Origin of the sequence: Paenibacillus pseudetheri (assembly GCF_924513355.1) — a bacterium.
Lineage (GTDB): Bacteria > Bacillota > Bacilli > Paenibacillales > Paenibacillaceae > Paenibacillus_AQ > Paenibacillus_AQ pseudetheri.
Genome location: NZ_CAKMAB010000016.1, coordinates 1 through 57,671, shown reverse-complemented (window position 1 = coordinate 57,671; position 57,671 = coordinate 1). Strand labels below are relative to the sequence as shown.

Genomic DNA, 57,671 nt, shown 5'->3' with positions numbered 1-57,671 from the left:
GATAGTGCCTCCACATTGTTGTCTCCTTATCCAAATCACCACTTATTATAATATGATCAGACGTATTTGTACAAACAACAAAATCACTTTCGTAAAATTATGAAAGATTCAGAAATAACGCAATTCAAGAATAAAACACATAACCCCTCCATTGCTTTATGCTATACTAGCCATATTTCAATCTCAGAGGAGTGCACTTTCATGTTTTCAAAACGGACCGGAAGCCCTTACAGTGATCAGAACTGGCTTCGTTCCTTTCTTTTTACGATTTATGGTACTAGCGTTCTTGTAGTATCCTACTTCCCTTTATTCTACACACATTTAGGGTTTAGCAGTTCACAGGTGGGCTACTTGTATTCCCTCGGTCCCCTCATCTCCATCCTATCCAATCTCTTCTGGAGTATGATGAGCGATAAGCTGGGTACCATTCGAAAAATCATGTTTATTTTACTCGCGGGGCAATTAGTAACCGGACTTCTATTAGCCAGAGCGACCGAATTTTCTTCCGTTATGCTTATTTTGTCCTTTTTCTACTTCTTCTATTACCCAGTTTTTCCGCTTGCTGATACAATGGCCATCAAAATTGCGGAGCGACACGGACGAAACTTCATTACAATTCGTGTATTTGGCTCATTAGGCTATTCTTTCTTTGCTTTAACTGTCGGTTATGCGCTTAGAGCTTTAGGTGCTACTTGGAGTCTTACCTTATGTATTATCATCATTATAATCGCGCTTCTAATTACAATTGGCCTAAAGGATGTCAAAAAAACTGTTCCAGAGCTCCCCAATCAGAAAGCTGTTACTACCAAACAAGACAAGAAAGAGCATGGTCTTAAAGATATTCTTTTGCGAAAAGAGGTGCTGTGGTTCTTCGGATGTGTCTTTGTACTCGCACTGGGCCATAGAATGAACGAAGCTTTTCTCACCATCAGTTTAAAGAACCTGGGCGCTGGTGAGGAAGTGATCGGCTGGGCATTACTTGCCTCAGCACTAAGTGAAATCCCTGTATTATTTATACTCGGCAAATACGGCGACAAATTTAAAGAACTGCCATTATTAGTTTTAGCCAGTCTCATGTATGCCCTTCGTTTTCTACTAATGGCGCTCGCCGATCATCCAGGCTCTATAATCGCGATTCAAGCCTTGCATAGCCTGACATTTGGCGTCTTTTTTGTAACATGTGTCCGTTATATCACTCGGATTATTCCTGATCGTCTCCGAGCAACCGGTCTTGCAATCTACACAGTTGTTTGGTCAAGTGCAGCTGGACTTCTAAGTGGTACATTTGGTGGAATGATCTATCAAGAAGCTGGACGCTTCACCTTTTATATGGTAGCAGTTGGCTTCAGCCTTCTTGCTTTTGTAGGCTTTTTAGGACAGCATTTATTGGATACCCATCGAGATTCATTGCGCTATTTCAAGAATAAGGACAAAAAGACTTCCCTATAATAGAACACTTCTGATACTCAAAAATATTAAAAAGGTCTTTGCTATCCCTTCACTTGGGAATGCAAAGACCTTTTCATCTAAATTGATGTCTATTAGACGTAAAAAAACACAGTTCCCGAAAGAACTGTGTTCTATAGTTGGTAACCACTCTTGCAAGGGCTTGCCAAGTAAATTATATATTTATAGCAGACAGCCTAACTGTCTTTGCCGTTTCTTATAATTTTACTACGTTTTCAGCTTGCGGTCCACGATTACCATCAGTGATATCGAATTCAACTTCTTGACCTTCGTCCAAAGTTTTGAATCCTTCACCTTGAATTGCTGAGAAGTGTACGAATACATCTTCGCCGCCTTCTACTTGAAGAAAACCATAACCTTTTTCTGCGTTAAACCATTTTACTGTACCTTTCAATTGAACAACCTCCTAAAAATAACCGCCATATATGGCGTATAACTATATTATACTGCAATCTTCTACTCAAATCAATCAGTCTGGATCTTTAAATATGTGATTTAATTTGCTTTTCCCTTGACCAGTGCGTTATCATTGAGCCAAAAGCCAAAAATCGCCAGGGTGGTAATGATAATGATCAAAAAACATGAAATATACAAAACAGACAAATGGAATATGATGACGGTAGAAGTTCAAGGACGTTATATTGTACTTCGCGAAATCTCCGATCAATGGGGAGAAGAAACACATACTTTCCTTAGTCGTCCAGCTATGATGCAGTGGGTGAACAACCGATTCAACAAAGAATCTTATAAAGATAATGAAGAAGAGTACAAAAATATCATCGCAGCTTTCAAACAGGTATAACAGAATATGAACACAGAAAATCTCGCGATTTATGTTGTCCTAGTCTTATGTCTAGGCGCAGTTCTAATTATGACCAAGGATCGTGTCCCGCCGCAGTTTAAGCGGGGCATGGCCTTAACTGCTGTCATTATGATTCTGTTCGCCTTCATCTTTGTTATTTATAGCTTATTGGCATAACTTATACATTCATATATTTTAAAGAAGACAAAATATTAATAATCAGGACTTAACAGGGCATAATAAGCCGACTCTATTTTCAAGAGGAGGACGTTATGCCTATTTCACCCAAGTCCATCCCTCTTCTACTTGTGCTCAGCTTGCTACCGGGTGATTTATCATCTACAGTATTGCCGAGGGAGATTATGCCTACTACATCTCATCATTCTAGGAGGGTTTCTATGGAACAATTATTGAAGAGAAGCGAAGTACCTGCTGAGAATCGTTGGAAGCTTGAAGATGTGTTTGCTTCTCAGAAAGATTGGGATGCAGAATTTACTGAAGCTAAATCCCTAATCAAAAAAGCTGCGGATTTTCAGGGTACACTAGATTCCGCGGATGCTCTAAAAAAATGTTTTGAGCTGGATGACAAGCTGTCCATCCTAACTGAACGACTCTTCGTGTATGCACATATGCGTCAAGATGAAGACACAGCTAATCCTAACTTTCAAGCTTTGTCCTCCAAAGCGAAAAAGCTTGGTATTGAAGCAGGTGAAGCCTTATCTTTTGTAACCCCAGAAATACTGGCTTTGCCAATTGAGAAGCTCGACCAATTCATCGTTGATCCAAATCTATCCGCTTATAAATTCACCTTAACTGAAATGAAACGCGAAAAAGCCCATGTGCTTTCTAAGGCTGAAGAAGCACTGCTAGCTCAGGTAGGAAACTTAGCTCAAGCACCTCAGAATATTTTCAGTATGCTGAACAATGCGGATCTGAAATTCCCTAAGATCAAAGATGAGGATGGCAAAGAAGTTGAGCTGACTCATGGCAACTATATCAAGTTTCTCGAAAGTAACGACCGTGAGGTTCGCCGTAATGCTTTTAAGGCAGTCTATGATACCTACCGGAAGCAGAAGAACACTATCGGAGCAACGCTTAGCGCCAATGTGAATAAAAATGTTTTTTACTCACGGATCCGTAAGTATCCTTCTGTAATGGAAATGTCACTCTATGGTGATAACATTCCTAAAGAGGTTTACACCAACTTGATTGATACGATTCACGAAAGCCTTCCATTAATGCACCGTTATATGAAACTGCGTCAGAAGCTGCTGGGTGTCGATGAGTTACATATGTATGATCTGTTTGCACCGCTTGTTGATGAATATAAATTAGATATCACCTATGACGAAGCCAAGAAAATCACTAAAGAGGGTCTCAAACCGCTCGGTGAAGATTATCTGAATGTGCTGCAAAAAGGCTACGACAACGGATGGATCGATGTGTATGAGAACGAGAATAAACGGTCCGGGGCTTACAGCTGGGGGCCATACGGTACGCATCCTTTCGTACTGTTGAACCATAATGATAATTTAAACAGTATGTTTACACTGGCACATGAGATGGGCCATGCATTACACTCGTATTTTTCGGATAACGCTCTGAATTATCGGGATGCGCAATATACGATTTTCTTAGCAGAGGTTGCTTCTACTACTAACGAGGCGCTGCTAATGGATTATTTACTCAAAAAGTCTACAGATCCTAAAGAAAAAATGTATTTACTCACCTACTATGCTGATCAGTTCCGGACAACGATTTTCCGGCAGACGATGTTCGCTGAGTTCGAGAAAATCATTCATCAGCGTGTTGAAGAAGGCGAATCGCTTACTCCACAAGATCTTTCGAGCATCTACTATGACCTGAATGTTAAATACTATGGTAAAGAAATGGTTGTTGATCAGGATATCGAGATGGAATGGGCACGGATTCCGCATTTCTATAACAGCTTCTATGTTTATAAATACGCAACCGGCTTTTCAGCAGCGACTAGCTTTGCCAAACAAATTCTTGAAGAAGGTAAACCTGCGGTAGAACGATACCTCGGCTTCCTGAAGAGTGGCGGCAGTGACTACTCCATTAATATTCTGTCTAAAGCTGGTGTTGATATGTCTTCTCCTGAGCCTATTCGCGAAGCGATGAGTGTCTTCGAAGATGTTATCGCTCAAATGGAACAGTTGACCAAATAAGGCAGAGAGCTTAGTATTGCATTAATCCCTTGCCCTATTTGGGCAAGGGATTTTATTCTGTTATATCCCTGAGGAGGAAGAATTCAATGAGAATTCAATGGTCTTTAATTGCAGGTCTAATCTTTGCGCTACTAACCGCCATATTTGCAGTCATCAACGTGGATCCCGTTCAAGTCAATTTTGGTTTTGATGTAGTTAATATACCGCTGATCCTAGTTATTCTGGGCTGCGCGTTAATTGGTGGAATCATCGTGGGTTCTTACGGTATTTTTCGCCAGTACAAACTACAAAAACAAATTAAAAGCTTAAATGCTGAACTAACCAAACTTCGTGATGCCGACACTTCTTTAGATTCTTTTAACACAGACAATGATGGCCTAACAGGAGGACTTAACTAATGATTACTATTCAACCAAACGAAGATTACATACTCTCAATCCTTAAAAAATTGCTTGATACACCGAGCCCCAGCGGCTTCACAGCACAAGTAATGAACCTTGTTGCCGAAGAAGCGGCAGCATTAAATGTTCCGCTAAGCTGGAATGAAAAAGGCGGCGTAATTCTAACCGTCCCAGGCCTAGACCCTTCCCGTACTATCGGCATTAGCGCTCACGTGGATACACTTGGAGGCATGGTTCGCTCTATTAAATCTGATGGTACACTGCGACTGACCTCTGTTGGTGGCTTCACTATGCACAGCATCGAGAATGAATACTGTGTGATCCATACCCGCAGCGGCAGAACTTATACTGGAACCATCTTAACCAGCCATCCATCTGTTCACGTATATCCAGATGCTCGTGATTTCAAACGTTCAGAGGAGAACATGGAAGTACGGATTGATGAGCTAGTATCTAACAAAGAAGATGTACTTAAGCTAGGCATCTCCGTTGGTGATTTCATATCCTTCGATGCACGTGCGGTGATTACACCTAGCGGGTATATTAAATCCCGACATCTGGATGACAAAGCGAGCGTTGCTGCCCTTCTCGGCCTGCTGGAAAGCATGAAGCGCGAAGGCTGGAAACCGCTCCACAACCTTTCTTTCCTCATCTCCAACTATGAGGAAGTGGGACACGGTACAGCTTGGATTCCTGGCGAGATCAATGAAATGATCGCAGTCGATATGGGCGCCATGGGCGACGATCTTAGTTGTAAAGAAACCGATGTGTCCATCTGTGCAAAAGATTCTTCCGGCCCTTATGATTATGTTATGACTGGCCGTTTGATTGAGCTGGCAGAAGCACTTGCTATTCCTTATGCCGTTGATATCTATCCAATGTACGGTTCTGATGCTTCCGCTGCCCTTCGAGGCGGCAATAATATTCGTGCCGCACTGATCGGCCCAGGCGTACACGCCTCCCACTCCATGGAACGTACACATAAGCAAGCTGTAGTAAACACTGCTAAGCTTCTCGCTGCTTATGTGGGCACTAACTGAGGCTAGCACTGGCAAGTTAAAACAGCTCTGGAGACGTAGACAATGGCTGATAGTCTCACTTCTGCTGCTCATGATAGCAGCATCAGCAATCTCGATGTTCCTGTTATCCAGAAGTCACAAGGAAAATCCCTTTGACGGTCTTCCTCACGCTTACTCTTATTTAGAGACCGTGAGTACAGAAAATGTTCAACTCTATATGATGTCACTTTCGCCAGAAGATATTAAACTCAGAGCCGCTGGTGCCCCCCTTCAGCAAGTGATTGCTTATGGGATTAATGGAGGCTTCTTCTATGGAGACGCACTTCTCTCCATTGCTATCATGAATGATATCCCCACTAACGGTGTTAAAAAGGCGTACGGCTCCGGCTGGTTTAACGCTAAATATGTGCGCGGAACCCTGGTCTGGGATGGTTCCAGTCGTAGCTTTTCCGTACAGGTCGTCTCATCGGGAGAAGAATTGAACGTTACGGATCGCCAGCATTATTTTGCGCAAGGTGGCATTAGTATGAATCTGCAGGATGAGGAGCTCTGGGAAGATGTGATAGCGAAAGAACATCTTCCTTATTCGGATGAGAAACGAATGCGCTCAGGCATGCTGTATGACGATAGTGGCAAGCTGTGGCTGATTGTTACGCCAACACTCTCGACGGCGGCAGAGTTCCGTTCAGCCATCCTACAGAGCGTGCCTGCTGAAGGTCTCGAAGGTATCTTTCTAGATGGAGATGGCTCCTCGCAGATGAATGCTGATGAAATTATCTTACCTGGCGACTCTCGTGCTGTGGTGCAAATGATCGCGGTGGATGGAGCGAAATAAAGTAATGCTGAGGCAGCCCCCTGCAATAAAAAAACAGAGTAGGAATTCTCCAATAACCGGGGAACCCTACTCTGTTTTTTTTATTTATTAGCAGTAAGCACGTCATAATTATCACTGGAGCTTCGGACTGGGGATAATTCTGCAATTAAGGTCAACTGTGCAGGGCTACAGCAGCCATGAGTTGATTTTCCAAACTGAGCCCTCCTTATTGTCATACAAGGTCAATCCGTTTTATGCTTTACCGGCGATTTTCTCTGCAAGCTCATTCAGATAGGTCCAGCGCTCCATTAGACGCTCCAGCTCGGCTTCGGCAAGCCGCTGCTCTTCCACTAACTCCTGCAGTCTCCCAGAGTCAGCAAACGCTGCTTCCATCTCCGCACTGATATCCGTCAAGCGCTGCTCTGCAAGCTCAATCTGCTCGTCAATTCCCTCATATTCACGCTGTTCCTTAAAACTGAATTTGAGTTTGGTCTTGGGAGCTGAAGATGCCGCTATGCTACTGCCTGTATCTGTAGTCTCTTTACGCTTTGCATTTCCGTCCTCTTTGTTCGATTCTGCATTGCGTGAAGGAACATTTTTGGCCAGCCATTCTTCATATTCCGTATAATCGCCAACATGAATCCGGATATCACCATTTTCAAAAGCGATCAGCTTATCTATAGTACGATCCAGGAAATAACGGTCATGGGATACTGTAAAGACGACGCCCGGGAATTCATCCAGATAGTCTTCTAAGACAGCCAACGTACCGATATCCAAGTCGTTCGTAGGCTCATCCAAAAGCAATACGTTTGGTGCTCCCATCAATACACGAAGCAGATACAGGCGTCTTTTTTCGCCACCTGACAGTTTGGAAATCGGCGTCCATTGCATCGCGGGGGGGAACAAGAAGCGTTCGAGCATTTGGCCTGCCGTAATGACGCTACCATCAGCCGTACGTATAACTTCCGCTTCTTCCTTCACATATTCAATAGCTCGCATGCTGTCATCCATATCCTGATGTTCTTGCGTGAAGTAACCCAACTTAACCGTCGCGCCAAGCTGAACCTCTCCCTTATCCGGCTGCAGCTTACCTGCAATCAGATTCAGAAGTGTTGATTTACCGCTACCATTCGGGCCTACAATACCTACGCGATCTTGTGGTACAGCAATATAGGTCAGATCTTTAATCAGCTGACGACCATCCAGCGATTTCGACAGTTCATTGATTTCAATGATTTTACGACCCAAACGTGTGGATGCCACCGAAATATCCAGCGAACCGTTCGAACTACTTCCTGTACTTTCCTTCAGCTTCTCAAAACGGTCGATTCTTGCCTTTTGTTTCGTTGATCGAGCTTTAGCTCCACGACGAATCCAAGCAAGCTCCGTACGAAGCAGGTTCTTACGCTTTTGCTCCGCAGAGGCTTCACGCTCTTCACGGTCGGCTTTTAGCTCTAGAAAACGGGAATAGTTGGCCTCATAACGGTATAACTGTCCTCCGTCCAGCTCTAGCATGACACCTGCGACACGCTCCAGGAAATAACGATCATGCGTTACCATTAAGAGGGCACCGCGCCGTTTCTGTAGATATTGCTCTAACCAAGCCACGGAGTCCGTATCAATATGGTTCGTAGGCTCATCCAGAATAAGAAGCTCAGATGGCGTAATCAGGGCAGCCGCAAGTGCTACACGTTTCCGTTGACCACCAGACAGCGTATCCATCAGCGCATCGAATTTCACTATACCCAGCTTAGTAAGTACGCTCTTAGCTTCACTCTCTAAATGCCAAGTACCTGCTGCATCGATAGCTTGCCCAATCCGCACTAGTTTGCCTTCCAGTTCCGTATTACCTGGCTCTTTTTCAAGGCGAGACATGGTCTCCATATAATCACGCATGGTAGCAAGATCTGGATCATCTCCGGCGAAGACCTGTTGCAGTACCGTATTTGTCGGCTCATAAGGAGGGTTCTGTGCCAAGTACTGCACTCGAACATTATTTCCGATCGCAATTTGCCCACCATCCGGGGTATCCAGACCGGCAATAATACGTAAAAACGTTGATTTACCCGTTCCATTCACACCGATCAAACCGATTTTATCCCGATCGTCCATACCAAATGAAGCATCACTAAAGAGTACTTTCTCTCCATAACTTTTGGAAAGATGTTCCACGGTCATAATATTCATGCTATTTCCTCGCTTGCCTTATATTTTCATAAAACCGGTCGCAGCATAGTGCTGCTATTCCACCGGTCTATCATCCTGACCTAAATTCAAGTAATCCATAGCCCCTTTAATAAAAAGACCCGCAGCGAAACCAGCGCGTTTATACGCATCATCTTCCATAAATGATGGATCAAACAAAATATCCATCTTCAGTCGATCCAACATCCCTATGTAGGACTGCGCCATAAGCTCAGGCTCAGATGCCCCGCCCTCCAGCAATACCTTCACCACTGCCTGCATATATTCTTCCATAAAAAGCGTCATATACGCCACAAGCTCTGGGTTATTGTTAGGTGCGCGGAAAAAGAGCTTCGTGTGTCGCTTGCGCTCATAATAATAGTAAAGATGATGTTTGGCGATGATTGACAGTTTACCTGACAAAGTATCACTAGCCTTCAGCTTTTCCTGTAATTGCTGAAGGAATCCCTCACAATCCCGGCGCGTTACCGCCATGAACAATTCTTCTTTACTCTTGAAGTATAAATAAACGGTGCCCTTAGCAATTCCGGCCTGAACCGCAATTTCCGACATCTTCGTTTCGTAAAATCCACCTGAACCGAAGAGCTCGTATGCGGCATCCAGAATGGCAGTATGTTTATGATTGGACGTGCTGCTCATCGGTTCCTCCTTTAAAACATCATCCCACACAATAAGGCAATAGCCCCTCCGACGATAGAGCTAATAGCATTGACTGCATCATTGGTCATCCACTTCCAGCCACGTGCGTATTCAACCATCTTACCGCAGTGATGTGTACTTTCCACTTCGCGTCCGCATACGGTGCAACGATTCATCTGCTGAACGGTTGCACCGAGAATAGAATCCGTGAACGCACCCGCAAGTCCTCCAATGAGTCCAGCCAATGTAAGCAACAAGAAGGATTGATCTGGCATGCCGGATATCATCCGCAGTAGCCATGAAGATGCACCGATAAGCGCACCTCCTGCAGCGGCGGCCAGCGTACCCAGGCTGGAAACGCCACCCGAGGCACCGGCCGGAAGTATTTTACCTGTCAAGACAGACCGAGGCGATTTCTTGCTGAGTGTGCCAATCTCCGTAGCCCATGTATCAGAGGTTACCGTTGCCATAACGCCGATAAATAAAAATTCCCAATGTTCCATCGGAACAATCGCATTCAATAGAACGAAAACCATCCCAAGCCCACCATTAGCAAAGACCTGCCCAGCATCTCGGCGACCTGTCTTGGCATAAGTCAGCTCAAGCTCTGCCTTATTATCATGATGAAGCTTAGACAACAGGCTTGAAGAGATGAAAAAAATCAACAATATTCCAAACCAAAAAGCATTTCCAGCACCAAAATAAATGGTCCCCATAACTACCGCGGCAAGCATGCCGGAGAGGCTTAAGGATTGTTTCCTATATGCCGCTCCCGCAACTAACAAAGCGCCAAGGGCGCCAATAATCCATAACATAGATTCATCTCCAACAGATGTTTTTAGCCGATCAGGCAAGTCCCCATCAGCTTGTCACCCCAGTACAATTCAAACGAATCTCCTGATACGGTAGGGCCTACGCCTGCTGGTGTTCCTGTGAATATCACATCGTCTTTACCCAGCCCGTAACGCGCAGCGATAAAATCGACAATTTTTTGGAGCGAAAAAATCATGTTTTTGACATTTCCTCGCTGAACTTCAACACTATTTTTTAAAACCGTGAAATCCGTTCCTTCCAGCTCTTCCATATCAGGAAACGCAATATAAGGTGTGAGTGGAGCAGCGTTCTTAAAGCCTTTTGCCGGTGTCCAGGGTAGACCTTTCTTCTGCAGATCATTATGCACATCACGCAGTGTGAAATCGAGTCCCAGAGCCATAACATCTACCAGATCCTCCACGCTCATACCCGGTACATAATCACGCGCGATCCGTAGCACAAGTTCTCCTTCATAATGAACCTGGCCTGAATCCTTTGGAAGCTGAATGACTGCTTTATCGAGGGAAACCGCCGCATGTGAGGGCTTCATAAAAATGAGTGGCTCTACGGGGACATTATTTCCTAATTCCTCCGCATGTAGCTTGTAGTTCCGTCCAACACAATACAAATTATTAACAGCAGCGCACACAGACAATCAGCTCTCTTTCCCATCGAATTGGATTATTTATACTTTCAGAAATGTATCGCCCCAGATATCCGGACGGTTTGTACAAATCATTATATCAGAATGCATATCTGCTAAGCGACGCATCTCTTTCCCTTTGTTCACGGTCCAAGCCATTATCTTCACACCTTGCTCCGTCAAAACCTTAGCCAATCTAGGATTTAAACGCGAAAAGCTAATCGACAAAAGAGAACACTCCAGTTCATGCAGCCTTCGAGCAGGATTACCAAACCTTGAATCAAAAATTAAGCCTGTACGAAAGCGGGGGTCTATTTCTTTGATTTTTTTCAACACATCTGCATCAAAAGAGGTCAAAATCACGTCGTCCCGCATGCCTTTAGAGGAAATAAGATCCGTCACCTTCTGCTCGATGCCAGGATACATATTGCCCACTGTTTTCAGTTCAATATTGAGACGCAGTCTACCGGAGGCTAGTGTAAGCACCTCTTCCAAAGACGGCACCCGCTCTCCCCGAAAAGAACGCCCTTTCCAGCTACCCGCATCGAGACGCCGGATATGTTCCCAATCCATATTCTTCACCTTACCATGACCATTAGTTGTACGGTCCAGTGTAAAGTCATGAATGACAACAGGAACACTGTCCTTGGAGAGCTGGACATCCAATTCCATCCAGTGTACAAAAGGCATGGCAATGGCCATACGGATCGCTGCTAATGTATTCTCCGGAGCTTTACCGGAAAATCCCCGATGGGCAACACACAAATTGTTCATCATAAGGACCTCCCAGGAACCCTATTTTGTAACTTGAATCACTTTGCCGTCACTGTCGATCTTAACTCGACCAGCAGATAAAGACTCTATTTTTTTCAGCAAAAGCTGTCCGTTCACCTGATTCATGGGCACGGGCTGAGCTAGCTCAGCAGTCATAGGCTTCAGCTGTAATGAACATTGACCTTTTTTACTACATTCCGCCTGAAAAACAGCAGTTTCCCAAGTGGCAGGTACCGTTGATCTCGTAAAAATAAAATTACCAGTGCTGTAGGCGATCCACTTGCCTTTGTACGGCTCCACACCTTGCAATACATGTGGGTGACCACCAATGACAAGATCAGCTCCCGCATCGACAAAGCTACGCCCAAGGGTCTGCTGAATATTATCGAACTGCTCTACCCGTTCTTTGCCCCAATGGACAACTACGACAACCAAATCAGCTTTTTGTTTAGCTGCAGCAATCGCTTTAAGTCCTTCTCTGCTATCATATACTGAAGCAAGCCCCGGTTTATTTTTTCCCGCCATCCAATCAGATGCAGGAATCACCCGTGTGAACCCCAGCAAGGCGATCTTAATCCCTTTACGCTCAAAATATTGCGCCGAGTATGCTTCTTTACTGTTGAGTCCAGCACCAACATAAGGAATGCCTCTTTCCGATAGATGGCTAAGCGTGTCTCGCAGACCTTCCTCCCCTTGATCCAGCGTATGATTGTTCGCCATATTTACTGCATCCACTCCGGCTGCTTTAAGAGCATCTAGCGCCTTCGGCGAGCCTTTAAATACAAATTGCTTATTAGCGGCGCCAACTCCACCCGTGGTCACAGGAGTTTCCAGATTCACGACCGTAAGGTCATCCTTCTTGAACATTCCATTCAGCGCGGCATACGAATAATCGTAGCCTTTCTTTTCAAGTAATTCTCCAGCTTTCCCCGAAAAAATAACATCTCCAGCAAAATTCAGGGTCACTGTATTGCCAGAAGCCTCGTCATCTGATGGAAGTCCAGACACAGAACCACCATCTGCGACTTGGGAGCTACCTTCATCTGGCGAAGGGGGCTCAGTTGCTACAGGCGCCTGTGTTTCAACATTTTCTTCTCTCTTTGGCTCTGGTGTAGGTGTAGCTTCCGGAGTTACCGTTGGAGAAGGGATGGGAGACTCCGTGGCTTCAGGCGTTGCAGTCACTATAGGTGCTGTCTCCTGAGCAGTACTATCCGGCGTAGGCGAAGCCGTCATTTGCGCCACTGGAGGCGGCTCAGAACTTCCCTTGAATCTGTCATCCATAAAACTATAGCTGAGCGCCACAATAATCATCAGAAGTAGACCTGCATTGACCCACATCCAGGCCGTTCTGCGCTTACGTTTGCTCTTATGTTTGTTCTTCTGTCTAGAACGCGATCGCGGCGGATACATTGTTTATATGATCTCCTCTACTCTCAAATTGGTTCTATTATAGCATACCTAGCACCTGTCCCTCCAAATAAGAGAGTCCGCCAAGTATAACTTTCTTATATTTTAAAATAGTATAATCTAATATTTAAACAAAAACGGTGAAGCAAAAAAATCTTCGCTTCACCGTCCATTATATAATTCTAGATCTCCCGTAAATGTACAATTAAATCGATATACGTTTTGCAGCGCTTTGTGCTGTAAGCTTAGCCTGCTTAACACAATCGGGCATTGCCACTCCATCATATCCAGCTCCAAAGACATATACCCCAGGAAGTTTTGTCTCAAGCTCCCTATGGAATTTAGAAAGATTATCAAGATGTCCTACAGGATACTGTGGCATCGAATGTTCCGAACGAGTAATTTCCGTGAATATAGGTTTCGCTGTAATGCCCATGATCTCTCTTAAATCCTTACTCACTAGTTCCGTAAGGGCCTCATCTGGAAGTTGAACATTCTGCTCATCTCCGGAACGGCCTACATGACAGCGCATAAGCACTTTATCATCTGGACTCGTATGCGGCCACTTCGTAGAAGTCCATGTACAGGCAGTAATATTGCGCCCTTCCTTACGCGGCACAAGAAAACCTGCTCCAGCATCATCAATTACGATATCCTTCTTGTTGAAGGCCATGACTAAGTTCGCAACCGATACATAATTTACCGCATCGAGTGCTGAAACATCCACATGTGGACGCAAAAGTTCGGCAGCAAAAGAATTTGGTGTGGTGATATATATTTCATCCGCAAGCAGCCGTTCGCCACTTTCCAGTTCTAGATCATAACGAGAAGCTTTAGTTCCTGTAGCATGTATAGAGACCACCGCAGCTTCAGTTCGCTGTTCTACATCATGCAGTTCATGAATCAAGCCATGCACGAGACTTTGTAGTCCTTTTCGAAATGTCAGAAAAGTGCTGTTCTTTGTGCTCGTATTTGTCTTAGTCGAATTCCGTTCTTTGATGATTCCACGAATAAGACCACCATACTGCCGCTCTACTTCCCCAAACTGTGGAAAAGTAGCCTGTAGGCTGACTTTGCGTAAATCCCCAGCATACATACCGGCTAATAACGGTTCGGTCAAATTCTCCATCACTTCAGTACCTAAACGTCGCTCAATCAGCTGTCCGAGGGATTCATCGTCATTACTCCGCTTAGGAGGAAGGATCAAGTCCATCAGCGCACGTATTTTGCCACCGAATGAAACCAGAGCACTTGATAGAAATGGCTTTAGTTCAGTAGGAATTCCAAGCACAAGACCGGGAGGCATAAGATGGAGCTTGTCACGCTGTAGTATATAGGTCTTCTCTGCCTTTGGATTTGTGCTCACCAGCTCGTGATCTAGCTCTAATTCCTTAGCCAGTTCAATCATCTCTGTTTTGCTAGCTAAAAAAGAATCCGGGCCTTTCTCAATCACAAATCCATCCCGGTGCAATGTTTCGATCTTCCCACCAAGAGTCTTATCTTTCTCTAGCAGTACAATATCAGGTTTCATGCCAGCTTCTTTGTAAAACTTACGAATGTAAAAGGCGGTGCTGAGTCCACTCAGCCCACCGCCTATGATAACAATTCGCCTAGAGGGACCAGTCATGACTGACCGGCCGCCATTTGATTCAGTCTTGTATGAACAACATCGCTCAATACGGACATGTACGCAGGATCGCTGTTCAATGATTCAATCCGCATAAGACGCATATCCAGTTCTGAAGCTACGGCTGTTGCCTCGATATCGAGGTCGTACAGCACTTCTAAATGATCGGATACGAACCCGATCGGTGCCACTAGAACATACTCTACCTGTTCCTTGCTAAGCTGCTTAAGTGTATCCAGAATATCTGGTCCAAGCCATGGTTCAGCCGTCCGTCCAGCGCTTTGCCATGTAAACTGCCAATTGGTTATCCCCGCTTGATCTGCAATAGCCTTTGAGGTCTCCAATAGTTGATCTTTATAAGGATCCCCCATAGCTAGAATACGCTCTGGAAGACTATGCGCGCTAAATAATACCCTTATCTCATCGCGAGTAGCGCCTGCTTCGATATATTGATCAATTTTCGCAGTTACTCTCCGGCTTAGAACATCGATCAATACTGGGTGCATATGGTAGCTCTCCACAAACCCCATGTCGATCTTACATGCATCAGCCTTTTCCTGAGCACGTTTGATGTAGCCACCCACGCTCATGCTTGAATAGTGAGGGGCAAGTACAACACCAACCGCTTGGGTAATGCCGTCCTTCGCCATCGCCTCGACGCCGTCCTCAATAAACGGATAGGTATGCTTCAACCCCTGATAGCAGACAAATTCAACATCCGCCCCAGCTTTATCCGCGTTTAGTGCTGCCTGTAATGCCGCTACTTGACGATCTGTGTTCTCCCGCAGCGGGAATACACCCCCGACGATCGCTTCATAGCGATCTGTTAATTCTTTAAGCTGCTCCGCTGTCGGTGGATTACCTCGCCGAATATGAGTGTAATATGCTTCAACGTCTTCTAAGCTTTTAGGAGTGCCATACGACATGACGAGAACACCTATTTTTGCTGTCACGGATTCCATCCCCTTATAGATTTAATAGGCTATTTTTAAGAACGCAGTTTGGCTGATTCTTTCAATACTTCTTGTGAATATTCGTGAATATATTCCGTTAATTCTCTAAGCTTCTCTAAGGAAGCCTCCGGGAATAAGCCATGACCTAGATTGAAGATATATCCCGGCTCTTGTACCCCTTCATCAATTAAATCTTTCGCGTGCTCCTTCAAGACATCCATCGGCGCTGTAAGTAAATATGGATCCAGGTTACCTTGAATCGCAAACTTACCACCCGTTCTACGTCGACCTTCGGACAAGCTAACACGCCAGTCCACCCCGATTACATCCGCTTGAAGCTTCGTAAGACTCGGCAGCAATTCTCCAGAGCTTACACCAGGAAAGTATATTTTCGGTACATCAAGATCAGATAATTCGGAGAAAATACGAGAAACCGTCGGTAACACATACTTTTCAAAATCGCGTGGCGCAAGGGCACCGACCCAGCTGTCGAACAATTGAAACGCTTTTCCGCCACTACGCACGTGACTGCGGAGGTAAGCGATAATCATATCGCCGAGCTTGTCCATCAGCATTTCCCAGACACGGGGTTCACTGTACATTAGCTCTTTAGTACGAATATATCCTTTGGAAGGTCTGCCTTCGATCAGATAGCTGGCAATTGTAAACGGTGCGCCTGCGAAAGTAATCAAGGGCACGTCCAGCTCCTTATCCAGAATTGCAATCGTCTCCAAAATATGTCCGAGATCGCCTTCAACATCAATGGGCTTCAGTCTCTCGACATCTGCTGCAGAGCGAATCGGATTCTCGATCACAGGGCCAATATCTTTGACGATATCAAACTTCACACCAATAGAAGCGACCGGATTCATAATGTCCGAATACAGAATGGCCGCGTCCACACCTAGCTTGCGCACAGGCATCAAGGTTACTTCAGCCGCCAACTCAGGCTGTTTACAGATTTCAAGCAATGAGTACTTTTCCTTGATTTTACGGTACTCGGGATCATAACGGCCGGCCTGCCGCATGTACCATACGGGAACGTGCTCCGTATCCTGCTTTCTGCAGGCGCGGATAAAAGTGTCGTTGTAGGTCATGATAAGATCTCCATTATATTTTATAAGATTTTTTTAAATAAACGCTTACCGTCTTAAGTAAGGACGCCGAAGGCGTTTATGCTTGATCGACATACTTACTATTATGCCCTTTTTAAAAGGTTGTAACAAGCAAAACGAAGATCGTGGAATGACAATCCTATGACATTACTATGACATGTATTGCACTTTTGAAGCTAAAAAAATGATATACTGATAAAATGTCTATTTTTCTGTGAATCATGTATTTTCTGAAATTCTTTGAAAGGAAGTGAAAGCACTTTGAAGAAATGGGAGACATGGAAGGTCAACCTCTTAGTGCTTTGGTTCGGACAATTCTTGGTAAATGCCGGAATGACGATGATTACACCGTTCCTGACCTTGTATCTTGCTAAGGATCTTGGAGTTCAGGGTGAGCATGAAATTGGGATCTGGGCGGGTCTTATTTTTGCCGCAAACTTTTTAACCTCTTTCATTTTTCAGCCACTATGGGGGAAACTTGCTGACAAATACGGACGTAAAATCATGCTCCTGCGCTCCAGCTTTGGTATGGCTATCGTTATGGTATTGATGGGCTTCGCACAATCCCCTATGCAGCTGCTCTTACTGCGACTGCTGAACGGTACAATTTCCGGCTTCAATCCCGCTTCCATCGCACTCGTTTCGGGTACTACTCCGAAAGCACGTATGGGATTTTCGATGGGGCTGATGCAGTCTGGTTCTGTTGCAGGTACCATTCTTGGACCACTTATTGGTGGTTTCCTTGCTGATTTAATCGGATTTCGTCCGATCTTTTATGTCGTTGGCGCCTTGCTCTTCATCGCCTCTCTGCTGGCATTATTTCTCGTTAAAGAGAAATTTGATCGTGCAGAAGCAGCACAAGAGCCACAGGTTTCAGTAATGGAGGGCTTAATGGAATTGATTAAAATCCCTCAGCTCCCGGCGCTGTTTGGGGTAACCTTTTTGCTGCAATTTGCAATGATCAGCCCCATGGCCTTGCTGCCACTTTATGTTGAAAAGTTAAATGGGCCCGCTGAGAATATAGCCTTTTTAGCCGGAATGGTCAGCGCAGTTACAGGGATCTCCAACATGCTGGCTTCCCCCTTGCTCGGCAAGCTGAGTGACAAAGTAGGCGCACATCGCATTCTGACCTACGCGTTGATGGGGGCCTCACTGTTCCTGATTCCGCAAGCATTCGTTACTAGCGTGTGGCAGTTAATTATTGTCCGATTCCTTATGGGGATTTTTATGGGCGGTCTATTGCCCAGCGTTAATGCACTTATCCGTTCTTATACCCCAGACGGGAAAGAAAGCCGCGCATTCGGCTTCAACGGCAGCACCTTGTCACTGGGCAACATGCTGGGAGCTATCATAGGCGGCTTTCTATCTGGTTATATTGGTATTGAGGGGCTGTTTATCATCTCGGGAAGCTTGTTGCTGTTAAACACCATATGGGTCCGGCTTAAGCTATACAAGGCTACTCCGCCACGGTTATTCCGCTAATCATTTGCTATTTCACCATAGCCAGCGCCAAGCCATCATAGGCTGGCAGACAAGTGCTGATCAGACGTTCATCGGTGGCGATCATTTCATTGAAATGCCGTACTGCCATAATGGCGGGTCCATTTCGATCTGTATTTAGCGTCCGACCGCGGAGAAAGATATTATCACCAGCAATAATCGCTCCTGGGTTAGCCAGCTTGATGGCATATTCCAAGTAGTTAGTGTAGTTCAACTTATCGGCATCTATGAAAAAGAAATCGAACTTAGCACCCTCTGCTTCAAGTAGCTTCAGGCTCTCCATAGCAGGACCGATTCTATACTCCGTAGAGTCTCCAAATCCGGCCAGTTCTAAATTACGGCGAGCAAGCTCGGCATAATCGGCCCTTAGCTCTAGTGAGGTTAGCCGACCACCCGCAGCGAAACCGCGAGATAAGCAAATCCCGCTGTAGCCGCCAAGTGCGCCAATCTCCAAAATATGCTTGGAGCGGGACAGTCTAACAAGCATAGTGAGCAGTCTTCCGTACCCCGGCTCGACAGATACCTCCGGCATACCTGCTTGGACGATGGCTTCTTTTACTTGAAGCAGAATTTCGTCCTCGGTATAAAGTTGTTCACTGTATTCTTCTTGGGTAAGCATAAAAATTCTCCTTTGATGATGCCCCGTTTTCTCGAATGAAGGGATGACGGGGAAGATTTTATGGTTTATGGAATGCCGGGCATTGTGAAGTGTCCCGCATTCCCCTATACTTGTATGGATGCTTTTCTTATGGTAATGGCTTTTCTTATTGTACTGGCTTTTTGTATTTATCTACAAGTTAAACGGAGTTGAGAGTATTTGAGCAAATTACAATTAATCGCTACTGCCCCTATGGGATTAGAAGCTGTAGTAGCACGCGAATTAAACGAACTGGGTTATGAGACCACGGTCGAGAACGGTCGTGTATTGTTCAGTGGTGATTATATCGACATCTGTCGCTGTAATTTATGGCTGCGTACATCCGACCGTGTATTAGTAAAAATGGGCCAATTCCCCGCTAAAACCTTTGATGAATTATTCGAAGGTGTTAAAGCCCTTCCCTGGGAAGACTGGATACCAGAGAATGGAGAATTTCCGGTTGAAGGACGATCCCATAAATCACAACTAACGAGTGTACCCGCTTCCCAAGGGATTGTCAAAAAAGCTATCGTCGAGAAGCTGAAGCTCTCCTATCATACGGACTGGTTCCCAGAGAACGGACCTCGATATGTGATCGAAGTGATTTTGTTAAACGATATCGCGCTTATCACGCTAGACACCACCGGACCTGCTCTTCACAAACGTGGATACCGCAGACAGGCTACAGAAGCGCCACTGAAGGAAACGATGGCCGCAGCTTTAATCCAGCTTAGCCGCTGGAATGGCCACCGTCCGCTATATGATCCATGTTGTGGTTCGGGAACATTGTTGATTGAAGCCGCGATGATCGCTTGGAACATCGCACCGGGACTACGTCGTTCCTTCCCTTCAGAACATTGGCCAGTCATTCCTAAGTATCTGTGGGAAGAAGCTCGCGAAGAAGCTTTCGATGCCGTGCGAGACGATTATCCGTTGCAGCTAACTGGCACTGATATCGATCCTGCTGCCATAGAAATTGCTGAAGCCGCCGCTAAAAGCGCCGGCCTATCCGGAGAGATTACCTTCACTGTGATGGCTGCCGCCAAAGCAAGACCCCAAGGTGAGTATGGTTGTATCATCACCAACCCGCCATATGGTGAACGGATCAGTAATGATAAAGAGGTGGAGAAGCTGACTCGCCAGTTTGGTGAAATGATGCTCTATCTACCGACTTGGTCATTCTTCGCGATTAGTCCCTATAAGGAATTCGAACAATATTACGGCCGTAAAGCAGACAAGCGTCGTAAGCTGTATAACGGACGTATTGAGTGTCAATATTATCAATACTTGGGTCCACTTCCACCTAGAAATCCGAAATAATTCGGAAGACAATTACGCCAAGCATGAACGCCTTCGGCGTCCTTATAAGGACGGTAAGCGTTTATGCGTGAAATATAAGAACGGACATCTACCTCGATTGAGGACGGTGTCCGTTTCTTCTTACATACTCATTTACAATGCTAGGAGGCTTTAATGTGTCACGAGGTCCATTTACTAGGAGCAGTTCGTCCATAACGAGCAGAATTGTCACTATTGTCCGCTCCCGCTATATCGGTTACATCCTTTTTCTTGGTATTATGCTGGCTAAGCTAATGTTTCTTCATAGCGGCCTGCATGCCCCTAATATTGATATGAACCGTCTCGACAAGCTGATTGCTCTCGGTTCAGTTATGCTGTTATCATTTTGGGTGTTATGGCTCCCCCGACGTGGACAAACCATAGCCCTGATAATCATAAACGTGCTCCTGACATTACTTATTTATTCTGATATTGTTTACTACCGTTACTTTCAGGATTTCATCACAGTTCCCGTTCTTTTTCAAGCCGGACAGATGGATGCACTTGGCGGAAGTATCTTCGCACTACTCCGTCCCTCTGATCTCTACTTGTTCGCGGATTGGCTTCTATTTCTGATTTACACCATTTGCGTAGTGTTATTCCGTCGGAACACGCCTACCTCTAATAATGGACAGCCTTCCTATCATGCTCGCACGAGTCATTCCCGTCCCTCTTCACGCTTAATGAGAGAACTAAAACGGAGCGTTAACGGGGTCATTGCATTGGTATTAGGCTGCATTCTGACCTTTGGTCCTATTCACTCTTACGCCACTACGTGGGCCAAGGGTTTATTCACTGGTAACTGGTGGAGCTTGGCGATGTATAACGTTACAGGACTCATTGGATTTCACGGTTATGATATTTACTTGTATGCCAAAGATCATTTAGGCCCGCAGCCTGAGCTTTCACAAAAGGAAGCCAGCTCCATGAAGCTCTGGTTTAATGAACTCAATGCTGAGCAAAGTGCTCTTAACGACAGCTTTGGAAAATACAGCGGAAGCAACATCGTTGTTATTCAGGCCGAAGCTTTTATGAATTTTGTAGTGGGACGTTCGATCAATGGCCAAGAGGTCACACCTAATTTGAACGCTCTAATCAAAGAGAACACCTACTTCAGCAATTACTATCATCAGACCTCACAAGGACGAACCTCCGATGCCGATTTTGCCACGAATGGTTCACTGTATCCGCTGGTCTCCGGTTCAGTATTTGTCCGTTACCCGGATCATCAATTTGACACGTTACCTGCCATTTTGAAGTCCAAGGGCTATAGCACCAATGCCTTCCATGCGTATGAAGGAAGCTTCTGGAACCGGCAGATTATGTATAAGGCGATGGGGTATGACCATTTTTATAGCAAAAAAGACTTTAAGATCGACGAGCCCCTAGGCTGGTCATTGGGAGATAAATCATTCCTGCGGCAGTCCCTAAATATTATGGATTCTTCAGAATCGATCCAGAAGCCCTTTTACTCTTTTTTGACTACACTATCTAGTCATCACCCATATTCTCTACCTGCGGCTAAGCAAGGGCTTGATGCCGGGGAGTTTAAAGGTACCATCTTCGGAGATTATTTGCAGGCTGTTCATTATACAGATGAAGCTCTAGGTGAATTGGTGAGTGATATGAAGCAGCGTGGGTTGTGGGATAACACGATCCTTGCCTTTTATGGTGATCATGATAACTCGATCCAAGATACCTCTTATTACGAACAATTTCTTGGTAAAAGCTTAAGTAAGCTCGACATGCATCAAATTATGCATCAAGTTCCATTGCTCATTCATCTGCCGGGTAATAACACCTCGGTAATTGATTCTAATCCGGCTGGTCAATTGGATCTTACCCCTTCTTTACTCCATCTGCTGGGGATCTCACAAGATCCTTATTATCTCATGGGTAATAATCTGTTCAGCGGCAAAGAGCGACTTGTAACACTGCGAACCGGGGCCTTTGCCGATGCGAACCGGTCCTATCTTCCAAGTGAAAATGGACAATTCAACAGCGGCATCTGTTATAGCCTCGACAGCCGCGAAGCCATTGACGTTGCGGGGTGCAGCACCGGGTTCGAGACAAGTAAGCAACGACTGCAAATCTCAGACGATATCATGAAATACGATGGCATCAAGATGCTCCGAAAAGAAGAATCTGCACCATAAAAGTTTCATTTTATAAACAAAAAGCCCTAAACTCCGTCATCAACACGGGTTTAGGGCTTTTTAAGTTGATGGATAAGACCTCTGCATTATTTCTGAACGGCCGGTTGCTTGATAAAAGCTTCTACCTTCTTCAACACTTCTTCCTCTGTTGGAGCACTCACATAACGACCATTAACATATACAAAGGCCCGTTTTCCACATGGACCACAGTACGACTTACAGCCGACCTTGATCTCTGCATCAGGCGCCATCTTTTGCAGTTTGGGTATGATACTCTTCAATTTCATAAAATTACATTCATCGCACACTTGTATATCGTTAGCCATGGAGCAACCCTTCTTTATGTCCCAAATTTAAGGCGAAACGTTTAGTGATCGCCGTGATTACCTTTAGACGGATTAGTAATGACAAAACCTTCTTCAGGAAGATATAAATAATCAACGACCACACCATCAAGGAGCGGTTGATTCGGATCAAGAATAACATCGATTTCTTTATCTGTCGAGACTACAACATCATTCTCATTAGGCGTGTCCAAATCCAGTCCGTAGTGAGCATGATCACCGTGAGCATGCGTAATCGCTACGCGAAGCTTCAACTCGCTGTTTCCTTCAAGTTCCATTTGTTTCTTTATCACTTTAGCCGCATTGCGGGTAATTTTGACCTTCATCTATCATCCATCTCCTAGTACTTAAATTAAATACTCAATTACCTATTTTAAAGGTAAATGATATCTAAAAGCAACTATATTAACAAATTAGATACACAATCCGAGGTAGATCTCACTTCACTGCCTTATTTTCCGGCCTGAAGTGCCGGGTATTTTCGTCCCATCCGTGACACGAACCAGCCCATAAGAAGCATCGTCACACCAATATCATCGATCGGTAAAAAAGGCATGAAATCCGGCAACACCCAATAGAGCAGCACTGGAATTGTGAATAAAAGCTTGTCCCCTATTGCGACTTTAGGGGAGATCACATATCGCCAGGAACTACTAAAGATAGTAGACCATTGTTTCAGTGACAGCAGTTTTTTCAGTTTCATAGTGGCCCTCCTCCCAAGTAAAAAGGATACAGCCGCGGATAACGTGTAGTGACGACAGCGGCCATACCCTATGGTTTATTTTACGCAAGTTTACTGTAATTGTTTCATAATTATTTCACATTGGATAGTATCGTTCCCAAAATTAGACCCGTTTCTAGCGCCATATCCTCAAAATCTGCCAGTGGTAACGGATTTTTGCCTATCCCCAGCTCTACTGTAAATCCTGGTTTGCGAAAGGTCTGGATGAACCAATCCTTATATCCAGCATCGCTGCCACTTAATTCGACTGCACGGTAGCTACTCGCAGCGGCCAACCGTGTTGCTAATTCGCGGCTTTCAGGAGGCTCGTATCCCCGGTAATTCCAGTAGATCTCTCCCCCTTGGCTATGCAAAGACACTGCAGCTTCGCCAGGCGCTTCCTCAGCCAGGGCGGCTAGAGCAGCTGCTTCAGGCTCACTAAGCGCCTCAGGACCACTGTAATCACGCGGAGAGGGCAGCATTACACCACGGCGTTCCCGTTCCTCTTCCCAATGAGCAGGGAATTGATCCCCGAGATCCACACCGCGTATATTAGCCTTCCAATGCCGGAAACTGCGCCGTCCCCCGTTCCATTTCATAAGGTCCGCATAATAAGGGTGGCCTGGCAAAACACCTTCCTGTACTAACTCCACGCCGTCAGGGTTAGCCATGGGTACAGCCCATAGGGTCCAGTTATTGTACCATTCTTCTGGACGATGACCATTCCATGCCAAACCTTTAGCATAAGCTGCAGCATACTCTTCTATGAACGACATCAGGCATGGTGAGGTCAACCATTCATTAGCATGTAGAGCCGCGTTAACATGCAGATGACGCGTTCCATTGCCTATTTTAAGCACATGAATTGGCTTGCCAAGCACACTGCTGCCAATTGGATGTGCTTGTATAAAAGGATATTGTGCTATCAGACTTCTGATATCGTTCTCAACATCAACCGGGCCATACTCTCCACGCAAGGATACAATTCGCTCCGGAATCGAAGGTGGAATGACGAGCACTTTTCCCGGTGTACAACAGCGCCCGGAGGTCACAGCTGGATTAAGCTTCTCCAAATCATCTAAACTCACATTGAATAATGAGGTTATGCGTTCAAGATCGTCCCCTTCTTGCACCGCATACCTTTTACGTGGCGAAGACGGCAGAAATAAAACCTGACCCGGATATAAATAAGACTGTCTCCCAACCCATGGATTTCCTTGAATAACATGCTCAGGGGTTAATCCATGCAGGGCGGCAATTCGGCTTACGGTATCTCCCCTGCTTGCAATATATTGTCGCATTAGGTCTCATCCTCTCGGCCTTAAATTGCTGATACGGCGGATACAAAAATAGCAGCAAACAGCACTTAACTCTATTGTATGCAAGTGCCACTACCTTGCATGAAGGAGAAATGAATCACAAGAAGAAACAACATTGTCACCCAGTTGCCCAGCAAAATAATTATTATATTTCAAGAAAATAGGCTGGGAATTATGCTTCCCAGCCTATTTTATCTTACACTCCGTAGAGTTTGTCCCTATTCAATTCAAGATTGCTCTACCTATAACGTGGATACTTGCCATACTACTGGGGTGCGTTTAATTTGTTCTCCAAGCCAGTCTCGGGCAATTCGCTGAAACATTTCAGCATCACCACTGCAGAAGAACTGATGAATTGGACTTTCATCCCCGATAGACAGCTTGCCTTTATCATATAAAATCGTGCTGATCTCACGAGCTGTCTCATCTGCGGAACTGATCAGTTTGACTCCCGGTCCCATGGTCTCTCCAATAGGCTCAACAAGAAATGGATAATGAGTGCATCCTAAAATTAAAGTATCGATGTTATTATCTTTAATGCCTTCCAATGCCTGCTCTACAATTTCATAACTTTTCTCTGAGCGGAACATGCCTTGCTCAACGAGAGGGACAAGCGCTGGGCAGGCTTGACTTACAACCTCAACAAAAGGCGACAGCTGCTTTAGTGCGTTAGTATAAGCCCCACTGCCGATGGTTCCTATTGTACCGATCACGCCGACATGTCCGCTTTTGGTCGCGCTAATTGCAGCACGGGCTCCGGGATGAATCACCCCAATGACAGGGATAGAGACCTTGGCTGAGATATAATCGAGTGCCGCTGCTGTTGCGGTATTACAAGCGATAACAATCATTTTAGGATTAAACTGGATCAAATAATCTACAATTTGTTCTGTAAACAGTGTTACTTCCTCGGTCGAACGGGGTCCGTACGGAGCTCGGGCCGTATCTCCGAAATAAATGATTTTCTCCCGCGGGAGTTGCCTCATCACTTCTTTGACAACTGTTAGCCCTCCCACACCTGAGTCTAATATTGCTATAGCTTGCTGCACGAACACACCGCTTCCTTCTACTTGTTTTGTGTAGCTTATGTAAGCCGAAAACAAAATGTACCTGACTTTCAGCCCCAATTGCAGATAATACTCCTTTTGGACTCTTAGTTCAAGCCAAGACTTGTTCCATCATTTAACAGGTCTATAAGAATGAAATAAAAAAGCCACCTTCCGCCCAATGCGAAAACGCGGCTATTAAAAGAGAATAAGTACTTTTTGACCGTAAAACCAAACACTTCATCCACTGTTTCATTATGCGATTTCGTTCTTGTCCTTGTCATCTAGCTGAGCTTCTTCAAGACTAGCTTCTTCACTGCTTACTTCTTCACTTAAAGGCGATACCTCTAACTCCGTTACCTCTTCCAAAGTGGCCGCTGCCTCTTGAATAGTTTCTTCAGTAGCAACTCCACTTACTGCTACAGTAGCAGTGTTTTCTTCTTCTACAGCATTCGAACATGATTTGCTCCATTCGCGAACCTCATGTACAACATGACCTATAGAATCCTTAGCTTTGTCATACAGCTCAACGCTCTTGTCTCCAGCCTGCACGGCAATTCCCTGTACCTTTTCAATGCCAGCAGCTGTTCCTTCCGCAATATCCTTGCGCAGCTCTTTACCTGGCTTAGGTGCAAACAGAAGCGCTGTCACTGATCCAACCACACTTCCGACTAAAGCTCCCCATAACAAACCTTTTGTGTCCTTTTTCATCGTTTCATCTCTCCTTTAAATTCATTGCTCCCCGCTCTACCGGGCTAATGCCTATATCTGCTATATCATAAGCAGCAGGAGTTTGTCTTGTGACTAATTATTACGACTTTTCAGAAGTTTTGTCTGTTACATTTTTGGGTGCAATTGCGTATCGGCAGCATTGTCCGCCTTCTGCCATACATTCACTTCGTGTAACCTTAGCATCCAGCAATTCCTCAAATAGGCTATGCTCGCATTGACAAGCTTTACGATATTGGGTAGCCACCTGGCGAATCGGGCAGTTGTATTCTCTTATGACATACGAACCATCCTCTTCACGGTTCCACTCTGCCATATATCCACCAGCGTTTTGGATCGACGATAACTCAGCTACTCGTTCTTCCAAATTCCGGCGTTCCATCATCGGTGCATACTGGGTAAGCATCCGGCGACGGCGTCCCTCAAACAATGTATTAACAGCTTCCAATCCACTGCCATAATCCAATTCACGCAGAAGCTCCAATGCCAGATTGTGATAGCTTTTTGGAAAATACTCTTCGGACTTCTCCGTTAAAGAATACATATGTAAAGGCCGCCCCATCGCTTGCCGAACCACTTTTGTCTTAGCAAGTCCCTCCTGCTCCAGCTGAAGCACATGACGACGGACACCCATCTCTGTAATTCCCAATTCTTCTGCCAGCGCGCCGATGGTCAGTGGTCCTTTGGTCTTCAGGAGCGTCATAATCAAGTGCCTTGTCGATCCATTTTCCTGCCCCATCTTCATCATAAAGGAACCCCCTCTCTTTCACGGCTACCGCCTATTTTATATGATTCTATCTTATGCTATTATAGCGTTACACCGGACCCAAGTTCCTGATCCAAATAATTCCCTACTTCAACAGCAAACTTCTCTAGCACCTCTGAAAGGATTGGTGTGAGCGGGTGTAGTGCTTCTCTTTCCCAGGCAAAATAATCCTGCACGAGCGGCTTACGAAGTGCGACAAGCTCTATCAATCGCTCGTAGATCTCACTTTTACCTAGCACTTTTTCTTCATGTATGATTGAAATGATATCCTCATAACTTCCAGCATCACGCATAATAAAACCGTCAATCAGACAACTACCAACGTCCGTAACCACCTCTATCGCCAAATGAAGGCAGCGTTCTTGTATTAGTCCGGTTAAAGTATTGCCATCCCATGAAGCTGTTACAGTCCGAAGACCCGTGGTTATATCTGGGATTTGAGCAAGAATGGTTTCGATTTGTTTGCGGTTGACATAATACACAGCTATACCCCCATGTCAAAAATAGTTAGAGAAATCTGCATTATCCCTACTTACCGCGTTTGCCGCGGCGTTTCAGCCAGAAGAACATAATGAAACATGCCGCAAGAAAAACGACCAAATAAGTTAACGCTTCCATTGGATACTCGAGCTCACGCATTCCTGTCACCGCTTCCGGTATAAAATGATGATGCTTGTTAATCAGTAGATCGCTTTAAATTACGTAATCCACAGCAATTGAAAGATCTTTAACTTCATTAATATGAGCTATAACTTCCTTGTGCGCCGGATGAACCTGGTAAGCCTGTAAGTCATCTAGAGAAGCTACCACCGTAACTAGAGCAATATCAAAGGATCGATCAGAATGAATGATATCAGCACCCACTTCAATCGAAAGGAGCTGCGGGATTTTACCTTCCATATTTCGCAGTACGGCTACCGTTGCCGCAACGCTTTCTTCGGACCGGTCCTTCAATTTAAAAAATACAATATGCTTGATCATTCTATCTCGCTCCCTGTTGTAATATTGTAATTAGATATTAAAAATATATCATAAGCGTACGCGTTCTGAAAGAAACTTAAAAAGTGATGTCAGAAATAGCAGCATTAACCATTGCCGATGTATATGAAAGTGTTGTAGTATATTTTTAAAAAATCGGAGGAATTATGCCTAGTAACCAACAAGAAACTCATAATATCCAGGCGTGGTCTCTGATCAACCGCAAATATCTTGGACAAGGCGTTCGTGTAAAAAGATTCCGCCGTCCAAAGCGTAGCCAGATTAGAAACCGTGTGTTACTTGCTGTATTGATGGCTAAGGATATCAAACTTTCACGACTCGCAGAAGATCTTGGTATTTCCTCTCGCAGCGTAAGCGCCTGGGTATACGAAGGTCGTATCCCTTCCAACAATAACATTGACAGGACCTGCCGCCTACTCGGGTACCCGCCCCACATTTTGTTCAATGAAGCACTGATTCGTCAGAGTCCAATTGTATGTCAACCAACTCCTTCACGTTTTATGAAAAGAAGTATTACCAGTTCGCCTCGCAGCAATGTGATTCTAACCGGCCTCTGTATGGTTTACGATTTCTCCGTAACCGATGTAAGTATTTGGATAGGCGTTCATCCCGGAACGTTTCGAAAATGGTTGCACAGCAGCCATCTGCCTACCCCTGCTCTGCAGGAAAAAGCCGAAGCCTTCTTCCGGATTCCACGACATATTCTATTTGCAGACTGCGGAACGCTCTAATGTGATCCTATCGCTTAATAAGTCCAAGGCCAGCCCTTCTTCCTAAATTAGGAGAAGGGTTTTTTTCCATATTTTTTTCTTGAAAAAAGGTCATACTACTGTTTAGGTACATTGTTCAATACTAAAGAACGGAACAGGAGGCGTAAGATGAGACTTGACGGAATACTATCTGAAGGCTACACCGATACTTGGGACGTGGCCCCCGGTGTCATCGGACTACGAACCATGTTCGTAAATTGCGCTTTCATCGGCCAGCCCAATTCGGACTGGATCATTGTAGATACGGGACTTAGCTCTTACACAAATAGAATTATAGAATTTGCTAAGGAGAAGTATGAGAAGCCTCCGGTGGCAATTATCCTGACTCATGGGCATTTTGACCATATCGGGGGTGTGAAAAAGCTTATTGAGGAATGGAATGTACCCGTGTATGCTCATCCATTAGAGCTTCCTTATCTAACAGGTAAAGCAGATTATCCTCCAGCCGATCCGGCCGTAGGCGGCGGGCTGATGAGTATGGTGTCCTCATTATTTTCACATCATGGCATCGACCTTGGATCAGCCATACATCCATTACCCGAAGACAGAACCGTCCCCGGAGCAAAGGGCTGGAAATGGATCCATACGCCTGGACATAGTCCCGGACATATTTCCTTATTCAGAGCAGAGGATAAGGTGCTGATTGCTGGTGACACTTTTCTTACAGTCAAACAAGAGTCCGTATTTGCAGTGGCTTCACAGCATCATGTGGTGCACGGTCCACCTTCTTATTTCACGACGGACTGGGAAGACGCGGAAAAGTCGGTCCGCACACTTGCATTGCTAGATCCTCATATCGTTCTCTCTGGACACGGGGTGCCTATGGAGGGTGAAAAATTATCTACTCAGCTTGCTCATTTGTGCAAGAATTTCAAAGAAATGGCGTTGCCGGGTCAAGGTAAGTTCGTGTGATTTCCTTGCGGGGTCCCATTTTGCTGAAATAGCCAATATGCCCCCGCATCATTCAAGACTACACTCTATACCAATATTGATATATCTCCTTAAATCCGAGCTTGTCGTACAAAGCCGAAGCTCCAGTATTAGCTTGTACAACCTGCAAAAAAGCGGTTGTTGCACCCTGCATCTTGCCCCAGTGTAGCAATGCAAGCAGCAGTTGTTCCGCCATACCTTGTCTACGCTGATCGGAAGCAGTGATAATATCAAAGAGACCTATGTAGCCGTTCTGAATAATACCCAGACCACAAGCGGTAGGAACGCCATTGTTAAACAACAGAATATAACCCTGCTGCAAAAGAGAAGCGGATAACATTCTAATTAAGGTGCTCCGATTATCAATTGAGAGCGCAGAAAGCTTTGTAAATGCATTTAACCACTCTTCAGTCAAGCTCTCCTGAACTTGTATCTCATATCGAAGATCAGGAGCAGCTAATCCCTCCAGTTCTACTAGCCTTACAGATGATAGCTCGACAACTGTGTAACCACGCTCCGCTAGCGCCTCATCCAGGTTCGCAGGTTGGATATACGGCGTTATTTTAAATACTGGCTTTAGTCCAGCATCCTTATAGTACTGCTCAGCAAGCTTAATTTGGTTTGTAAGATCCGCAAGAGAGCTTTCTTCTCCATATAACGGATTGACCGAATTGGCCCTTTTCGTATATCCTGCTGCTGTGCGCAGAACCCAGCCATTCAGGAGAACACTCTGCTCCGCTGGCCAAGTATTAAGTGTGATTTCTTCAATCGCTTTATACAAGTTATCTCCTCCTTATTAGCCATGTTCCCGCTTATTACGCATCGCTGGCAGCAGCTTCACTGCTTCATCAGCATACGAAGTATAATAGTCATATTCGGGAGACTCCTTACCATAAATGGCTATTTTCCCCTCATGGTTGTAATGGACACCCCAGCCGAATCTCTTCGGAAGTAGAGAGGCTCGCAGGCATGGATGGTTTCTAGAGAATAGCTCCTTCCATATTTCTTCCCTCCGGGTCACACGATCTTCTAGCGGAATTTGTTTATGGCGTACATGAACTTCATACAGAAGCTCTTCATGATTGTATTTGTAGGGCTCATTAATAAGCAGCTCATATTGAATTACATGCGCAGGCGGGAGTGTACGACAAGACATCGGCGGGATTCCCGTTTCCTCAGGACAATCCTCTGCTACACGTATGAATGTGTTTGTATAACTCATGGGCATCACCTCTATTTTTAATTGAAATATATCCCTTCTATGATAATTCATAGTCACTATAATTGCACAGCAAAAATCCGGAACCTCAACCTCCTGGATTCCGGATTCCCACCTGCTATTTCATCTAAATTTCTATTCCTCAGCCGCTGCTGCAAGGAGTTCCTCAACAGGCCACGGAAGCGGATTATTAAACGTTGTCCAATCCTGCTTCAACTCATCTTTTGTCAACAAACATCGATCCAATCTAGCTTCGATCTGTGCTGGGTCCATACTAACACCGATAAACACGATTTCATTCATTCGATCGCCCCACTGATTATCCCATTTAACCTTCATTTCAGGTTCGCTTTCCAATACCTCTTGCTGCTGATCCTCAGGCATTGTAGCTAGCCAGTAGCCGGCAGGTCCGAACTGAATCGAGGGCCCAGCCTGGCTGATACTCGCTGCAAGATCACCCTCTGCGGCAACCCATACAATTCCTTTCGCTCTGACAACTTCCTCTGGCCAATGACTAAAGAAAAGGCTTAACCTTTGCGGATGAAAGGGTGTCCTCCGGCGATAGACAAAAGAAGATATTCCGTATTCCTCCGTCTCAGGCGTATGCGACTCCTTATTCAGCTCCGTGATCCAACCGGAGGACAAGCTTGTTTTTTCAAAATCAAACAATCCAGTATTAAGAATCTCCTTCGGATCTACCACTCCGTTAACCGTACGGATCAGCTTGGCGGTCGGCTGAAGTTTACGAAGCACAGCTTCAAGCTTGTTAAGCTCTTCTTCTTCCAGCAGATCACACTTATTAAGCAATAACACATCACAAGTTTCAATCTGATCTATGAGCAAATCCACTATATCGCGAAAATCATCTTCGCCAGCCGTTTGACTACGATCCATCAGACTATCGCCAGAAGAGAAGTCATGCCAGAATCGGCCCGCATCCACAACGGTAACCATCGTGTCTAATTGAGCAAGAGAAGTTAAATCGATATCCAGCTCGGGGTTCGCATAAGTAAAGGTCTGTGCCACCGGCACAGGCTCGCTAATGCCAGAAGATTCAATGAGAATATAATCAAACCGACCTTCAGCAACCAGCTTTTGTACTTCGACAATCAAATCGTCGCGGAGTGTACAGCAGATACAACCGTTAGACATTTCTACTAATTTCTCTTCCGTTCTGGAAAGTACATTACCAGACTTCACCAGATTGGCGTCTACATTCACTTCACTCATATCGTTAACGATAACAGCAACTTTCAAGCCTTCACGGTTGTGCAAGACATGATTTAGCAGTGTTGTTTTTCCAGAGCCTAAGTAGCCACTTAGCACCGTAACGGGGATTTTTTTCATTCCGATCACTCCTATCATTGATTAACATATATGTTTGGCACCTATAGCTCCTACCGTGTTTCGCGATGTAATGTAACTCTTTTCAGACGCGGACAATATTTCTTCATTTCCATACGTTCTGGGTGATTTCGCTTATTCTTGGTAGTGGTATAGTTGCGATCTCCTGTCTCCGTGCATGCCAAAGTAATGATTACTCTCATTGTTCCATCTCCTTTTTTAAATCGTAATAATTACGATTAACATATCGTACACGTTTTATTCACAATCTGTCAACTATGATCTTGTAAAAATTCCAACTCTCTTAACTTTGTGGTCTTTCTTGCGGACAAATCACGTATAGATGGAAATATAAAAATATGATTCTTGTATTTCCAAGAGAATCAGGCAGGAGTGGAGATCATGAAGATACCAGTAATTATTTTGAGCGGGTTTCTGGGGAGCGGGAAGACAACTCTGCTATTGTCCCTGCTGAAAGAGAGCAAGGTAAGAGGTCTGAATCCTGGCGTAGTCATGAATGAGCTGGGTAAGAGAGATGTCGACGGGTATATTCTGCAAGAGCACACGGGTACAACCGTTACTAAGCTGCTGGATGGATGCGTATGCTGTAGCCGTAAAGAGGATCTGGCAGATAGCCTGCTGGTGCTGCTGAGAGGGCGCCCCGATGCTATTTATATCGAGCTTACGGGCGTCGCGAATCCAGAAGAAATTTCCAAAACACTTCAAGAAACCGCTCTACAGGAAAAGGTCGAATTGCATTTTACGATTACCTTATTGGATGCAGAAAACGCCTTGGAATATAACAGCAGACTCTCCTCTGACAAACAACTGGTTCGAACTCTTCGCAAGCAGTTGTCCACCGCCGATCTCATTGTCGTTAATAAGAGCGATCTTGTGGAACCCGAAACCTTATGGCGAATTGAAAAGGGTGTCCGAAAGCAAAATTCAGAGGCTGAAATCGTATATACCCATTACAGCGAGATCAACCTTTCTCCGATATTGTCAGGAATCATCCCACGTAAAATCATCGCTCCTGCGCCACAACGAGCACCTCAAACCTTTAAAGGCGCAACACTTAAGCAAATGAATTCAGAACAGGGAGCTACAGCTGTAAAAGATCGGCAAGAGGAGCCCCATGCTTCTTTTTCCCAAGTGACCGCCATCACGTTAACCATCCCGCAAGCGGGGACTGCAATGCCTTCCAAAGAACGGATAGAGGCTTTCTTTCAAGAATGGGGTGACAACCTGCTCCGTGCCAAAGGGCATATCCTTTTGTCCGAACAGGAACCGGTTCAACTCGTCCAATATGCGGGAATGCGTACGAGCTGGGAGGCGTCACGTTACCCCGGAATGCCTTATGTAGTATTCATAGGGATAAATTTAGATGAGGAGCTGCTGGCAGATCAGTGGAACGCCTTATTCGCACCTTGACTACCCTATCTCCATTAAAAATACTGCCGCTGCTTCTACCCGTCTCATTCCTGATTATCGTTGGTTTTATATGGGTGCCAAATCAACTAGAGCCACTGGATAACGCGTACATTGACACGTTCAAAACCGGCTTTATCGGGATTTTGCTGGAAGCCTTGCCGTTTGTATTAGCAGGAGCTTTATTATCCTCGCTGCTTCGAGTCTTTATCCCAGATGAAATGATCTCCCGCTGGATTCCACGGCAGGCGCTTCCGGCCATTTTATTCGCTTGCTTGCTCGGAATTATTTTTCCGGTATGCGAATGTGGAATGATCCCTCTCGTCCGCCGACTAATCCATAAGGGGATGCCTGTCTACGTGGCGATCGTGTTTATTTTATCCGGACCCATCCTAAATCCAGTCGTCTATGGAGCAACACTGACTGCATTTCGCAACCACTCGGAACTGGCCTATGCCCGGATGGGTCTAGCCTTTGCTGTCGCCTGTATTATAGGTTTGATTATCTATGCAACAGTGAAAAAGTCCCCGATACGCCTAAGCGTTCAGCGTGAAACCGATAACACTCATCATAATAATTCTCGCGGAGGAAAGTTAGCCGCCATCTTCGTGCATACCTCGGATGAGTTTTTTGAGATGGGAAAATATTTAATCATCGGCTGCCTATTGACCGCTGGCATTCAGACGTTTATGGTTCAGGACAGTCTGGCTGCGATCGGAGATAAGCCGCTCGGGTCTTATTTTTTCATGATGGGACTGGCATTTGTGCTTTCGCTTTGTTCCACCTCAGATGCCTTTGTAGCTTCCACCTTTGTGCATTCTTTTCCAGCAGGAGCCCTGCTCGCTTTTATGGTGTTTGGGCCGATGCTGGATTTCAAAAATTCATTGATGTTACTCTCGCTGTTTAAGACCAAATTTGCTCTTTATTTGTTCTTTCTTATCTTTTCGAGCGTATTCATCGGAGCCGTACTCATGTCCATATGGCTGTAATCATAGAGGTGGCAAGCAGATGCTTGCCGCATTGTTAGGAGGAAGCACATGAATGACTCTCGAAGCATCCGATTTCACTATTTGTTAAGGGCGGTCATTCTGCTCGCCTTCGCTCTCTATATTGGGCATTTAGTGCAGCAGGACGCTTTGCATTATTATGTAGCGCCCAAGCTAGCACGCTGGGTTCAGTTATGTCCGATTCCTCTGACACTTATGGCGCTTAGCTTGGCCATTCAAGCCTTATTTGGTAAGGGAAGCGTGCTATGTGACTGCGAGCATCGCCTCCCATATTCCATATTTAAAAGCACAGCGCTCTATGGATTATTCCTGTTTCCACTACTGCTTGGATTTGCACTTCCTGATCGTGCCTTGGGAAGTATGGCCGCTAGTAAAAAGGGGATTTCGTTCTCCTCATTACCATCAGAGACTACCAACGCTGTTAGATTCGAATCGATTGATCCTTATCATGAGGAGCTCACCAAGCTTGCTAAGATTCTATATTCGCAGCCTACTATCCCTGTGTATTCTGATATTTTTTCTGAAACATTAGGTGCTATTGACATGTATAAACAACAATTTGAAGGGAAAGAAATTTCCGTTTCCGGTTTTCTATATCGCGATGACAGTGAAACACCAGAGAATGCTTTTGCCATTGGCAGATTTCTAGTTCAATGCTGTACCGCCGATGCTACTCCGTTTGGAATGTTGGTTGATTCCGGCAAATTAAAAAGCTTGCCCACCGATACCTGGATAGAGGTTCGGGGCAAGCTTCAAGTTGTACAATACAAGGGCCAAGAAATGATGCAAATACGCGCAGAAGCAATTACACCTATCGCGCAACCAACAACACCCTACATTTACACGAGTGCTGACTCCATAACCGCATGGAAAGCTTTGCAGAATACGGCCAACCCTACTAAATAATTGCGTCCAGCTCATCCTCGTCATTCACAGATCGGTTAGGGTTAAATACTTCAACCATAATACGAGTGGGTATACAGATGATTTGCTGCTTTGGCCTAGAAACAAACCCCATTTCCAAAGCGATTCGCAAAGGAGCGTCAGAATATGTCATTTGGATCCCGTAATCAAATACCTTTAAGGTATTGTGACCAAACTTCGTTTGAATATCTATAATTTGCTCTTCTTTAGTCAAAGAAACAGTCTTATATTCCTTACCATCGATCGTAATTATAGCTTTCAAATCTCCTTGTTGATACTGTTCATTATGGGTGTCCCACCACTTGATTCCGTAAATCAATCCAGCTGCGAATAGCGCTAAAAAAATGATTACATAATCGCCATGCTTCATCTTTAACAAGGTATGGATCCTTTCACCGACAATATATTCGTAATAATTACGATTACAAATATATTAACCTTACGCCCTTTTGTCAATAACAGTCCTCATCCTTAACGAATCCTAGTAGAGCAATCTTTTAATACCCTGTCAAGCTCCTTTATGGAGATAGGCTTGGAGATGAAATCCTGCATTCCTGCACTCAGACATATGTCTTTATCTTCATTTCTGGCAAAAGCTGTGGCCGCAATAATAATGGGAGACAGCCCGAGCTTCTCACGTATGATTCCTGTTGCTTCTATCCCATCCATAATAGGCATCTGAATATCCATAAAGACGAGATCATAATCCTTGGACAGCACAGCCCGGACCGCTTCCTCGCCATTCGTTGCGACGTCTGGAACGTATCCCCGCTTCTTCAGATAAGCCACCATCAGTTGCTGATTCACAGGATGATCTTCAGCGATGAGAATAGACATCGGTCCATATTCTCCCGTATCTGATGCTTTGGCGTTAGGTTTATTGCTTTTGTCTGCGTCCACTGAGGGGTGGAGCGTAACCTTCTGATTCCATTCCTCTTTTGGCAAAGAGACCTCCACTGAGAAAAAGAACTCTGAGCCATGTTCCTCACAACTCCTCACACCAATCGTTCCTCCGAGCAGCTCCACCAGCTTTTTGCTAATGGCCAGTCCAAGTCCTGTTCCGCCATATTTACGATTGATGGAAGGATGCAATTGCGAGAACGACTGGAACAATAACCCTTGACTGGCAACCGGGATCCCCAAACCCGTATCTTTAACCATAAATTTAACGATAATATTTCCTGACTTTTGAGAAGCTTCCAGACTGGCAGAAATACTAATTTCACCTGTCTCCGTAAATTTCACCGCATTCCCCACTAAGTTCACGAGAATTTGGCGCAATCTCGCCTCATCCGTCACAATGACAAATGGAAGATCAGGTGCAATATTGATAGTCAATAACAACCCTTTCTCTTTGACCTTCGGATAGAATAGCTCACTAACGTTCTGAATCACTTCACGCAAATCCACCATTTGCAGTTCAAGGGTCATCATACCTGCTTCAATTTTGCTGAAATCCAGCACTTCATTCAAAATATGAAGCAATGCTTCTCCACTACTGTTAATGATTTGTGTGTAGTAGCTCTGTTCTTCATTCAGCTCTGTACCTGAGAGCAAGTCTGCCATTCCTATAATACCGTTCATAGGCGTACGCAGCTCATGACTCATGATCGCTAGAAACTCCGATTTCGCCCGATCCGCTTCCTCAGCAGACTCCTTCGCTCGCACAATCTCCTTCTCTTCTGTGATATCTCGGAAAACCACTACAGCCCCGATCCGCTCTTCTCCATCAAAAAGAGGCGTCATGCGATATCTGACCAAAAAGCTGGAACCATCTTGCCTCCAAAATACACCCTCCTTCTCTTCGAAAGAACGATTATTTAAGTGCGAGGGAATCAGAGTCTTCTGAATGCCCAAGAATGGCTCATTATCCAGCCAAGTCTGATGAATCGCATGGAATTTGCTGTTCAACCATTCCGTTGGATCGTATCCTAGCATAGTAATGGCCGCTGGATTGATGAACATCGTATCCCCTTCAAGGTTCATACCAAATATACCTTCAGATACCGAATTCAATATTAAAGCATGCTCGTTACTTAACTTCTCTATTTCTTCAAAATGCCGCGCCCGTTCCGCAATGTCCCGGGTTACGCACACCAGCTCCTGCCCTCCAAAGGTCTCCGAGTAGATGTATCGAAGTGTTGTCTCCGTCCAAATGTAAGTTCCATCTTTGCACAGAAACCGAAAGGTCACAGGCTCAAGCTTCTTCCCTTCCATACAACTGCTAAGATAGGACACTACCTTCTCCTTGTCCTCAGGATGTATGTAATCTATACCTCTGGTTTCGTACATATCTTCTGGTGTATAACCAAACATCGTCTGGCAAATCGGTGATGCATACAGATAAGTGAGGTATCCGTCCGCTGTATTTCGTGAAATGAAATCCATTGAATTTTCCGAAAGGAGACGGTAATTCTGCTCACTATCACGCAGCTGTTCCTCCATTCGATGACGTTCAGTCACATCCTGGGCAATCCCGCTGATCTGTAGCACTCTTCCTTCTTCATCCACATTCACTTCCCAGTGTGCATCCAGAAACTTCAATTTCCCATCCGCACTTTTAATTCGAACCGTAACTTCGCCACTCGTCCCATTCGCAATAGATTGACGAACTAGCTTTTCAAGTCTTGTAAAATCATCTGGATCAATACAGGAAAGAACACGTTTGTAATCAAAATAGGAATGATTGCTGTCGTCCAGTGAAAAACCAAAAATGTTACGCATCTCTCCCGAAACCGTCAACCGCGCTTTAGTCGCATCCCATTCCCAAGATCCCATTTTTGCAAGATATTGGGCTTTCGCCAGCATATCCTCATATTTCTTACGCTGCGTAATATCGCGGCCGATGGTTAATATCTGTTTGATTTGCCCTTGCTCATCACGTACTACCTGTGAACTGCTCTCGATCCACAAATAATGTCCGTCCTTATGCCGGGCTCTACGTGTATATACTTCCGTATCTGAATAGAGCTTTCCTTTTTCGGTCATCTCTAAGGCGTCATCTACGTGATAATACTCAGGTCTTTTCGTGCCTATCATTTCATTGGGAGGATAACCTAGCAACAACTCCACTGAAGGAGACACGTAGTGCAGTGTACCGTCCGGTTCGCCAAAAGAGATCATATCCGGCGTATTTTGTGTGATCAAATTATATAAATGTTGGTCTTCCTGAATCTTATCTTCAGCAAGCTTCCGGTCTGTAATATCCGTTAGTTCTGAGATCAAGACAAGAGGTTCACTGGAATTCTCCTGAGGAATCAGAAATATATGTTGTGTTACCCAGATCATCCCGCCATCCTTACATAAGAACCGTCTTTCTAACTCAATAGCGGTCCCAGGATCTGCTAAGAGATTGTTCAGGATAACGTAATGATCATCATTCGTCTTATCTTCTGGATAAATAAGATCAAGATAATGCATATTCAAAAGCTCTTCTTCAGAATAACCAAGCATACGCCAAAGCGCCGGATTGGATTGAATCACGGTCCCTTCTTCAGGAGAGACTACAGCAACCCCTCTAGAAGACCGTAAGTATAGTTGCTTAAAAAGAAATTCAGACACCTGTGCAGCCTCCTCTTTTGAGATGGGGACAAACTTATTACAATCTCGTAATCTATTCCAGTATACCTTTTTTTCGGTAAATAAGCTTGATAGTTGAGTCCTAAATGATAGGTTGGCGAAAATCAAAGAGATTGCGCGTTATCGTTATAGACAAAAAAATAAACAGCAAGTCCCCAACACTCTGGAAGCTTGCTGTTAATACATACACAACTTTAAATGACTATTCTATTATTAAATTCTCTTGCTGAAGCTTCTTAATTTTCTTTCGGATAGGTGCACCTGCTCTTAAAAAAACAAGTCCTAAAAGGATTAAAAACCCGTCTAGAATAACGGTAACCGATATAAATGTCACTACAAAAACACCTAATTTTAGTACTCTGATCCGATCATGACCACGAAAAAACGCCTATAGTGCATGGCTATAGACGGTTCTAAATAATACACAAATTGGTATTACATTAATGAAAATAGGATTAAAAAAATATGACGACATCGATAATTTTCATAATTATATTTTCATATAAACTATAGATGAGTATTAGTTAAAAAGTCCACGGACTTTGGGATGTCTCGGTGTTCATGGCTAATTACTTCTGCTGGCAGCAATACCTTTGGCGGTTTGAGCGTAATGATTGCCGCTCCGCTTAGTGTTGTCTTCTTGTTCATCGTGTTCCGTAAAATAAAAAAAAGCTGAAGCTAAGCGAGCGATCTAATCTCTATAAAAGGGCTGGAACAAGCTACGATTTTAGCTCCAGCCTTTTTTTGCATCTGATAAGGCATACCAAAAATGCAAAAAGCTCTTAAATCTCCATAAAGGAAATTCAAGAGCTCTTTCATTGTTAATTGATGCGGTCGAGAGGACTCGAACCTCCACGATATTGCTACCACACGGACCTGAACCGTGCGCGTCTGCCAATTCCGCCACGACCGCACATTATGTACATCAGTGAAATAATCACCGTACATAAGACTATACTCCTTTTTCAGATAAATAGCAATATATTTTCAAAACGATGTACAGCAAAATCTAACAGGAGTGAGATACACGAGACAACATATTCAAATCACTATAGGCATAACTGATCACAGTTATTCAGTTTATATATTTCACTTATAAGAGACTGGTATGATACAACATAATTAAAGAATGTAGCTACTACATCAGATGTGTCAGTGTAATTCCAAACCAGAAAGGACGAATACGTATGAACCACCAGTGGAATACCGGAACCTATGATACTGACATGGCGTTTGTATCTCAGTTTGGAGAGTCTCTGATTGAGCTTCTTCGCCCCCAGCCTGGCGAACAGATTATGGATTGGGGCTGCGGAACTGGCGATTTGGCAGCAGCCATAGCTGCTAGTGGTGCCACTGTAACAGGGATTGATGCTTCTGACGAAATGATTCAGACTGCCCGTGACAAGCATCCACAGCTAAGCTTCATCTTAGCAGATGGGCAAAACTATGTCACGGATCAGCCAGTCGATGCTGTGTTCAGCAACGCTGCTCTTCATTGGCTGACCGATGCGAACGGAGCTGCCGCTTCTATTGCGGCTAGCCTGCGAACAGGCGGACGTTTTGTCGCTGAGTTCGGTGGGCAGGGCAATATCGCTTCTATCGTTACTGAACTTCCAAATGCTTTTGCCGCTATAGGGTGTAGTGATAAGCTTCAGCTGCCTTGGTACTTCCCAAGCATCGGACAATATACAACACTAATAGAACAACATGGACTGACTGTAGACCTCGCTCTTTGTTTCGACCGTCCAACACCACTAGAGGCTGGAGAGCAAGGGTTCCAGCGCTGGTTGAACACTTTTGCTAATGGAATTTTAAGCGTCCTCACACCATCTGAACGAGAAGAAGTCCTCACATATATGGAACAGAAACTGAAACCGACATTATTTCAGGATACCCGCTGGGTGATGGATTATCGAAGAATACGGGTGGCCGCTTACAAACGAGTCTAATAATGAAGGGTGCGGCTTCTTCCTATGCAACAAAAAAGAGTGTACTGGCGCGTGTCCGCACCAATACACTCTTTTTTATGTCAATCTATCTTCTATCTCCCACATATCTATCGCTACCAGCACCAAGTCCGACCACCAGCAGCAATACGCTTGCACCAAGCAATAAAACCAGCGGCATTGTCCAGCTATTCGTCACGTCATGCAGCCATCCGAATAATGCTGGACCCATCGCAGCAAGCACATAACCTACGGATTGAGCCATCCCTGACAGTTCCGCTGCTTCTTGAGTGCTTCTGGTCCGCAGACTGAAGAACATCATCACAAGACCGAAGGCAAATCCTCCGGCAATCCCAAAGCATATCGCCCAAACAGCCATTAAAGCGCTGCTGCCCAGCCAAATTCCACCTATTCCGAGGAAATACAAAATAGCAGTGATGATTACTAGAATACGTTGGTTCTTCAACCGCCCTGCCCACAACGGCACAAAGAAAGTAAACGGCAGCTGTGCCATTTGCATCAGCGATAGTAGCCAGCCAGCATGGCTTGAGGACATCCCACGCTCACCAAGGAGAACAGAGAACCAAGCAATAAAGACATAATAAAGCAGTGACTGTAGGCCCATAAAAATAGTTACTTTCCAAGCTAGCGAAGAGCGCCACATATTCCCACTAGAGACCGAGCCCTTAGCCCCAGTTCCTTGATCGAGCTTGCGCATTTGCGGAATCCAGAACAAGGTTGCCAGCGCAGCGATCATAAACCAAATCGCCAAAGTCCCTCTCCAGCCAAATCCAGCATTACTGGCTAGCGGTACACTAATTCCTGAAGCTACTGCTGCGCATAAATTCATAGAGACAGTATAGACACCTGTCATTAATCCAATTTTGTGAGGAAACTTCCCTTTAATCAGACCCGGAAGCAATACATTACATACTGCAATAGAAAGCCCGAGTATCGCCGTACCTGTGAACAACAGGCCCGTTCCCGCCCCCGACCGAATTAGAATCCCCATCGCGAGCATAACCATGGCAATTAATAGCACATTAGCCAAGCCGAAGCGGCGGGCTAGCTTTGGAGCAAACGGGGACAAAATGGCAAAAGCCAACAATGGTAGAGTAGTTATAGCTCCTGCTAAAGTATTCGATAAGCCTAGATCATCCTGAATCATTTGTATCAGCGGTCCGACGGAAGTGAAGGGAGCTCTAAGTGCCGCTGCGATAAAAACAATTCCCAACACTAGCAGCCATCGATCATACTTGGTATCCATTAAACCTCTATTCTGAATATTTCCTTCTCGTTGCGATGCTTTCATCATGTATCCTCCTAAATTGCAACAAGCATAAACGCCTTTGACATCCCTGTAAGGACGGTGAGCGATTAAGCCAGAAATATATAAATGTTTATTACATGGCATTAAGACCTATCATCCACTATTATTATAAAAGTTACAAGCCTTAAGTAATTTTATAACCCTATTATTGACAAAATCGAATGACATCTTTAGTATCCATATAATCAAGACAATTGAGAATCAATTTCATTCGATCTCCTACATAATCCTATAGAAAAGAGTGAACAGCATGCTTCGAAGGTTTTTTTCCTACTATCGTCCCTATAAAAAACTATTTATATTGGACTTCTCCTGCGCTGTTTTTGCAGGTCTGCTTGAACTAGCTTTTCCGGTAGCTGTCAATAAATTTATTGATGATTTGCTCCCAGGTCAAGATTGGCCGCTAATTCTTATTGCTTGTGTCGCGCTCCTAGCTATTTACGCCTTGAATACGGTTATGCAGTATATCGTTACTTACTGGGGTCACATGCTTGGTATTAACATCGAGACAGATATGCGTAAAAAAATGTTTGATCACATTCAGAAACTATCCTTCCGGTTCTTCGATAATAATAAAACAGGTCACCTCATCGGGCGCATCACCAACGATTTAAATGATATCGGCGAGGTGGCGCATCACGGTCCTGAGGATATATTTATCGCCATCATGACACTTGTCGGTGCTTTCCTCCTTATGGCTGATATTAATCTGAAACTGGCCATTATTACTTTTATTATCGTTCCAATTATGGCATGGGTGATCATCTACTTCGGACGCAACATGACTTCCACCTACCGCCAGCTTTTTGGAAATGTGGGTAGTTTCAATGCCCGTATTGAAGATAATGTAGGCGGAATCCGGGTTGTTCAATCTTTTGCCAATGAACAGCATGAACAAGAGCTATTCGCAGTAGATAATCAAATGTTTCGTAAAACTAAGCTTCTTGCTTATAAAATCATGGCCAAAAGCTTATCCGTCAGCTATATGATGACCCGCCTCATTACGATCCTTGTGATGATCAGCGGTGCCTGGTTCTTCATCAATGGAGAACTTCAAATCGGTGAATTTGTGGCGTTTATTCTTCTGTCTAATATCTTCTTCCGACCGATCGAAAAGATTAATGCCGTTATCGAGAGTTATCCAAAAGGACTCGCCGGCTTTAAACGTTATCTTGAGATTATCGACACGGAGCCTGATATCAGCGACAAGCCAGATGCTGTAGAAGTAAGTACTTTACACGGTGATATTACCTTCCAGAATGTCTTTTTCGGATACGACGAGGACCGTCCGGTTCTACAAAATATCAGCCTAAAAGTAAAGGCTGGCGAAACGATTGCCTTTGTTGGACCTTCAGGTGCAGGAAAAACAACCATCTGCAGCCTGCTTCCTCGTTTCTATGATGTTACAGGCGGAGCTATCACCATTGATGGCATCGATATCCGTGACATGAAGCTGGAGTCGTTACGCAAACAGATCGGGATCGTGCAACAGGATGTATTCCTGTTCTCCGGTACGATTCGTGAGAATATCGCCTACGGAAAGCTGGATGCAAAGCTGCCTGAGATCTGGGAAGCTGCTCGACGTGCCCATCTGGAAGATCTAATTCAGAATCTGCCAGAGGGCATGGATACGGTGATCGGCGAGCGCGGTGTGAAGCTGTCCGGTGGACAGAAGCAACGCCTAGCGATCGCCCGCATGTTCCTGAAGAATCCGCCAATCCTGATTCTGGATGAAGCTACTTCCGCACTGGATACAGAAACAGAAGCAGCGATTCAGCAATCGCTGGCGGATCTGTCCGTGGGCAGAACCACACTCGTCATCGCCCACCGATTGACGACGATAAAGAATGCCGACCGGATCATGGTCGTGAATGAAGAGGGCATCGCCGAGCAAGGCCGTCATGATGAGTTAGTCCATGCCGGTGGCATATACAGCCGGCTGCATCAGGCGCAGTATAACGCCTAAGGACGTTCTATCCCGTCCCTATCTAAATGAAGCAAGCCTAGTCTCCACGTTATTGGCGACTAGGCTTGCTTTTTAGTGCATCTCGCTGCTTCCAGCATGAGATGCTAAATTGGTGAGTTATGGAGTTAGCGAGTTATGGGCTTTATGGATTTGTGGGAATGAAATTAGGGAAATCCTCCCTAATTTCATCGATATTTCGGTCCCAATTTCAACATTTAGGGAATTCTTCCCCTTAAATTCACCTAATTAGCTCATAACAGTGGATTTCAGGCGATTTATAGGGAGAAATTCCCTAAAAAGCTTAAAATCCAGCGAAAATCAGCAATTTATAGGGAGGATTTCCCTAAAATCAAATACAAACACGAATCTGTGCATAATAGTAGCTCTCCCTCTTTAGCCCCCTAATCCACTTGGACACATTAAACCACTTCAGATACACTACAAGAAGTGGAGGAAGTATCCATGAAAAGACGATTTCGGTGTCCCGTACAAACCAAGAAAGAGTTCGTGGTAGAGGTGCTGTCGGGCTACCGGGTAGAGGCGGTAGCCCGACAGCATGGTCTCTCTCCCAAAACACTAGGAAACTGGGTTCGCCAATATCAGGATGAGGTGGATGAGCTTATGGTGAAAAAACAAAACGAAACCAAGCAGATCAAACAAGATGCTGCACAGTTTCAGGACCTTCAGAAGAAATATGAGGACGCCGTTAAACTACTGGGTGAAAAAGAGCTGGAGATCCATATGCTGCGGGACCTGGTTAAAAAAAAGTACCCCGACTGGAAGTAGCGTTCCATTGGATTGGACAAGGCTACCCCGTGCGTACCGTACTGCGGATCTGCGGGGTTCCCCGTTCCACATACTATTACCGTCTCCAGCATCCAGAACCTCAGCGTCCTGTCGGTAAAGGTCGTCCGGTACCTGGGTTTTCATACGACAAGACAGGTGCGCAGGTGAAAGATGTACGCATTAAAGCATGGCTACGACGCTTGATACAGGGGCCCGATGGTGCGTTTGGCTATCGGAAGCTTACAGTTCTTTTGCGGCGGAAACACGGTCTGCTGATTAACAAAAAGAAGGTATACCGGCTCTGCAAAGCGATGAATCTGCTTGCTCCACAGCGGGAGAAAAAGAATACTGTTCCTCGAAAAATAGCGAATAATCGAGTGGTTACCGGACCTAATCAGCTCTGGCAGATGGATATTAAATATGGATACGTAGTTGGCCAGCGCAGACACTTTTTTCTGGCTAGTATTATAGATGTGTTTGACCGGAATATTGTCGCGTACCACCGGGGATCAACCTGCCGCACACCAGAGATCCTGAGGACTGTACAAAAGGCGTTAGGAGCCCGTAACGTGGACCAAAGTGTAACCCCGCTGGTTCTTCGCACGGATAATGGTCCCCAATTCATAAGTAAAGATTTCTATGCGTACTGCGAGCAGGCTGGGGTGGAACACGAGCGAATCCCACCACGAACTCCGAACAAAAATGCTTTTATTGAGTCATTCCACAGTATTTTGGAACGGGAATGCTACCTACGCAACTGTTTTGAAAGTAAGGAAGAAGCCTTTACCGAAGTGGACCGTTTCATTCGGTATTATAATAACGACCGAGTTCACGGCAGTCTAAACGACTGGCCTCCACGGGAATATCTTCGCATGGTACAGGCGGGAATTCTATCTGCCAAGACCATTGCGCTTTAGTGCGATTTTTCAAGAATGAACGTGGTAGTGTCCAATTTTAAGGGGTTGAACCGCTCCGCTCCGATAAGGTAACCATGTTCAATCCCCCGATAATTCCTACAGCTTGCTCAGCACGTTGTACAGGATTTCTACCGTTCATTTCGGCGATTTCAGTCAATTTAGCTCAATCTACGGGATTTCTACCGTTTATTTCTTCGCAATATGCACTTTAAGCTGCTTGCCCTTCACCGTCGTCTCTCTCATCGCTTGCAGTACCATTGCACCTTTACCGTTCAAAATATCCACGTAGGTCACATTATCCTGAATCGAGATAATACCGATATCCTCAGCAGATATACCCTCAAGCTTTGCGATTGTGCCGACAAAGTCCACGGCTCTTAGCTTCTTTTTCTTGCCGCCGTTAAAGTACAGCTTCATGATCTCTTTGTTCAAGCTCTCGCTTTTGTCCTTCTTGCGGACAGGCTGCTTGTTAATCTTCTGCTCGAACGCTTCCTTCGCGTAAGAAACGGCATCGTCCGAAGGAGCTTTCATATTCGGAATGCTAAAGCCAATATAGCCTTCAATTTCCTTCACCCACTTTTGCTCATTCGGAGTAACAAAAGTGATCGCTTTGCCTGTCTTGCCTGCACGTGCGGTTCTGCCTGTACGGTGCACGTAGCTTTCTTTTTCCAGCGGAATATCGTAATTAATCACGTGGGTGATATTCTCGATATCAATCCCTCTTGCCGCCACATCGGTAGCGATTAAATAACGAAATTGCCCTCTTTTAAAAGCATTCATGACCTCGAAACGCTCATCCTGCTCCATCCCCCCGTGGATCTTATCACAAGGATATTCCAGATCAGCCAGCCCTCTAAAAACCGCATTCACCTGTTCTTGTGTACGGCAAAAAATAATACAGCTGTCCGGATTCTCCACCGTAATAATATCGCTCAGCAGCGAGAACTTGGCAGCTTGTCTCACTTCGATCAACGCATGTTCGATTGTAGCGGTTGTAATTCCACTTGCTTGAATCTCAATTTCGGTTGGATCGCTCATATATTTCCGGCACAAATTCTTAATCACTTCCGGTAATGTAGCGGAGAAAACACAAGTCACTCGTTCTTTTGGCAGCTGCTTAATGATCTTTTCGATCTGCTCAATGAACCCCATGCTCAGCATTTCGTCTGCTTCATCGATGATCAAATACTTGATCCGGTTTAACGGAAGCGTACCTCTTTCAATATGGTCGAACACACGTCCTGGCGTACCTACGACAACATGTGTTTTTTGGGTAAGTTCAATTTTTTGTGGAGCAAAAGGCTGTTTGCCGAAAAGAGCCACGGCTTTAACCCGTTTAAATCGTCCAATGTTGGTGATATCCTCTTTCACTTGCATGGCAAGCTCCCGGGTAGGCGTTAGAATCAAAGCCTGTGGTTTATTCTCCGCCCAATCCACCAAATCACAGACCGGGATTCCGTAAGCTGCCGTCTTTCCGCTACCCGTTTGCGATTTAACGATCAGATCCTTTTGCTGGAGAGCTACAGGGATCACTTTGCTTTGAACTTCTGTTGGCGTTTCATATTTCAGGACATCCAGCGCTTTAATAATGTCTTCGTTTAACTCATAATCTCTAAATCGCAATTCACTCATCGTTCAACCTCTTCTATGCCGATTGTTCTGGTTTAAGCGGAAACTCCGCGATCCTTCATCTTGTGCATACTTATTATTATAACAGTTATTGGCTCCCTTGATTCCATTCCTTATAGAAGTGTTCCAAAAAATTCAACATGAAGTCATGCCGTTCTTCTGCTAACTTGCGTCCATAGGTTGTATTCATCAGGAATTTTAATTTTAATAACTTCTCATAAAAATGATTGATAGCCGTTCCTTTGCTGTAATCCCTGTACTCCTTTTGAAGCGATTCATCTCTTGGAGACACTTCTGGATCATAAGCTGGACGACCTTTCGCCCCTGAAAAAATAAAGGTTCTGGCAATGCCAATTGCACCAAGCGCATCAAGTCGATCGGCATCTTGGACCACTTGGCCTTCAAGCGTCTGCATCGGTTCTCCCCCGCCACCACTAAAGGACATCGTCTCTATAATCATCATAATGTGATTAATTTGTTGCTCATCTGTAAGGTTTGAAGAAAGCCAAGAACGTACTTTAAGCAAACCTTCTTCTTTAGACGGATTAAGCTTCTCGTCAGCAACATCATGCAGCAAGGCGGCCATCGTGCAGACAAATACATCTGCGCTCTCAATCTTGGCAATTTCAGCGGCGGTGTTGCGCACTCTATCGGAATGCCACCAGTCATGGCCCGTAGTATCTTGTCCAAGTTGGTCTTTAACAAAATCTTCGGTTTGAGCTATAATTAAAGATTCATTCATCGTAGATAAGCTCCCTTTCCTTAAGGAATATTGAAGCCCTATTATAGCTGATAACTTGTCCATCCGCCCACAAGAAATCGAACCATTTATAAATTCTTGCTTGCACGACTCCAAATGATCCGCTATAATCGGCAGTAATCAAAATTTCGAAGGGAATTGGTTCTGATGAATACAAATACAATCATGCTGAATCAACTTCATTATTATCACAAACAGCGTTAGCACTCCTGAATTATTTCAGGGAGGCTAACGCTACTCGCGTTGGCCTCCCTGCGGCATAGATCACGCGCAGGACCAAGAGGTCCTGCGCGTTTTTTTATTTTCCAAACTATGCCAATTCAAAGGAGCTACTAATGATGCAAAACATTAAAGGAACTTATGATTACTTCGGTCAAGAGCAAACGCTCAGAAAGAACATTCAAAATACGCTGCAGGACTTGTTCGAGCTCTATGATTTTGAATCGATGGATACGACGCTATTAAATGAATTGGAGTTACTAACCTCGAAATATGCAGGCGGGGATGAAATTCTAAAGGAAATGTACCAACTCACGGATCAAGGCAACCGCAATCTGGGGTTACGCTATGATCTGACCATTCCTTTTGCCAAAGTGATCGCTTTAAATCCAGGGATAGAGTTCCCCTTCAAGCGGTATGAGATCGGAAAAGTGTTCCGAGATGGACCCGTGAAACGCGGGCGTCTGCGTGAATTTCTGCAATGCGATGTTGATGTAGTCGGCATTTCCGGCCCTGAGGCTGAAGCTGAGCTAATGCAACTGGCTACCGAAGCTTTCCGCAAGCTAGACATCCCTATCCTCCTAAAATGGAACAATCGACGTTTTCTCGGTGAGATCCTGGAGTCCATTGGCGTACCTGCAGAAGAGCAACTATCCGTTATGCTTACCCTTGATAAACTTGAGAAAATCAGCATTAGCGGAGTAGAGAACGAATTGATTGGTAAGGGGCTAGAATCCTCGACCATCGCAGCTATTCTAGCACTTATCGAAATGGACAATCCAAGCTTCGAACAGTTATGCGATAAATATGATCTCACAGCACAACCGGGTGCGTCAGAGGTTCTTATCTTACAAAAGCTACTCCAAGACATTGGACTAGAGGAGACTTGCCGTTTCGATCCTTTCTTATCCCGAGGTCTTTCATTCTACACAGGAACTGTCTACGAGATTTTTGATGCTTCTGGTTCCTTTACGTCAAGCTTGGGTGGCGGAGGCAGATATGACGCGATTATCGGACAGTTAGTGGGCAGAGAGGATATTCAATATCCTACAGTGGGGTTGTCTTTTGGCATGGAGTCTATCATGGCTCTCCTGGCAGAACGACCTATCCAAGAAAATAAAGCAGCTAATGTTATGGTCATTCCCATTGGTAAGACACTACCACAAGCTTTAATTGCAACAGCCGAACTTCGTGCCTGTTCTATAAGAACCACTCTCGTATCCGGTAAAAGAAAATTAAAAAAGCAGCTCGCCACAGCCTCATCCAAAAACATCCGTTACGTTATACTGATCGGCGAAAGCGAATCAAGTGTTGATAAGGTACGTTTGAAAGATATGGTGGAACAAACAGAGGTTATCGTTCCGCTGGATGAAGCTATTTACCTCATCACTGGCTAAGACGGTATTCTCTTAAAAAGATTCACATAAAAAAAAGACCCCGCCAACGGCCGGCGGGGCAAAATTTATATTTAAGGGAGGTTATATATGTACTATAACCTTACAAGCTTAATATTTTATGAATGACGGATAAGGATTTCCTTAATCCTTCTTAGATCTTAAACCGATCTATCAGCCCCTGAAGCTCCTTCGCACTTTGGGTATTCTCGTCAGCCACCGTAACTTCATGGAATGTCTTCTCAACGATATCAGCCGTCTTCACCGCAATATCCTGAATCCCAATAGCACCCTCATTTACTGTTGCAGCCACTTCATTGACCGCTATAGAAATACTAGATACCGCCATACTTAGATGATCGGCCGCGGTCTCGAATTGATTCATCAGCAAATTCACTGTAGTAGCATCTCTGTTATATTGCTGACTTACCTCCGTTAACCGCTCATAATCTGCAAGAACATTCTGGTCAATAAAAGCAAGTAGCGCCTCTGAGTTTTCCTTCATTAGTTCAACAGAAGCATATACACCTGAAACGACCCCTTGAATCCCAGCTGCTGTCTCTGACGATTTCTCAGCCAACTTGCGGATCTCACCAGCAACAACAGCAAATCCTCTACCTGCTTCACCCGCTCTAGCCGCTTCGATCGCTGCATTCAAAGCAAGCAGATTGGTCTGACTAGTAATCGATAGTATCGTATCCGCCAGTACATTAATCTCCGAGATCGCATTCGACTGTTCAATTGCTTTTTCCATATCGATACGAACAGATTCATACACTCGCTTCGCATTATCCGTAGACTCTAACGCCTCATCTTGTAATACCATCGCTCGCTCACTGATCTGTTTGGAGACTTCAGCGCCTTCCTTCACATTACTAGAGATCTCGGATACATTAACATCAATTTCAGTAATCGCTGCCGTCATCTCTTGTGTTGAAGCTGCTGTCTCCTCCATCCCTGCCGAAAGCTGCTGTGTAGTTGCCGAATTGTCATGAGCATTCTCTCGTACATCTATAGACAGCTTTTCAAGAGTCTCCGCATTATCAAGCACCTTGGTTGAGATCGTGATTAGACTACCCGCCATATCACGAAGAATAGTACGTGTGCGGAGCATTGCTTTGGCAATCGTCCCTGTTTCATCTTTGTTTTTCGTTAAATAATCGTACTGAGAGTCATACGTCAAATTTAGCTCTGCCGTTCTATTGATCAACTCTGTCAGTTTAATAATCGGCGCAGAAATTTTTTGAGAAAAATAAAAAGCAATCAGCAATGCAATAATCAAACTTGCCACACCTAGAAAAATATTGAAATTTCTCATCTCAGTGACAGGCTTCACTATCTCATCTAAGTCAGCAGTTAATACAAGCAACCAGTGGGTCTCAGGAATAACCGTATAAGCTGATTTCTTTTCCACACCATCAACTGTATTATTGAGCAGACCGTCTGCTACCTCCTTACCAGCCTTCACACGATCCACAACAGCTGAAATCTGAGTATTCTCAACCGGTTGTCCAACTTGCTTTTTATCCGGATGGTACAGTTTATTCCCGTTCTCATCCAGTAAATATACATAAGAGCTCGTCGTGTTCACTACTTTTGTGTCAGCCAAATACTTAATCATACTATCTGCGGAAACCGCTGAAGCTACATATCCAATCATCTTGCCTTCACTCTTCACCGGATGCACAAATCCTACCACATAAGCACCAGTAGATTTCGATTTCAGTGTCTCGCTAATTACCGGTTCTGCTGTTTCCATTACTTTCTTTGTATAATTCCTATCACTAAAATCCGTACCTATAAGCTTAATGTCACTGTCAGCCACAGCGATGCCTTTCATATCACTGACAAAAACATGTTCAAGGTTCCCAGCATCCTTCACAATTTCCTGAAGGCTGGTATTTATCTCATTCTGTAACTTATTCCCCTTGGCGACTCCACCGTTCCCTGCTTGAAGCAATAATTCGACAATTTCCGACCTTCCGGCAATAAGCTCAACACTTCTCTGCTCTTTCGAAATCATAGACGATATGGTCTGAGCTTTATTCGTATTGACCTGCTTCATAGAATTCTCAGTAAGGCTCACTATCGCCTGAGTTGACCTTAAATATGTAAAAACCCCCATTACTGCAATACATAGCAGGGTCACACCTATCATCATAAGTGATAGCTTAAGACGAATTTTCATTTTTTCTCATCCTTCCGACTACTGTTCATTAGAGAACAATGCAATTGTAAATAATACAATTACTATCGGATATCATGATAAATTAGTGAATATTGACTAAGCGAAAATACGGAAAATATCAAAAAATGTCGAATTTTTGCATATAAATGCAGGAAAAACTAGTTCTACTAGTTCGGACACCTTCTTTAGAATAGTCATTAAGACCTGTTTTTTTCTCTATGATGAAATAGGCGGTTCTGACTGAGATGCTGGGGTAACTTGCGTGATTACACCATCTGTTAAGGGGAGTTTAGTTCTGCTACGCAAAAACAGACCAGACATTGCGGCGAGAATTTGCTGGAATAACATTCCTGAAATCACAGGGAGTGCAACAGCCGGAGGAAAATATTTTACTGCGAGCACTGCTCCCGCGCTTAAATTACGCATGCCGGAATTAAATTGTACGGCCACAGAATCTTCGTAGCTAAAGCGGAAACGGCGCGATACCAATGCTCCGATTACATAACCAAGAACTACGGTTGAGAAGGTTACGCCAATAATAATCGCTAATTTACTATCCGGGTGTTTCAGATAACGAGCAATGCTAGCACCATTAATAGAAACGACCATAAACAACCCAATCTTTACAAATGGGGAAAGCGGGGGTCCGCATACCGTATTCACTTTGCCTATTGTCCATTGATTCAGAAGCATCCCGACCACCGAAGGAATGACAACCATCCATAGGAGCCCTCTCATCATTTCCCCAAGCTGAATCTCCACACTCGCTCCCATGAGCAAATACAAGGTAACCGGAACGACAATCGGTGACAAGAGCGTATCGATCAGAATAAGTGCCAAAGTTAGTGCAATATTCCCGCCGTATATGGATACCCACACCACACTAACGACACCTGTAGGGATCGCAAACAACAGTACAAATCCTGTCACTGTGTAAGGATCTCCCGGAAAAACAGCACTTGCAACGAGCCAACCAATGAGCGGCATCACGAGATGAAGAATAATCATCAGCACGATCAACTTCTGTGGTTTCAGCAGTACGCCTAGCAGATCTTTGGGGTTGGATTTCAAGCTTCCGATCAATGTCATAAAGGCGAATATCCAAGGGACGAGACCTGTGAATGGTAGCAGTCTGCTTTCATTAAGCACACCAACCACGATAGCAGTAGGTGTTAATAATGGCATGATTTTTTCGAGAACAACATTGGATTTGATGAGTCCATTTCTTATATTCGCAAGCATGTGTCGCACACCTTATGTATGGATGTCATACATTCCTTATCCGCAAATTTAAGTTGTAGCAGTCTCTATAAGCTTACAGAAATCATACAGGACTTTCCATTAATCTCCTACACAAAAAGGAACCAATTATTTAAATTGGCTCCTAGTCCTTTTTTTATTAATATACCTAAAGATTTAAACCCCTTGTGGAAACAAGGCGTCCAGTGCAGGGCATGGCAGTTTATCCAGGAACTTAGCCAATGGCACTGGCATGTTACTGTACAGGTCCTTCAGTGAGGTCCCCTGATAAATGCCAATAATAACGGGATGACATAATTCAGAGATTAGAATATCCCCATTTCCATGCAGATGAAGCTGTTTCTTACCCTCTATGCAGTGAGGAAAATAAACGCCCGGTTGCTCCTCGAATCCAAGCGCATCCATAAAACGGTCCATGCAAGTGAAATACAGGATCGTATCCTCTTTCTTCATAACGATCAGTTGACTCACAGCATTCTTTAATTGTTCGCGGGCAGCTATAGACTTCCAGCCCGTATGATCCATGATGATACTGTTCTGAATCTCATGTGTTCTAACACCCATCGCGTATACGTGATTACTAATTTCCTTCATATTATCCTGAGTTTCGCTGTACAACAGCGTTTCCAGCACCGTATCTACACTAGTTGCCGCGAACATAGTAATGTTCTCTCTAATTTTCTCATAGATGCTTGGATGAATATTATAATAACGAGAGAAGGCTTCTGCTGTAGTAAAATTGAAGGAAATATGTATCGTCGTTAATCCTGCCTTGACCAATTGACCAATCCGTTCAGCATTTAAAAGACTACCGTTGGAGTTGAGCTGTGTCTGAATCCCTCTGGATGGGCAGTAGTTTACTATCTCCACACAGTCATCGAATTTTAATGTAACCTCGCCACCTGACAAGCGCACTCTTTTTAGACCTGGAAGCTCTTCAAGAATTCGGATAACTTCTTTAGCCTTGATGCTTTGTCCATCATTTCTATTATATGCACAACAGTAATCACAGCGGAAATTACAGTTTGAGGTGACTCCTATTTCTAAGCCTTCCAGCTCGTAGGTAAGCGGTTTGTCTAATTCCAATGCTTTATATCTCATACTCTAAAGTCCTCCTGAAAAATAATGAATTTGGTTCAAGGCTTCAACCTTAGAGAATATAAAGGTTTATGGCTTAAGTGAATGTGAGGTATATAACAGTCGAAGTGTGTTTGAGAAATCCAGGTCAGCAGCTTCAGTCGTAACTCCGGGAATGTTTGGACTTCCGGCCGCTGTTGTCTCCAGATTTCTTTGATTTTACCGTATTAAACGGTTGAAATCTGGAGACAAAGGCGGTCGCTATCGCTCCTACAGTTCCAAACTTCCCTTCGTCACTACTCAGCTGATCTCATTTTTCGTAATGCTTTCCTTCTTCGAAAAACTTACCACCTAGTGGTATCCACACGCTCTGGTGAATTTTCTTCTCATTTACGACTGAATAAATATAGATCCAACCTTCTTCTTTTTTAAATCTAACTTGTAAATGGTAAGGATTTAGTGATTGAGTAGTTCTGTTTTTCGGGAAACTTGATAATCAATCCAGTAGGGGCGAATAGCGAAGGATAACAGCAACAGTACAGTTATTGAAGATACTATAATTAAACCAGACCTCCTAATCTTACGGGGTAAAAACAAGGCCCTCCTCTGAATCAGGCTTCTTTCGAAGTCCATGACCCATTTACTGGCCTGAACCATTAATTTCCGGTACAGCGCTTTATTGTAAGCAAACACAACTCATGCAGAACTCTTGAAAGGAGCCAAAACATGAGGAAAATCATCCTAAACGCACTCATTATCCTAATATTCATATTTGTTACAGGCTGTACATCTAATGCCGATACGGTTGATACACCGCTGTACTCAGGGAAAAGCCTATCTGTAGGCGTTGTTGGCGAAACTCCTGAAATAAGAGAAGATCATATCCACTTCACGAGTATTTCTTTTGAGGAGTTAGAAGATTATTCAAAGCTCTCCTCTAATTATGATGCCGTTGTTATTATGAAAGAGCATCTGCAAGAAGCAGACGACAACAAATATGTTAAAGTATATACCCATGCAGGAGTTCCTTTTTTCTTTATAGAGTCTACGAAGTCATATATGCCGTTTGTTCTTGAAGATGTATCGTATGAGCACTCTTCTTTAACAAATTTTAATAATGATATGTATGCTATAGGCTATCTTCAAACGGGTGAATCGTCTAAAAATTGGGGATACGGACTTTATAATGACATAGTAAATGATCCTAATGTTAACGATGCATACTCATGTATGTTCACTACTATTGAGTCCATTGAGGATGGTACGTCTAAGGAGAAATGACATTGCTGTCCTTTTAGGGACGGAGCAACGAGAACTAGAAGGACTGTTATAGCGTGGAACATATAAAAACTAGCTAAAAAAGTACATGTAACGCAGCACTTGTGAGATTATTAACTTCTCCTAACTTGGACTTTCTGCCACAATAATTATATAGGGAAAGTCTCCCTATATAATACAAATAACTACTCGAAATTCATGACTATAGTTATGATGAACGAAAGGCAGCCCCTGTTCGCACACCGTAGGTTAAAATGGAAGTTAAAAGGACAACCATTTCAGAGCTACATGCGAAAGGAGCTGTTACTATGAAGAATACCATAAAATACGTTGGTTTGGATGTATCTAAAGAAAAAATCGCGGTGGCCATTGCAGACGAAGGTCGAGAACCGGCGCGATATTATGGAGCCATTCCCCATACCCCGGATGCAGTGGCAAAAATGATTAGGAAACTCAAAGGTTCAGGGATTACGCTAGAGGTCTGCTATGAAGCTGGACCTACCGGATACGACTTATACCGCTGGTTGACGAAGATGGGGATTTCCTGCGTGGTGATCGCACCTTCGCGTATGCCACAGCGCCCCGGCGATGCCATAAAAACCGATCGACGGGATGCTGAAAAACTGGCTCAGCTCCACCGTGCAGGAGAATTGACCGCGATTTATGTACCGACTCCAGAACTCGAAGCTTTACGAGATCTCATTCGTGCGCGAGAAGATGCTAGGCAAGACCTACATCGGGCTAGGCAGCGACTCATTCATTTTCTGTTGCGTCACCAAATTCACAAGCCAGAGGGCATGAAAAAACGCTGGACCAAAAGATATCGGGAATGGTTGTCCATGCTGAGGTTTGATCATGCAGCTCAAGAACGGGTTTTCACTGAATCCCTGCAACAGCTCCGGGAAGTGGAGGAGCGAATCAAGCGACTTGAAGCCGCAATGCGAGAAGAAGCGCAGATCTGCCCCTACGCACCTGTCATTCGAGCATTGCAAGGTCTGAGGGGAATCGCTCTGCTGACGGCTATGACTTTAGTTGTCGAGATTGGAAATTTTGAGCGTTTTCGTTCACCGGCTCAGCTCATGAGTTACCTGGGACTCGTGCCACGGGAGTATTCATCGGGAGCAAGTACCAAAAGAGGTGGTCTTACAAAAGTCGGGAATTCCGGAGTACGGCGTGCACTGGTAGAGTCTGCATGGAGTTACCGTCACCGTCCTGCTGTTAAAGGAGATTTAGCAGTACGCCTTGAGGGGCAAAGTGCTCATGTCCATGAAACGTCGTGGAAAGCCCAAGAACG

55 protein-coding genes and 1 tRNA gene are annotated in these 57,671 nt (G+C 44.6%); 22 read left to right on the top strand and 34 right to left on the bottom strand.

The window, feature by feature from the left end; genetic code table 11:
* The first annotated feature begins 201 nt into the window (after positions 1–201).
* The gene (locus L1028_RS16125) at positions 202–1,449 is read left to right on the top strand and encodes an MFS transporter (RefSeq protein ID WP_234535516.1); all 1,248 of its coding nucleotides are present in this window, start codon (positions 202–204) and stop codon (positions 1,447–1,449) included.
* A gap of 214 nt (positions 1,450–1,663) precedes the next feature.
* Here the strand turns inward: L1028_RS16125 and L1028_RS16120 are convergent, their stop codons facing one another.
* On the bottom strand, positions 1,664–1,861 hold the full coding sequence (locus tag L1028_RS16120; RefSeq protein ID WP_042126303.1) for a cold shock domain-containing protein: 198 nt from the start codon (positions 1,859–1,861) through the stop codon (positions 1,664–1,666).
* A 174-nt stretch (positions 1,862–2,035) separates the two neighbouring features.
* Between L1028_RS16120 and L1028_RS16115 the strand changes: the two genes are divergently transcribed.
* The 6 genes from L1028_RS16115 (at position 2,036) to L1028_RS16090 (ending at position 6,713) form a co-directional block, all read left to right on the top strand.
* Positions 2,036–2,269, top strand: coding sequence for a hypothetical protein (locus L1028_RS16115; protein ID WP_036689271.1), 234 nt, complete (start codon positions 2,036–2,038; stop codon positions 2,267–2,269).
* A 6-nt stretch (positions 2,270–2,275) separates the two neighbouring features.
* Positions 2,276–2,446: a hypothetical protein gene (locus L1028_RS16110; RefSeq protein WP_234535515.1), complete on the top strand. Its 171-nt coding sequence runs from the start codon at positions 2,276–2,278 to the stop codon at positions 2,444–2,446.
* A 221-nt stretch (positions 2,447–2,667) separates the two neighbouring features.
* Entirely contained in the window at positions 2,668–4,458 is a 1,791-nt protein-coding gene (gene pepF, locus L1028_RS16105) for an oligoendopeptidase F (RefSeq protein ID WP_234535514.1), read from the top strand.
* Between the two features lie 86 nt (positions 4,459–4,544).
* Complete coding sequence (locus L1028_RS16100; protein WP_042186819.1) at positions 4,545–4,856, top strand: LapA family protein; 312 nt, start codon at positions 4,545–4,547, stop codon at positions 4,854–4,856.
* 2 nt (positions 4,857–4,858) lie between these two features.
* Positions 4,859–5,899, top strand: a complete 1,041-nt coding sequence (locus tag L1028_RS16095; RefSeq protein ID WP_042193612.1) for a M42 family metallopeptidase — start codon at positions 4,859–4,861, stop codon at positions 5,897–5,899.
* Positions 5,883–6,713, top strand: coding sequence for a hypothetical protein (locus tag L1028_RS16090; RefSeq protein WP_234535513.1), 831 nt, complete (start codon positions 5,883–5,885; stop codon positions 6,711–6,713). The genes L1028_RS16095 and L1028_RS16090 overlap by 17 nt, the downstream gene beginning before the upstream one ends.
* Positions 6,714–6,944: 231 nt before the next feature.
* Here L1028_RS16090 and L1028_RS16085 read toward each other — a convergent pair whose 3' ends face one another.
* The 9 genes from L1028_RS16085 to hemE all read right to left on the bottom strand — a co-directional run bounded on the left by L1028_RS16085 (position 6,945) and on the right by hemE (position 16,853).
* A complete protein-coding gene (locus L1028_RS16085; RefSeq protein ID WP_234535512.1) occupies positions 6,945–8,882 on the bottom strand; it encodes an ABC-F family ATP-binding cassette domain-containing protein in 1,938 nt (645 codons plus the stop codon).
* Between the two features lie 54 nt (positions 8,883–8,936).
* Positions 8,937–9,539: a TetR/AcrR family transcriptional regulator gene (locus L1028_RS16080; protein WP_234535511.1), complete on the bottom strand. Its 603-nt coding sequence runs from the start codon at positions 9,537–9,539 to the stop codon at positions 8,937–8,939.
* An 11-nt stretch (positions 9,540–9,550) separates the two neighbouring features.
* Entirely contained in the window at positions 9,551–10,354 is an 804-nt protein-coding gene (locus L1028_RS16075; RefSeq protein WP_234535510.1) for a DUF92 domain-containing protein, read from the bottom strand.
* A gap of 23 nt (positions 10,355–10,377) precedes the next feature.
* A complete protein-coding gene (locus L1028_RS16070; protein ID WP_234535596.1) occupies positions 10,378–11,001 on the bottom strand; it encodes a fumarylacetoacetate hydrolase family protein in 624 nt (207 codons plus the stop codon).
* A gap of 36 nt (positions 11,002–11,037) precedes the next feature.
* Positions 11,038–11,769, bottom strand: coding sequence for a glycerophosphodiester phosphodiesterase (locus L1028_RS16065; RefSeq protein WP_423803053.1), 732 nt, complete (start codon positions 11,767–11,769; stop codon positions 11,038–11,040).
* Between the two features lie 21 nt (positions 11,770–11,790).
* Positions 11,791–13,179 (bottom strand): CapA family protein, encoded by a 1,389-nt coding sequence (locus tag L1028_RS16060; RefSeq protein WP_234535506.1) that lies wholly within the window; start codon positions 13,177–13,179, stop codon positions 11,791–11,793.
* Between the two features lie 202 nt (positions 13,180–13,381).
* Complete coding sequence (gene hemG / locus L1028_RS16055) at positions 13,382–14,803, bottom strand: protoporphyrinogen oxidase (RefSeq protein WP_234535504.1); 1,422 nt, start codon at positions 14,801–14,803, stop codon at positions 13,382–13,384.
* Positions 14,800–15,756 (bottom strand): ferrochelatase, encoded by a 957-nt coding sequence (gene hemH / locus L1028_RS16050; RefSeq protein ID WP_234535502.1) that lies wholly within the window; start codon positions 15,754–15,756, stop codon positions 14,800–14,802. The genes hemG and hemH overlap by 4 nt, the downstream gene beginning before the upstream one ends.
* A 35-nt stretch (positions 15,757–15,791) precedes the next feature.
* Positions 15,792–16,853, bottom strand: a complete 1,062-nt coding sequence (gene hemE, locus L1028_RS16045; protein WP_234535500.1) for a uroporphyrinogen decarboxylase — start codon at positions 16,851–16,853, stop codon at positions 15,792–15,794.
* 279 nt (positions 16,854–17,132) lie between these two features.
* On the opposite strand from hemE, the gene L1028_RS16040 reads away from it, so the two are divergent.
* Positions 17,133–18,353, top strand: coding sequence for an MFS transporter (locus L1028_RS16040; protein WP_234535498.1), 1,221 nt, complete (start codon positions 17,133–17,135; stop codon positions 18,351–18,353).
* A gap of 7 nt (positions 18,354–18,360) precedes the next feature.
* Here the strand turns inward: L1028_RS16040 and L1028_RS16035 are convergent, their stop codons facing one another.
* On the bottom strand, positions 18,361–18,990 hold the full coding sequence (locus tag L1028_RS16035) for an O-methyltransferase (protein ID WP_234535496.1): 630 nt from the start codon (positions 18,988–18,990) through the stop codon (positions 18,361–18,363).
* Between the two features lie 198 nt (positions 18,991–19,188).
* Here L1028_RS16035 and L1028_RS16030 point away from each other — a divergent pair, with 198 nt between their 5' ends.
* Entirely contained in the window at positions 19,189–20,328 is a 1,140-nt protein-coding gene (locus L1028_RS16030) for a THUMP domain-containing class I SAM-dependent RNA methyltransferase (RefSeq protein WP_076283187.1), read from the top strand.
* A gap of 137 nt (positions 20,329–20,465) precedes the next feature.
* Positions 20,466–22,502 (top strand): LTA synthase family protein, encoded by a 2,037-nt coding sequence (locus tag L1028_RS16025; protein ID WP_480248027.1) that lies wholly within the window; start codon positions 20,466–20,468, stop codon positions 22,500–22,502.
* 86 nt (positions 22,503–22,588) lie between these two features.
* Here the strand turns inward: L1028_RS16025 and L1028_RS16020 are convergent, their stop codons facing one another.
* The 9 genes from L1028_RS16020 to L1028_RS15980 all read right to left on the bottom strand — a co-directional run bounded on the left by L1028_RS16020 (position 22,589) and on the right by L1028_RS15980 (position 28,408).
* Positions 22,589–22,828 (bottom strand): YuzB family protein, encoded by a 240-nt coding sequence (locus L1028_RS16020; RefSeq protein WP_042126265.1) that lies wholly within the window; start codon positions 22,826–22,828, stop codon positions 22,589–22,591.
* Between the two features lie 41 nt (positions 22,829–22,869).
* On the bottom strand, positions 22,870–23,172 hold the full coding sequence (locus L1028_RS16015) for a HesB/IscA family protein (RefSeq protein ID WP_042126263.1): 303 nt from the start codon (positions 23,170–23,172) through the stop codon (positions 22,870–22,872).
* A gap of 125 nt (positions 23,173–23,297) precedes the next feature.
* Complete coding sequence (locus tag L1028_RS16010) at positions 23,298–23,549, bottom strand: hypothetical protein (protein ID WP_076283188.1); 252 nt, start codon at positions 23,547–23,549, stop codon at positions 23,298–23,300.
* A 110-nt stretch (positions 23,550–23,659) separates the two neighbouring features.
* Positions 23,660–24,868 (bottom strand): M14 family metallopeptidase, encoded by a 1,209-nt coding sequence (locus tag L1028_RS16005; protein WP_234535492.1) that lies wholly within the window; start codon positions 24,866–24,868, stop codon positions 23,660–23,662.
* A gap of 260 nt (positions 24,869–25,128) precedes the next feature.
* Positions 25,129–25,935: a glutamate racemase gene (gene racE, locus L1028_RS16000; RefSeq protein ID WP_042193608.1), complete on the bottom strand. Its 807-nt coding sequence runs from the start codon at positions 25,933–25,935 to the stop codon at positions 25,129–25,131.
* A 252-nt stretch (positions 25,936–26,187) separates the two neighbouring features.
* Positions 26,188–26,643 carry a YtxH domain-containing protein gene (locus L1028_RS15995; RefSeq protein WP_234535490.1) on the bottom strand — a complete coding sequence of 152 codons (456 nt, stop codon included), beginning with the start codon at positions 26,641–26,643 and terminating at the stop codon, positions 26,188–26,190.
* A gap of 100 nt (positions 26,644–26,743) precedes the next feature.
* On the bottom strand, positions 26,744–27,409 hold the full coding sequence (locus tag L1028_RS15990) for a helix-turn-helix transcriptional regulator (protein ID WP_234535489.1): 666 nt from the start codon (positions 27,407–27,409) through the stop codon (positions 26,744–26,746).
* A 59-nt stretch (positions 27,410–27,468) separates the two neighbouring features.
* Positions 27,469–27,909 carry a DUF86 domain-containing protein gene (locus L1028_RS15985; protein ID WP_042186787.1) on the bottom strand — a complete coding sequence of 147 codons (441 nt, stop codon included), beginning with the start codon at positions 27,907–27,909 and terminating at the stop codon, positions 27,469–27,471.
* 211 nt (positions 27,910–28,120) lie between these two features.
* Positions 28,121–28,408 (bottom strand): Dabb family protein, encoded by a 288-nt coding sequence (locus L1028_RS15980; RefSeq protein ID WP_234535487.1) that lies wholly within the window; start codon positions 28,406–28,408, stop codon positions 28,121–28,123.
* 164 nt (positions 28,409–28,572) lie between these two features.
* On the opposite strand from L1028_RS15980, the gene L1028_RS15975 reads away from it, so the two are divergent.
* On the top strand, positions 28,573–29,157 hold the full coding sequence (locus L1028_RS15975) for a helix-turn-helix domain-containing protein (protein WP_234535484.1): 585 nt from the start codon (positions 28,573–28,575) through the stop codon (positions 29,155–29,157).
* A gap of 147 nt (positions 29,158–29,304) precedes the next feature.
* Positions 29,305–30,108 (top strand): MBL fold metallo-hydrolase, encoded by an 804-nt coding sequence (locus L1028_RS15970; RefSeq protein WP_234535482.1) that lies wholly within the window; start codon positions 29,305–29,307, stop codon positions 30,106–30,108.
* 58 nt (positions 30,109–30,166) lie between these two features.
* Here L1028_RS15970 and L1028_RS15965 read toward each other — a convergent pair whose 3' ends face one another.
* The 4 genes from L1028_RS15965 to rpmG all read right to left on the bottom strand — a co-directional run bounded on the left by L1028_RS15965 (position 30,167) and on the right by rpmG (position 32,892).
* Complete coding sequence (locus L1028_RS15965) at positions 30,167–30,907, bottom strand: GNAT family N-acetyltransferase (RefSeq protein ID WP_234535479.1); 741 nt, start codon at positions 30,905–30,907, stop codon at positions 30,167–30,169.
* 15 nt (positions 30,908–30,922) lie between these two features.
* On the bottom strand, positions 30,923–31,348 hold the full coding sequence (locus L1028_RS15960; RefSeq protein ID WP_234535477.1) for a DUF6157 family protein: 426 nt from the start codon (positions 31,346–31,348) through the stop codon (positions 30,923–30,925).
* Between the two features lie 132 nt (positions 31,349–31,480).
* Positions 31,481–32,692, bottom strand: coding sequence for a GTP-binding protein (locus L1028_RS15955; RefSeq protein WP_234535475.1), 1,212 nt, complete (start codon positions 32,690–32,692; stop codon positions 31,481–31,483).
* A gap of 50 nt (positions 32,693–32,742) precedes the next feature.
* Positions 32,743–32,892, bottom strand: coding sequence for a 50S ribosomal protein L33 (gene rpmG, locus L1028_RS15950; protein WP_076283195.1), 150 nt, complete (start codon positions 32,890–32,892; stop codon positions 32,743–32,745).
* Between the two features lie 199 nt (positions 32,893–33,091).
* Here rpmG and L1028_RS15945 point away from each other — a divergent pair, with 199 nt between their 5' ends.
* From L1028_RS15945 to L1028_RS15935, 3 genes are read left to right on the top strand one after another with little or no spacing between them, the layout of a single operon-like run.
* The gene (locus L1028_RS15945) at positions 33,092–34,120 is read left to right on the top strand and encodes a CobW family GTP-binding protein (RefSeq protein WP_234535473.1); all 1,029 of its coding nucleotides are present in this window, start codon (positions 33,092–33,094) and stop codon (positions 34,118–34,120) included.
* Complete coding sequence (locus L1028_RS15940; protein WP_234535471.1) at positions 34,096–35,106, top strand: permease; 1,011 nt, start codon at positions 34,096–34,098, stop codon at positions 35,104–35,106. Before L1028_RS15945 ends, L1028_RS15940 begins: the two co-directional genes overlap by 25 nt.
* 48 nt (positions 35,107–35,154) lie before the next feature.
* The gene (locus L1028_RS15935; RefSeq protein ID WP_234535469.1) at positions 35,155–36,030 is read left to right on the top strand and encodes a TIGR03943 family putative permease subunit; all 876 of its coding nucleotides are present in this window, start codon (positions 35,155–35,157) and stop codon (positions 36,028–36,030) included.
* On the opposite strand, the gene L1028_RS15930 is transcribed toward L1028_RS15935, so the two are convergent.
* The 4 genes from L1028_RS15930 to L1028_RS15915 form a co-directional block, all read right to left on the bottom strand.
* Entirely contained in the window at positions 36,023–36,418 is a 396-nt protein-coding gene (locus L1028_RS15930) for a NusG domain II-containing protein (RefSeq protein WP_234535467.1), read from the bottom strand. The two genes, L1028_RS15935 and L1028_RS15930, sit on opposite strands and share 8 nt — an antisense overlap.
* A gap of 101 nt (positions 36,419–36,519) precedes the next feature.
* A complete protein-coding gene (locus L1028_RS15925) occupies positions 36,520–39,609 on the bottom strand; it encodes a PAS domain S-box protein (protein WP_234535465.1) in 3,090 nt (1,029 codons plus the stop codon).
* A 525-nt stretch (positions 39,610–40,134) separates the two neighbouring features.
* Complete coding sequence (locus tag L1028_RS15920) at positions 40,135–40,275, bottom strand: hypothetical protein (RefSeq protein WP_234535463.1); 141 nt, start codon at positions 40,273–40,275, stop codon at positions 40,135–40,137.
* Between the two features lie 181 nt (positions 40,276–40,456).
* Positions 40,457–40,540, bottom strand: a tRNA-Leu gene (locus L1028_RS15915).
* Positions 40,541–40,814: 274 nt separating this feature from the next.
* Between L1028_RS15915 and L1028_RS15910 the strand changes: the two genes are divergently transcribed.
* On the top strand, positions 40,815–41,576 hold the full coding sequence (locus tag L1028_RS15910) for a class I SAM-dependent methyltransferase (RefSeq protein ID WP_234535461.1): 762 nt from the start codon (positions 40,815–40,817) through the stop codon (positions 41,574–41,576).
* A gap of 85 nt (positions 41,577–41,661) precedes the next feature.
* Here the strand turns inward: L1028_RS15910 and L1028_RS15905 are convergent, their stop codons facing one another.
* Positions 41,662–42,840 carry a CynX/NimT family MFS transporter gene (locus tag L1028_RS15905; protein ID WP_234535594.1) on the bottom strand — a complete coding sequence of 393 codons (1,179 nt, stop codon included), beginning with the start codon at positions 42,838–42,840 and terminating at the stop codon, positions 41,662–41,664.
* Positions 42,841–43,153: 313 nt separating this feature from the next.
* On the opposite strand from L1028_RS15905, the gene L1028_RS15900 reads away from it, so the two are divergent.
* The 3 genes from L1028_RS15900 to L1028_RS15890 all read left to right on the top strand — a co-directional run bounded on the left by L1028_RS15900 (position 43,154) and on the right by L1028_RS15890 (position 46,572).
* Positions 43,154–44,869 carry an ABC transporter ATP-binding protein gene (locus L1028_RS15900; RefSeq protein ID WP_234535459.1) on the top strand — a complete coding sequence of 572 codons (1,716 nt, stop codon included), beginning with the start codon at positions 43,154–43,156 and terminating at the stop codon, positions 44,867–44,869.
* A gap of 462 nt (positions 44,870–45,331) precedes the next feature.
* The gene (locus tag L1028_RS15895; protein ID WP_234535455.1) at positions 45,332–45,655 is read left to right on the top strand and encodes a transposase; all 324 of its coding nucleotides are present in this window, start codon (positions 45,332–45,334) and stop codon (positions 45,653–45,655) included.
* A gap of 29 nt (positions 45,656–45,684) precedes the next feature.
* Entirely contained in the window at positions 45,685–46,572 is an 888-nt protein-coding gene (locus tag L1028_RS15890) for an IS3 family transposase (protein WP_234535453.1), read from the top strand.
* A gap of 186 nt (positions 46,573–46,758) precedes the next feature.
* On the opposite strand, the gene L1028_RS15885 is transcribed toward L1028_RS15890, so the two are convergent.
* Together L1028_RS15885 and L1028_RS15880 are read right to left on the bottom strand one after the other, a co-directional pair.
* Positions 46,759–48,204: a DEAD/DEAH box helicase gene (locus L1028_RS15885; RefSeq protein WP_234535452.1), complete on the bottom strand. Its 1,446-nt coding sequence runs from the start codon at positions 48,202–48,204 to the stop codon at positions 46,759–46,761.
* Positions 48,205–48,289: 85 nt separating this feature from the next.
* Positions 48,290–48,943 (bottom strand): HD domain-containing protein, encoded by a 654-nt coding sequence (locus L1028_RS15880; protein WP_234535450.1) that lies wholly within the window; start codon positions 48,941–48,943, stop codon positions 48,290–48,292.
* Between the two features lie 353 nt (positions 48,944–49,296).
* Between L1028_RS15880 and L1028_RS15875 the strand changes: the two genes are divergently transcribed.
* Positions 49,297–50,577 carry a histidine--tRNA ligase gene (locus L1028_RS15875; protein ID WP_341482552.1) on the top strand — a complete coding sequence of 427 codons (1,281 nt, stop codon included), beginning with the start codon at positions 49,297–49,299 and terminating at the stop codon, positions 50,575–50,577.
* A gap of 151 nt (positions 50,578–50,728) precedes the next feature.
* Here L1028_RS15875 and L1028_RS15870 read toward each other — a convergent pair whose 3' ends face one another.
* The 3 genes from L1028_RS15870 to L1028_RS15860 form a co-directional block, all read right to left on the bottom strand.
* Positions 50,729–52,762: a methyl-accepting chemotaxis protein gene (locus tag L1028_RS15870; RefSeq protein ID WP_234535448.1), complete on the bottom strand. Its 2,034-nt coding sequence runs from the start codon at positions 52,760–52,762 to the stop codon at positions 50,729–50,731.
* A gap of 216 nt (positions 52,763–52,978) precedes the next feature.
* On the bottom strand, positions 52,979–54,004 hold the full coding sequence (locus L1028_RS15865; protein ID WP_234535446.1) for a bile acid:sodium symporter family protein: 1,026 nt from the start codon (positions 54,002–54,004) through the stop codon (positions 52,979–52,981).
* Between the two features lie 174 nt (positions 54,005–54,178).
* Positions 54,179–55,123 (bottom strand): radical SAM protein, encoded by a 945-nt coding sequence (locus L1028_RS15860; protein ID WP_234535444.1) that lies wholly within the window; start codon positions 55,121–55,123, stop codon positions 54,179–54,181.
* Between the two features lie 702 nt (positions 55,124–55,825).
* Here L1028_RS15860 and L1028_RS15855 point away from each other — a divergent pair.
* Together L1028_RS15855 and L1028_RS15850 are read left to right on the top strand one after the other, a co-directional pair.
* On the top strand, positions 55,826–56,380 hold the full coding sequence (locus L1028_RS15855; RefSeq protein WP_234535442.1) for a hypothetical protein: 555 nt from the start codon (positions 55,826–55,828) through the stop codon (positions 56,378–56,380).
* Between the two features lie 305 nt (positions 56,381–56,685).
* Positions 56,686–57,671 (top strand): IS110 family RNA-guided transposase (locus tag L1028_RS15850; protein ID WP_234535440.1); only part of this gene is annotated, 986 nt, incomplete at its 3' end.

What these genes read in the sequence shown, in the direction of transcription:
- L1028_RS16125 (WP_234535516.1), top strand. Translation starts at nt 202, where the DNA reads ATGTTTTCAAAACGGACCGGAAGCCCTTACAGTGATCAGAACTGGCTT.
- L1028_RS16115 (WP_036689271.1), top strand. Translation starts at nt 2,036, where the DNA reads ATGATCAAAAAACATGAAATATACAAAACAGACAAATGGAATATGATG.
- L1028_RS16110 (WP_234535515.1), top strand. Translation starts at nt 2,276, where the DNA reads ATGAACACAGAAAATCTCGCGATTTATGTTGTCCTAGTCTTATGTCTA.
- pepF (WP_234535514.1), top strand. Translation starts at nt 2,668, where the DNA reads ATGGAACAATTATTGAAGAGAAGCGAAGTACCTGCTGAGAATCGTTGG.
- L1028_RS16100 (WP_042186819.1), top strand. Translation starts at nt 4,545, where the DNA reads ATGAGAATTCAATGGTCTTTAATTGCAGGTCTAATCTTTGCGCTACTA.
- L1028_RS16090 (WP_234535513.1), top strand. Translation starts at nt 5,883, where the DNA reads ATGTGGGCACTAACTGAGGCTAGCACTGGCAAGTTAAAACAGCTCTGG.
- L1028_RS16085 (WP_234535512.1), bottom strand. Translation starts at nt 8,882, where the DNA reads ATGAATATTATGACCGTGGAACATCTTTCCAAAAGTTATGGAGAGAAA.
- L1028_RS16080 (WP_234535511.1), bottom strand. Translation starts at nt 9,539, where the DNA reads ATGAGCAGCACGTCCAATCATAAACATACTGCCATTCTGGATGCCGCA.
- L1028_RS16075 (WP_234535510.1), bottom strand. Translation starts at nt 10,354, where the DNA reads ATGTTATGGATTATTGGCGCCCTTGGCGCTTTGTTAGTTGCGGGAGCG.
- L1028_RS16065 (WP_423803053.1), bottom strand. Translation starts at nt 11,769, where the DNA reads ATGAACAATTTGTGTGTTGCCCATCGGGGATTTTCCGGTAAAGCTCCG.
- L1028_RS16060 (WP_234535506.1), bottom strand. Translation starts at nt 13,179, where the DNA reads ATGTATCCGCCGCGATCGCGTTCTAGACAGAAGAACAAACATAAGAGC.
- hemG (WP_234535504.1), bottom strand. Translation starts at nt 14,803, where the DNA reads ATGACTGGTCCCTCTAGGCGAATTGTTATCATAGGCGGTGGGCTGAGT.
- hemE (WP_234535500.1), bottom strand. Translation starts at nt 16,853, where the DNA reads ATGACCTACAACGACACTTTTATCCGCGCCTGCAGAAAGCAGGATACG.
- L1028_RS16035 (WP_234535496.1), bottom strand. Translation starts at nt 18,990, where the DNA reads ATGCTTACCCAAGAAGAATACAGTGAACAACTTTATACCGAGGACGAA.
- L1028_RS16025 (WP_480248027.1), top strand. Translation starts at nt 20,466, where the DNA reads ATGCTAGGAGGCTTTAATGTGTCACGAGGTCCATTTACTAGGAGCAGT.
- L1028_RS16020 (WP_042126265.1), bottom strand. Translation starts at nt 22,828, where the DNA reads ATGGCTAACGATATACAAGTGTGCGATGAATGTAATTTTATGAAATTG.
- L1028_RS16015 (WP_042126263.1), bottom strand. Translation starts at nt 23,172, where the DNA reads ATGAAGGTCAAAATTACCCGCAATGCGGCTAAAGTGATAAAGAAACAA.
- L1028_RS16010 (WP_076283188.1), bottom strand. Translation starts at nt 23,549, where the DNA reads ATGAAACTGAAAAAACTGCTGTCACTGAAACAATGGTCTACTATCTTT.
- L1028_RS16005 (WP_234535492.1), bottom strand. Translation starts at nt 24,868, where the DNA reads ATGCGACAATATATTGCAAGCAGGGGAGATACCGTAAGCCGAATTGCC.
- L1028_RS15995 (WP_234535490.1), bottom strand. Translation starts at nt 26,643, where the DNA reads ATGAAAAAGGACACAAAAGGTTTGTTATGGGGAGCTTTAGTCGGAAGT.
- L1028_RS15990 (WP_234535489.1), bottom strand. Translation starts at nt 27,409, where the DNA reads ATGATGAAGATGGGGCAGGAAAATGGATCGACAAGGCACTTGATTATG.
- L1028_RS15980 (WP_234535487.1), bottom strand. Translation starts at nt 28,408, where the DNA reads ATGATCAAGCATATTGTATTTTTTAAATTGAAGGACCGGTCCGAAGAA.
- L1028_RS15975 (WP_234535484.1), top strand. Translation starts at nt 28,573, where the DNA reads ATGCCTAGTAACCAACAAGAAACTCATAATATCCAGGCGTGGTCTCTG.
- L1028_RS15970 (WP_234535482.1), top strand. Translation starts at nt 29,305, where the DNA reads ATGAGACTTGACGGAATACTATCTGAAGGCTACACCGATACTTGGGAC.
- L1028_RS15960 (WP_234535477.1), bottom strand. Translation starts at nt 31,348, where the DNA reads ATGAGTTATACAAACACATTCATACGTGTAGCAGAGGATTGTCCTGAG.
- L1028_RS15955 (WP_234535475.1), bottom strand. Translation starts at nt 32,692, where the DNA reads ATGAAAAAAATCCCCGTTACGGTGCTAAGTGGCTACTTAGGCTCTGGA.
- rpmG (WP_076283195.1), bottom strand. Translation starts at nt 32,892, where the DNA reads ATGAGAGTAATCATTACTTTGGCATGCACGGAGACAGGAGATCGCAAC.
- L1028_RS15945 (WP_234535473.1), top strand. Translation starts at nt 33,092, where the DNA reads ATGAAGATACCAGTAATTATTTTGAGCGGGTTTCTGGGGAGCGGGAAG.
- L1028_RS15935 (WP_234535469.1), top strand. Translation starts at nt 35,155, where the DNA reads ATGAATGACTCTCGAAGCATCCGATTTCACTATTTGTTAAGGGCGGTC.
- L1028_RS15930 (WP_234535467.1), bottom strand. Translation starts at nt 36,418, where the DNA reads ATGAAGCATGGCGATTATGTAATCATTTTTTTAGCGCTATTCGCAGCT.
- L1028_RS15920 (WP_234535463.1), bottom strand. Translation starts at nt 40,275, where the DNA reads ATGAACAAGAAGACAACACTAAGCGGAGCGGCAATCATTACGCTCAAA.
- L1028_RS15910 (WP_234535461.1), top strand. Translation starts at nt 40,815, where the DNA reads ATGAACCACCAGTGGAATACCGGAACCTATGATACTGACATGGCGTTT.
- L1028_RS15905 (WP_234535594.1), bottom strand. Translation starts at nt 42,840, where the DNA reads ATGGATACCAAGTATGATCGATGGCTGCTAGTGTTGGGAATTGTTTTT.
- L1028_RS15900 (WP_234535459.1), top strand. Translation starts at nt 43,154, where the DNA reads ATGCTTCGAAGGTTTTTTTCCTACTATCGTCCCTATAAAAAACTATTT.
- L1028_RS15895 (WP_234535455.1), top strand. Translation starts at nt 45,332, where the DNA reads ATGAAAAGACGATTTCGGTGTCCCGTACAAACCAAGAAAGAGTTCGTG.
- L1028_RS15885 (WP_234535452.1), bottom strand. Translation starts at nt 48,204, where the DNA reads ATGAGTGAATTGCGATTTAGAGATTATGAGTTAAACGAAGACATTATT.
- L1028_RS15880 (WP_234535450.1), bottom strand. Translation starts at nt 48,943, where the DNA reads ATGAATGAATCTTTAATTATAGCTCAAACCGAAGATTTTGTTAAAGAC.
- L1028_RS15875 (WP_341482552.1), top strand. Translation starts at nt 49,297, where the DNA reads ATGATGCAAAACATTAAAGGAACTTATGATTACTTCGGTCAAGAGCAA.
- L1028_RS15870 (WP_234535448.1), bottom strand. Translation starts at nt 52,762, where the DNA reads ATGAAAATTCGTCTTAAGCTATCACTTATGATGATAGGTGTGACCCTG.
- L1028_RS15865 (WP_234535446.1), bottom strand. Translation starts at nt 54,004, where the DNA reads ATGCTTGCGAATATAAGAAATGGACTCATCAAATCCAATGTTGTTCTC.
- L1028_RS15860 (WP_234535444.1), bottom strand. Translation starts at nt 55,123, where the DNA reads ATGAGATATAAAGCATTGGAATTAGACAAACCGCTTACCTACGAGCTG.
- L1028_RS15855 (WP_234535442.1), top strand. Translation starts at nt 55,826, where the DNA reads ATGAGGAAAATCATCCTAAACGCACTCATTATCCTAATATTCATATTT.